This window comes from Paenimyroides baculatum, assembly GCF_008629655.1.
Lineage (GTDB): Bacteria > Bacteroidota > Bacteroidia > Flavobacteriales > Flavobacteriaceae > Flavobacterium > Flavobacterium baculatum.
The window spans coordinates 1-43509 of sequence record NZ_VWSG01000017.1; the positions used below are offsets into that span (position 1 = coordinate 1).

43 protein-coding genes and 2 pseudogenes are annotated in these 43509 nt (G+C 32.9%); 12 read left to right on the plus strand and 33 right to left on the minus strand.

Going from position 1 to position 43509, the window contains the following annotated elements; all coding sequences use genetic code 11:
• Positions 1 to 100: 100 nt before the first annotated feature.
• Complete coding sequence (locus F0460_RS15140) at positions 101 to 1909, minus strand: hypothetical protein (protein ID WP_150014743.1); 1809 nt, start codon at positions 1907 to 1909, stop codon at positions 101 to 103.
• A gap of 52 nt (positions 1910 to 1961) precedes the next feature.
• Entirely contained in the window at positions 1962 to 2159 is a 198-nt protein-coding gene (locus tag F0460_RS15145; RefSeq protein WP_150014745.1) for a DEAD/DEAH box helicase family protein, read from the minus strand.
• A 181-nt stretch (positions 2160 to 2340) separates the two neighbouring features.
• Between F0460_RS15145 and F0460_RS15150 the strand changes: the two genes are divergently transcribed.
• The gene (locus F0460_RS15150) at positions 2341 to 3306 is read left to right on the plus strand and encodes a thioredoxin domain-containing protein (protein WP_150014747.1); all 966 of its coding nucleotides are present in this window, start codon (positions 2341 to 2343) and stop codon (positions 3304 to 3306) included.
• A 77-nt stretch (positions 3307 to 3383) separates the two neighbouring features.
• On the opposite strand, the gene F0460_RS16245 is transcribed toward F0460_RS15150, so the two are convergent.
• Positions 3384 to 3866, minus strand: coding sequence for a hypothetical protein (locus tag F0460_RS16245; protein WP_190304171.1), 483 nt, complete (start codon positions 3864 to 3866; stop codon positions 3384 to 3386).
• A 604-nt stretch (positions 3867 to 4470) separates the two neighbouring features.
• Positions 4471 to 5940, minus strand: coding sequence for an MATE family efflux transporter (locus tag F0460_RS15160; RefSeq protein ID WP_150014749.1), 1470 nt, complete (start codon positions 5938 to 5940; stop codon positions 4471 to 4473).
• A 75-nt stretch (positions 5941 to 6015) separates the two neighbouring features.
• On the opposite strand from F0460_RS15160, the gene F0460_RS15165 reads away from it, so the two are divergent.
• Both F0460_RS15165 and F0460_RS15170 read left to right on the plus strand, forming a co-directional pair.
• Positions 6016 to 6537, plus strand: a complete 522-nt coding sequence (locus F0460_RS15165) for a class I SAM-dependent methyltransferase (protein WP_223810833.1) — start codon at positions 6016 to 6018, stop codon at positions 6535 to 6537.
• Between the two features lies 1 nt (position 6538).
• Positions 6539 to 7387 (plus strand): glycosyltransferase family 2 protein, encoded by an 849-nt coding sequence (locus F0460_RS15170; protein ID WP_150014751.1) that lies wholly within the window; start codon positions 6539 to 6541, stop codon positions 7385 to 7387.
• Between the two features lie 5 nt (positions 7388 to 7392).
• Here the strand turns inward: F0460_RS15170 and F0460_RS15175 are convergent, their stop codons facing one another.
• From F0460_RS15175 to F0460_RS15185, 3 genes are read right to left on the minus strand one after another with little or no spacing between them, the layout of a single operon-like run.
• Complete coding sequence (locus F0460_RS15175) at positions 7393 to 8841, minus strand: glucosyltransferase domain-containing protein (RefSeq protein WP_150014753.1); 1449 nt, start codon at positions 8839 to 8841, stop codon at positions 7393 to 7395.
• A gap of 37 nt (positions 8842 to 8878) precedes the next feature.
• The gene (locus F0460_RS15180) at positions 8879 to 10375 is read right to left on the minus strand and encodes a glucosyltransferase domain-containing protein (protein WP_150014755.1); all 1497 of its coding nucleotides are present in this window, start codon (positions 10373 to 10375) and stop codon (positions 8879 to 8881) included.
• Positions 10365 to 11309: a glycosyltransferase family 2 protein gene (locus F0460_RS15185; RefSeq protein ID WP_150014757.1), complete on the minus strand. Its 945-nt coding sequence runs from the start codon at positions 11307 to 11309 to the stop codon at positions 10365 to 10367. Before F0460_RS15185 ends, F0460_RS15180 begins: the two co-directional genes overlap by 11 nt.
• Before the next feature lie 112 nt (positions 11310 to 11421).
• Between F0460_RS15185 and F0460_RS15190 the strand changes: the two genes are divergently transcribed.
• From F0460_RS15190 to F0460_RS15200, 3 genes are read left to right on the plus strand one after another with little or no spacing between them, the layout of a single operon-like run.
• On the plus strand, positions 11422 to 12162 hold the full coding sequence (locus tag F0460_RS15190; protein ID WP_150014759.1) for an MlaE family ABC transporter permease: 741 nt from the start codon (positions 11422 to 11424) through the stop codon (positions 12160 to 12162).
• On the plus strand, positions 12162 to 12926 hold the full coding sequence (locus F0460_RS15195; RefSeq protein WP_150014761.1) for an ABC transporter ATP-binding protein: 765 nt from the start codon (positions 12162 to 12164) through the stop codon (positions 12924 to 12926). Before F0460_RS15190 ends, F0460_RS15195 begins: the two co-directional genes overlap by 1 nt.
• A gap of 44 nt (positions 12927 to 12970) precedes the next feature.
• A complete protein-coding gene (locus F0460_RS15200; protein WP_150014763.1) occupies positions 12971 to 13501 on the plus strand; it encodes a hypothetical protein in 531 nt (176 codons plus the stop codon).
• Between the two features lie 52 nt (positions 13502 to 13553).
• Here the strand turns inward: F0460_RS15200 and F0460_RS15205 are convergent, their stop codons facing one another.
• The 10 genes from F0460_RS15205 to F0460_RS15250 form a co-directional block, all read right to left on the minus strand.
• The gene (locus tag F0460_RS15205) at positions 13554 to 13892 is read right to left on the minus strand and encodes a hypothetical protein (RefSeq protein ID WP_150014765.1); all 339 of its coding nucleotides are present in this window, start codon (positions 13890 to 13892) and stop codon (positions 13554 to 13556) included.
• Positions 13893 to 13898: 6 nt separating this feature from the next.
• Positions 13899 to 14465 (minus strand): hypothetical protein, encoded by a 567-nt coding sequence (locus F0460_RS15210; protein WP_150014767.1) that lies wholly within the window; start codon positions 14463 to 14465, stop codon positions 13899 to 13901.
• A 12-nt stretch (positions 14466 to 14477) separates the two neighbouring features.
• Positions 14478 to 14975 (minus strand): YfbM family protein, encoded by a 498-nt coding sequence (locus tag F0460_RS15215; RefSeq protein ID WP_223810834.1) that lies wholly within the window; start codon positions 14973 to 14975, stop codon positions 14478 to 14480.
• 8 nt (positions 14976 to 14983) lie between these two features.
• The gene (locus tag F0460_RS15220; RefSeq protein ID WP_150014771.1) at positions 14984 to 15553 is read right to left on the minus strand and encodes a DUF6630 family protein; all 570 of its coding nucleotides are present in this window, start codon (positions 15551 to 15553) and stop codon (positions 14984 to 14986) included.
• 55 nt (positions 15554 to 15608) lie between these two features.
• A complete protein-coding gene (locus tag F0460_RS15225; protein WP_150014773.1) occupies positions 15609 to 16538 on the minus strand; it encodes a leucine-rich repeat domain-containing protein in 930 nt (309 codons plus the stop codon).
• A 55-nt stretch (positions 16539 to 16593) separates the two neighbouring features.
• Complete coding sequence (locus F0460_RS15230) at positions 16594 to 16854, minus strand: hypothetical protein (RefSeq protein WP_150014775.1); 261 nt, start codon at positions 16852 to 16854, stop codon at positions 16594 to 16596.
• Positions 16835 to 17350 carry a hypothetical protein gene (locus F0460_RS15235; protein WP_150014777.1) on the minus strand — a complete coding sequence of 172 codons (516 nt, stop codon included), beginning with the start codon at positions 17348 to 17350 and terminating at the stop codon, positions 16835 to 16837. Before F0460_RS15235 ends, F0460_RS15230 begins: the two co-directional genes overlap by 20 nt.
• 74 nt (positions 17351 to 17424) lie before the next feature.
• Positions 17425 to 18099 carry a hypothetical protein gene (locus tag F0460_RS15240; protein ID WP_150014779.1) on the minus strand — a complete coding sequence of 225 codons (675 nt, stop codon included), beginning with the start codon at positions 18097 to 18099 and terminating at the stop codon, positions 17425 to 17427.
• Positions 18096 to 18881 (minus strand): DUF1266 domain-containing protein, encoded by a 786-nt coding sequence (locus tag F0460_RS15245; protein WP_150014781.1) that lies wholly within the window; start codon positions 18879 to 18881, stop codon positions 18096 to 18098. Before F0460_RS15245 ends, F0460_RS15240 begins: the two co-directional genes overlap by 4 nt.
• Positions 18882 to 18899: 18 nt before the next feature.
• A complete protein-coding gene (locus tag F0460_RS15250) occupies positions 18900 to 19367 on the minus strand; it encodes a hypothetical protein (RefSeq protein ID WP_150014783.1) in 468 nt (155 codons plus the stop codon).
• Positions 19368 to 19850: 483 nt separating this feature from the next.
• Here F0460_RS15250 and F0460_RS15255 point away from each other — a divergent pair, with 483 nt between their 5' ends.
• The 6 genes from F0460_RS15255 (at position 19851) to F0460_RS15280 (ending at position 25940) form a co-directional block, all read left to right on the plus strand.
• Positions 19851 to 21383, plus strand: a complete 1533-nt coding sequence (locus F0460_RS15255) for a hypothetical protein (protein ID WP_150014785.1) — start codon at positions 19851 to 19853, stop codon at positions 21381 to 21383.
• 132 nt (positions 21384 to 21515) lie between these two features.
• Positions 21516 to 21914, plus strand: coding sequence for a hypothetical protein (locus tag F0460_RS15260; protein ID WP_150014787.1), 399 nt, complete (start codon positions 21516 to 21518; stop codon positions 21912 to 21914).
• A complete protein-coding gene (locus tag F0460_RS15265) occupies positions 21914 to 22633 on the plus strand; it encodes a CsgE family curli-type amyloid fiber assembly protein (RefSeq protein ID WP_150014789.1) in 720 nt (239 codons plus the stop codon). The genes F0460_RS15260 and F0460_RS15265 overlap by 1 nt, the downstream gene beginning before the upstream one ends.
• A 12-nt stretch (positions 22634 to 22645) precedes the next feature.
• Positions 22646 to 23041 carry a curli assembly protein CsgF gene (locus F0460_RS15270; RefSeq protein ID WP_150014791.1) on the plus strand — a complete coding sequence of 132 codons (396 nt, stop codon included), beginning with the start codon at positions 22646 to 22648 and terminating at the stop codon, positions 23039 to 23041.
• An 18-nt stretch (positions 23042 to 23059) separates the two neighbouring features.
• Positions 23060 to 24430, plus strand: a complete 1371-nt coding sequence (locus tag F0460_RS15275) for a CsgG/HfaB family protein (protein ID WP_150014793.1) — start codon at positions 23060 to 23062, stop codon at positions 24428 to 24430.
• Positions 24431 to 24449: 19 nt separating this feature from the next.
• A complete protein-coding gene (locus F0460_RS15280; protein WP_150014795.1) occupies positions 24450 to 25940 on the plus strand; it encodes a carboxypeptidase regulatory-like domain-containing protein in 1491 nt (496 codons plus the stop codon).
• A gap of 172 nt (positions 25941 to 26112) precedes the next feature.
• Here the strand turns inward: F0460_RS15280 and F0460_RS15285 are convergent, their stop codons facing one another.
• From F0460_RS15285 to F0460_RS16470, 16 genes and pseudogenes are all read right to left on the minus strand, one after another.
• Positions 26113 to 26811 carry a helix-turn-helix transcriptional regulator gene (locus F0460_RS15285; protein ID WP_150014797.1) on the minus strand — a complete coding sequence of 233 codons (699 nt, stop codon included), beginning with the start codon at positions 26809 to 26811 and terminating at the stop codon, positions 26113 to 26115.
• A 285-nt stretch (positions 26812 to 27096) separates the two neighbouring features.
• Complete coding sequence (locus F0460_RS15290; RefSeq protein WP_150014799.1) at positions 27097 to 27774, minus strand: response regulator; 678 nt, start codon at positions 27772 to 27774, stop codon at positions 27097 to 27099.
• On the minus strand, positions 27740 to 28522 hold the full coding sequence (locus F0460_RS15295) for a sensor histidine kinase (protein ID WP_150014801.1): 783 nt from the start codon (positions 28520 to 28522) through the stop codon (positions 27740 to 27742). Before F0460_RS15295 ends, F0460_RS15290 begins: the two co-directional genes overlap by 35 nt.
• A gap of 11 nt (positions 28523 to 28533) precedes the next feature.
• Entirely contained in the window at positions 28534 to 29220 is a 687-nt protein-coding gene (locus F0460_RS15300) for a hypothetical protein (RefSeq protein ID WP_150014803.1), read from the minus strand.
• 3 nt (positions 29221 to 29223) lie between these two features.
• Complete coding sequence (locus F0460_RS15305) at positions 29224 to 29964, minus strand: hypothetical protein (RefSeq protein WP_150014805.1); 741 nt, start codon at positions 29962 to 29964, stop codon at positions 29224 to 29226.
• A gap of 26 nt (positions 29965 to 29990) precedes the next feature.
• On the minus strand, positions 29991 to 30566 hold the full coding sequence (locus F0460_RS15310) for a hypothetical protein (protein WP_150014807.1): 576 nt from the start codon (positions 30564 to 30566) through the stop codon (positions 29991 to 29993).
• Positions 30567 to 30646: 80 nt separating this feature from the next.
• Complete coding sequence (locus tag F0460_RS15315; RefSeq protein ID WP_150014808.1) at positions 30647 to 32155, minus strand: tetratricopeptide repeat protein; 1509 nt, start codon at positions 32153 to 32155, stop codon at positions 30647 to 30649.
• 351 nt (positions 32156 to 32506) lie between these two features.
• A complete protein-coding gene (locus F0460_RS15320; RefSeq protein WP_150014809.1) occupies positions 32507 to 33577 on the minus strand; it encodes a mannose-1-phosphate guanylyltransferase in 1071 nt (356 codons plus the stop codon).
• Positions 33578 to 33580: 3 nt separating this feature from the next.
• Positions 33581 to 34180 (minus strand): SprT-like domain-containing protein, encoded by a 600-nt coding sequence (locus F0460_RS15325; protein WP_150014811.1) that lies wholly within the window; start codon positions 34178 to 34180, stop codon positions 33581 to 33583.
• Entirely contained in the window at positions 34181 to 34858 is a 678-nt protein-coding gene (locus tag F0460_RS15330) for an SDR family NAD(P)-dependent oxidoreductase (protein ID WP_150014813.1), read from the minus strand.
• Positions 34858 to 35832, minus strand: a complete 975-nt coding sequence (locus F0460_RS15335) for a M28 family peptidase (protein WP_150014815.1) — start codon at positions 35830 to 35832, stop codon at positions 34858 to 34860. The genes F0460_RS15330 and F0460_RS15335 overlap by 1 nt, the downstream gene beginning before the upstream one ends.
• Before the next feature lie 81 nt (positions 35833 to 35913).
• Positions 35914 to 37227 (minus strand): annotated as a pseudogene (locus tag F0460_RS15340) (pyruvate dehydrogenase complex dihydrolipoamide acetyltransferase); the annotation flags it as partial.
• Between the two features lie 149 nt (positions 37228 to 37376).
• Positions 37377 to 37629, minus strand: a pseudogene (locus F0460_RS16465) (biotin/lipoyl-containing protein); the annotation flags it as partial.
• A gap of 3 nt (positions 37630 to 37632) precedes the next feature.
• Positions 37633 to 38631, minus strand: coding sequence for a pyruvate dehydrogenase (acetyl-transferring) E1 component subunit alpha (pdhA, locus tag F0460_RS15345; protein WP_150014819.1), 999 nt, complete (start codon positions 38629 to 38631; stop codon positions 37633 to 37635).
• A gap of 214 nt (positions 38632 to 38845) precedes the next feature.
• Entirely contained in the window at positions 38846 to 43327 is a 4482-nt protein-coding gene (locus tag F0460_RS15350; RefSeq protein WP_150014821.1) for an Ig-like domain-containing protein, read from the minus strand.
• A gap of 58 nt (positions 43328 to 43385) precedes the next feature.
• Positions 43386 to 43508 (minus strand): T9SS type A sorting domain-containing protein, encoded by a 123-nt coding sequence (locus F0460_RS16470; RefSeq protein WP_150014111.1) that lies wholly within the window; start codon positions 43506 to 43508, stop codon positions 43386 to 43388.
• Position 43509: the final 1 nt, after the last annotated feature.

Below are 43509 nucleotides of genomic sequence, written 5' to 3' on the forward strand. Positions count from 1 at the left end.
ATAAAAAACAGTACAATTCAGAAAAGAAGACAATTCTACAACCAACAAAAATTAATAAATTTATAAACTAAACACTAAATTAGTTTTTATATTTAACTGTCTAATTTACTTTGAAGACGTACAATTTATAACGTATCTTATTTATAAAAAGACCTTTGTCAACAATAAGTTTATCAATTGAACTTAGTTTTTTTAAAAATATTTTTTTTGCCTCTATATTTTCAACAAGTGTTATTTTCGAGGATAAAAGTATTAGTATCTCTAAATTTATTAAATTGTTGACATTTGAAGAAAGTAAAATATCAAATGTTTTATCAATTAGTTGCTCTAGACCTTGAGTATTCTTTTTAATATTTTCTAGATATAATCTTATCAGCTTGATCTTTTCTATAGAATCATCAATTTTATCAATTTCTGATAATATTTTATCTGAAGAAAGATCTCCTAAAATTATTGATAAAGCTCTTACAACCTTTCTTGATTTCGAATTTTTAAATTTTTCTAATTTTTCATTAGTTGTATCTTTTTTATCATTATCAACCTCATTATTTAAAGACATTATCGATAGTTTAGCAACTATCATATCGTTAATATTTGAATCATTTAACTCATTGTTATCGACTATCTTCAACGCCATAGCAGGATCAATATATAACATATCAGATATAATATCATATATAACTTCACCTGTGTTTGAAAAATCACTTTTTTTAAATAAAGCCTCAATGTCAGACAACAAGTTTTCTTCTATAACATTATTGTCTTTTTTCTGTTTTTTAGCAATCAAACAATATAATCTTAGTCTTTCAATATTAATAATTGATTTGTTAGCTATAGAAAGAGCTCCAGTGTAATCTTTAAAAGCTAATTTTGTAGTGACATCAGATATTAATTCTAAGTTATTTTGAAGATAATTAAAATAACTTCCCTTTAAAGATAAATGCACTAAGTTGTTTTGTTGTTTCAACTGGTTTGATGCATTATTTCCAATGTTTATTATAGAATTGATTTTATTTAGACTGCCTGTATGCTTAAATGAATTGATAAGAAGTTCTTCATTTACTTCTGAATTAATATCAGTCCATCTCTTTTTATCAAATAGTAATTTTAATAATTCAATTTTTTTATCTAAATCTTTAGTTTTATTTAATAGTTTAATTAAAGATTCTTCTACAGAGTCTAGATTTTTTTTGAATTTTTCTGCAACGAAAGCTTTATAAGAACTAGATATAAATTCTACATCGTTGTCACTCATATGTATAAAATCAATACTACTAATCAACTTTTCAATTTCGTGTCTCTTAACATCCGTAATAAATGAGAGATCATCTAAAGATAGTTTATCTGGACTTAAAGATAATAGCGATAATAATGTTACTATTGTTTCATTTTTTAAATCAATTTTGTTTAATTCAACTTTAATCCATTCTGAATAATCTTCAGATTCCATGATTTTAGACAAGGGAATATCCTTATCTAATTGACGTTTTATAATAAATAATCTTGAAAATAATCCTTTTGTAATCTTAAAAATATCTTCTTCCTCATTTTTAGTGATCTCAGAAATATTTAAATAATGTTTTATTTCGTAAATCGATATTCCAACTATATTTATACTTGTTGTCGTTATTCTATTTAAATCTTTAACTTCTTTTTTAAAATCTTTTTCATAACCTGTAATTATGTATTTGAACTCCGATTGACCTAAAAACAAATACTCTTCTAGTTCTTTCATCAAACCAATACTTTTGGACAATCCATCAATTACAAAATAGATCCTTTTGTTTTTATATTTCTGTCTTAATTTATACAAAAGAGATCTATATCTATCAATATTTGAGTCATCATTTTCGTCTTCTCCAAGTCTAAAAGCGACTTGACTTATAATATTATCTAAAAAATAACTCAAAGAGTAATCAATTTTATTATTAGGATTAAAAAAAACTGAAAATGTTATATTGTCATTTTTTTTTTACAAACTCTTGACAAATTACTGTTTTTCCACATCCTTCTTCACCTGCCAAAAAAATTATTTGATTATTATCTAAACACTCTTCAATCTGCGTGATATATTGTTTTCTATCTACAGTTACTTCAAGCGTATTATTAAAACCTAAAGAAAAATCATAAGTTTTAAGAACTTCAGCATTAATTACCATGTTTTTATTGATTAATTTTGTTTAATTATATATTTCGCCAATATACTAATAATCTTTTGTCTCGCATATTAACTTAAGAAGATATTTTTACAAATATGAAATTTTTTATTTTAATACCAGTAAATCATTATTTTAGTAGTTTACTGGTCAATAATTAAAAAATAACAACGCAAAAACACCTATGAAACTATTATTCAGTGTACTATTTCTACTTTTATCAATAATTTCTTTAAAAGCTCAAACAGACTGTAAACAATTATTAGCGCAGAAAATCAATTTATATGATGATCTAGAAAAAACACAGTTGGAACTAACAACAAACTTTTCCAAGCTTACTGATTGCGGATTAGATGAAACAGATATTGTTTTTTTTGGACAGCCACCTGTTTTAGCAACATTGGTTATTGGTTGGTTAAACGAAGATCCTGAAACTGTAACCTATCAAAAGCTATTAGATGAAATATTAAAAATGAAAGCAACGCCTGAATATAAAGAGTCCGTTACCTTTTATAATGATTTTGTATCCCTACGCAGTAAAAGAATTGATCTTGCAAATTGGGAAACAGACAGTCAAATTCTACTGGCATTGGTAAAGGACGAGCGTGCCGTTAATGCCATTTATCAGGTTATTAAAGAAAAACCAGATGAATTTGAAACTTATGGCGACATGATGGATGAATTTAATAAACTTGCTGATTCTATGATAAGTAACAAAGAACCCTTGGCAGAAGAAACTCCTTTTTTAACTGATGCCGAAATAATTGATTACGATGAGTTGCTTTTAACTGCACAGATCTGGGGTAAACCTTTACTGATTTATTTTACCGCTTATGTGGATGTTAATTCACGAAAAATGGAAGAGGCTTTTTTAAATGACAGTGATATACAGGAGTACTTAGAAGCAAATTATTATACCGTAACATTATTTGTGGATGAGAAGAAAGTAGTTCCTAAAAAATACATTACAAAAAATGCAAAAACAGGAAAATTAATGAAAACGTATGGAGCTTTTTATAACAAGATACAGGAAGAGCGTTTTAAAAATCAAAGTCAGCCTTACTTTGCGATTGTATCTCCTGACGGAAAAATTTTAAAAACACAAGGTTTCACCCTAAAGAAGAAAGAGTTTAAAAAGTTTTTAAAATAGATTTTTCTACTACATAGGTGCATAGAACAAATTGAATTTTAATGAACCTAAATAAAAAATAAGTTCTTAACGGACTTTTAAAAATCTGTATCTGTACCCTCATCATCTTCATCCAGAAAATCAAGCTCCTCATCTTGCTGCTTGTAATCATGTGCAATGCCCGGTGGGTTAAACAAACCCCAAGTATCGGTAATAAAGTTTTTGTTGTTAAACGCAGCTACCCACTCTACAAACAATAATCGGAATTCTTCGATCTGCGTACGGATGATCTGGTAATACTCTACGTCTTCAAAACCTAACATTTTCAGGGTGTGATATGAAACCATTAAATCACGTGCTGCCTTACGGATTAATGTCGCATTTTCCATTTTTATATCGTAGAGTTTTACCGCAAGTGCTCCGGCTAATTTCGCCTGAATAAGCATGGCATCGCCCAGCAACTGACCTTTTAAGTCTATCAAAATAGAATCATCTGCAGGAAATAAACCGGTAATTGCTTTTAGGGTTTCAAAAATTTCTTCGGACTTTTTGTAAATGGGTGTTTGCAAGTAATTTTTCATCTGTAACCGTTTTTATAAACATACAAAATTTTCTTGAATTGTAATGTATGCGGATGATTTGCTGAGGTTGATGCATCAAGAGAATCTCCGAAAAGAAAAGAAAAGAAAAGAAAATGAATTTATCTGTCATTCCGACCAAGGAGGACCCGAGCGATAGCGAACTGGCGAAGCAATCTCTAATAATCAAAACTTCAGTTTCTTCTACTACACTCCGTTTCGCTCAGAATGATACTTTTTGGACACCCTCTTTTATTTAAGCTCCATTGTCCCTTATTGATCTTCCCATTATTCTGATTCAGTTAAATTAATCTTCCAACGGTTTTTGTGGTAAAATACACCTGCTATCAGGTTTTTTTTCAAGGATCTCTTTAAACTCGTCTTGCAACAATAGGCTGTTAATTCTATAAAATAAACAGGAACAGGTTATCTAAAACAAAAAAAATTATTATCTTACAGCTTATAATGATTCCCTATTCTTTATTTTCAAAGTTCAATGTCGCATCAACTCCGCGGTTAAAGCATAGTAAAGTGCTGTTAAGCAAATAGTGTAGCCCAAACAAAGCGTTTAATAGAGGGAAATAAATTTAAAACCAATAAAAGCTTCTTACTTTCGTACAACCAATTTCAGTGCTTTTTGCACATTATTATTAAATTCGTGAACCCAGCCCGTTTTATAAATCAACAGCATAAAGATACCTGCGAAGAAACTGCAACGGACGATAAAATCGAACATTCCAAAAATATTTAATGGCAAAACAAAAGCAATTGTCAACAGAACCAGACTGCTTGCAATGGTTTTTATGTAATTGGCATTTATTGGAAGGATATTAAACTTACGGTAAATGAACCACAACTTGGTAAGGTTAAAAACCAGCATGGCAAAAAACGATGCCCATGCAACGCCAATTATTCCAAAATTAGTCTGTGTTAAAACGTAATAATTTAACGCAACGTTTAAAACAGCCAATACTACTATCGCTATTAAATTAAAGCGGTAAAATTTTGAGTAGGCAATAATTTCTGTATTAAAACCGGTTGCCATATTTAACACCACATTTCCGCCTAAAATATACAGTACGGGTAAAATAGGCAGTAATTTATCAGCAGTTGGCAGTATCTCAAAAAAGTCTTTCATTCCCAGAATTACGCAGCCGTATAGCAGAATTCCAATAAAAAACAGGTTTTTGGCGACATCGGCATACTTTATCTTTAAAACGGATAAGTCGTTTTTCTTTAAAGATTCGGATATTAACGGACTGTACAATGCAAATACTCCGGCTGCTGGAATCATTAAAGCATTTGCCAGATTCACACCGATATTAAAATCTCCGTTGGCTGCATTCGATATAAATTCCGGTATCATTATAGAATCAATTCTGAAGGCAAAAAAAGATCCTAAACTTGCCGAAAACGCATACAGACTGTATTGATAATATTGTTTTTTGGGGATCTCTTGGAAAAGGTCTTTGTAGTTTAAAGTATATACCGGTTTAAAATATCTGAACAAATACAATCCGATAGCTAACAGCATAACTGCAAAAGAAACTGCATAAAAAATCAATCCTTGTACTTCTGTAAAACCGTAATATAAGATCAATACAAAAGCTAAGGGTAGTGTTATTTTAGGAATGATTTTTTCGTAAAAAGTAGGAATTGAAAGTTTTTGAAGGTTGGTTGCCTGTCGTTTAAACAAATCGACATACGCCAAACAGATTGCTATAAAAAAACCATAAATAAAATACTGTTTGTTTTCCAGCCAATCAAACCAGTAAACAACAGTTACACCAATGGCGCAGAAAAAAATCATCCAAACAATAGAAATCATGCTGTACGAAAATAATTTCCGCTGCAATAAATCGTTTAGTTTCGGTTGAAAATTCAATAACGCAGTTGATGCTCCTAAAACCATAATGGGGTACAATATTTGTGCAAAACCATCGATAAAACGAATAATTCCCAGCAAATCTTTATCGTACGGATAAATAAAAAGTGTGGACACCGTGCCAATTAGCACACCGAAATAATTTATCAGCGTAAACCACAAAGCCTGTTTGCTAGAAAACTTGGTATCCATTTTACATTTTTTACAAATATAATCGTTAATCTTTAAATTGATTTTAATTACTTTTACCAATCACAATTTTCTATTATGTACGAAAAAACCTATCCGAAACAACGCTTTAAAATTACCATGGATTTTTTGCTGGAACACATTTCTAAAGATGCAAAAATTTTAGATTTGGGTGTAGAAAATCCGTTGTCTGCATTGATGAAAGAGGAAGGATTTAACGTACAAAATACCACCGGAGAAGATTTAGACGAAAATCAGGAAGCGTTGCAGCAAACCGATTATGATGTATTGACCGCTTTTGAAATTTTTGAACATTTGCTGAATCCGTACACCGTTTTAAAAAACTGTAAGGCACATAAAATTGTGATTTCGGTTCCGTTGCGTTTGTGGTTTTCCCCGGCTTATCGTAGTAAAACAGATTTTTGGGACAGACATTATCACGAGTTTGAAGATTGGCAGTTGGATTGGTTGCTTGAAAAATGTGGCTATAAAATTACGGCTCGAAAAAAATGGGCGCATGCGGTGAATAAAATCGGGATTCGACCATTGTTGCGAAAGTTCACTCCGCGTTATTACATGATTTTGGCAGAAAAAATTTAGCATGAAGGTTTATTGCGTAATCCCCACTTATAACGAAGAAACTTTTATTGCCCTAACATTAAATTCGCTGGTGCAGCAAACCGTTGTGCCCGATAAAATTGTAGTAGTAAACGATAATTCTACCGATAGAACTGCTGATATTATTGCTGATTTCGAAAGAAAGCACGAGAATATTTCTCAGGTTTTTAATGAGTCTGAAAACAAGCATTTACCGGGGAGCAAGGTAATTAGAGCGTTCAACAAAGGTTTTAAAACATTAGACGATTCGTTTGATATTATTGTGAAATTAGATGGTGATTTGATTCTTCCTACAAATTATTTTGAACGAATTATTGAAACTTTCAACAAAAACAGCCGAATTGGAATGGTTGGCGGTTTTGCATATATCGAAAAAAACAACGAATGGATTTTAGAAAGTTTAACCGACAAAGACCATATTCGTGGGGCGTTTAAAGCCTACCGAAAAGAATGTTTTTTAGAAATTGGTGGCTTGAAACCTGCGATGGGTTGGGATACGGTTGACGAATTGTTGTGCCGTTTTTACAATTGGCAAATTATTACTTTAGAAGATTTAAAGGTTAAGCATTTGAAACCAACCGGTGCTACCTACGATCAATCGGCACGATACAAACAAGGCGAAGCTTTTTACACTTTAGGCTACGGTTTTTGGATTACTGCCATTGCCAGTTTAAAATTAGCCTTACGCAAACAAAAACCTTTACTTTTTATTGACTATTTAAAAGGATTTTTTAAAGCCAAAAACAACAAAACTCCGTTATTGGTAACTACAGAACAAGCTAAATTTATAAGAGCATATCGCTGGAAGAAAATGAAAGAGAAATTGTTTTAAACTTTTTAGTTAAATTCAACCATAAAAAATCCATCCTCAATTTTGTATAAATTATAAACGTACGATTTAAATACTAATTCAGGATTTTTTATCTGTTCATTAAAAGCTACAAATTCTATGTTTTCTTGTAAACCGCTAAAAGAAATTACATCTTTTGAAAACCATGCATTTTGACCAATTTCTTTTAGAACAATCGTTTTTACAAAAGGAAACTGTTCTAAAATTCTATATGATTTGCGTGCATAATTTATATCTCCTTTATACATAATTTTTTTAATATCGTACGTTCTTACAACTGCGTTTAAATCATAAACGAACATTTCCTGATACTCTTTTTGGAACTGTAAAGCATTAGATGTTTGAGCCATTAAATTGAAACAAAATATCGTATTCAATATAATTAAAACTCTAAATACTTTAAAATAAATACCCTTAAAATTCTTTGAAAAATAAACCATTGTAAACATAAAAACACCGAATCCGGGTAAAGCTCTTAGTGGAAGATATTCTGCTTTGATAAATAAATTTGGACCTAATATAAGCAGTATTGAAGTTAAAACCAGTACTATTCTTCCTATAAGGATCTTTACTGTGTAAAAGAATGACTTTTTTTTGAGAAACAAATCAATCGCAGATACAATTGGCAGTGATATTAGCGCAATCAGTATTACATAGTAATAACCTGTATCATAAAGCAATAGGCAGATATCGTAAAATGTAAGTAGCTTTTCAATTAGTAAGTCTTTAACGTTGGGTTCAGAGAAAACAAGCTGCATTCTACTGTCATTGACACCAAGGTTTAATAGCGTTTTCGTTAAATGGTAAAAAGTGAAACCGATTATAAACGACAAGATCATGAAAAACGCATTCAAAAATAAATTCTTTAATTCGTTCTTTTCAAAACAATTATACAAATAAATTATTCCTACAGAGAAAAATATTGAAATAGACGGTTGAAACAACCCTAACGTTAAGAAAAAACACACACTGGAAATAGCAATAAAACATTTCTTATTGTTAAAAAAAATAAAAGGAATAATCATTAAAAAAATAGACAGTGACATAAATAATATATCATATCTATAAGGGAGATTACTTAAATAAAAGGGCGAGATTAATATTAGTAAAGAAGTCCATTTAATCTTTTTTCCTTTCTCAATGCCCCACATTTCACATAATAAATATCCCGCAAAACCTAATATTAATACCGACATAGTAAGACTGTAAGGATACAAACTGAATGCGTAATTGGAGAACGATGTTATTTTTGTGATCCAATTATTAACAAATCGGGCATCGTGATTCCAACCATGTCCATAAAGAATTCTTGAATGATCATCGCTATAATAAACATTTGCGATTAGCAATGGTAAAACATATACAACACTTAAAATTAATGTTAGCGTCAATGCTTTTTTATCTTGCAAAAGTTTATTTAATTCTTCTATCTTCATTGCACTTTTTTAAATAGATTTCACAATAAATTTCAAACTAATGAAACGTTATTACTGCATACGGTGGCTGTATGCGTAAAGTATAATATTTATTTTCCTGAATTGTAGGAAAAGTTTCTTTATTAGATAAAACTTTTGTTCGTTCTTCACCAAAAACATATGTATTAGACATTATTCCGTATTTATTCATACGGATTATACCCCAATAAAATTCATAGTGTTCGTATAAAGGAGCTAGTTTAAAAATAAGCGGCATTGTTTCATTTTTTACTGTTGCGTTTCTAGGAGCATATTGAATACTGCCATCAATTATTAATTTTAAATCTTTGTGTTTTAAAACTTCCGGAGCAATCATCGAGCTAATAAAATCTGAATATTCATCTTGGTTTTTAAGAAATATTCCTAATTGTGATGATATTAAAAATGAGTAATAGATTATAGGAATAAAAACGATATTTGAAAGAATTTCTACTTTTCTAGGAATTTGAATAACCGCGTAAAAGCACATTAAAAGCACAAAAGCATAACCAATTAAACTTCTGGGACTCCAACGTGGTTCCATTACAACCAAATTAATACTCACCGATAATAATAAGACAAAGGCAATCAATAGAACCGATCCTAAAATCTGTAAGATAATTTTTTTTGTAAATTTTTGCTTTATCAAAAAAGCAGTAATTCCAACAATTGATGAGATACAAACTATATAGAAAGCGTATCTAAAAGATGATTTTATTAAACTAAATAGTAACATTTTGTATCCTTCCCAACGTTCATTAAGTAATTCTTTAAAATTAGGAGTACTAAAAATAAATTCGCTTCGCTGTGTATCAACCATCTCTATTCCCAATTGACCTAATCTATATTGATAATAAAAGAATGCTAGTACAAAAGCAATAAGTGCCAATGAGCCATTTATTAAAATATGCTTATAACGCAATGACCAAATATCCTTAATTAAAAAAAAACATAAAACCATGGCGTAAGACAGCGCAGTGGTTTGATATAAACCGAATATTAAATACAAAAACAAAAAACTTGCAATGAAGAAACGTACTTTGTATTGATATAATAAAAATGGTAGTACGGCAAATAGTATTGATAACGAAATAGGTAAGCAATCAAACTTATAAGTAAGAATCTCTAATAAAAAAGGACAAGTAGCTACAATTAAACTTGCCGTTATTAAATGAAATTTATTTTTAATGCCTAAACTGTAAGTTAAAACAAAACCTGTTAAGGCAAGAAAAAAGGTGCTTAAAATTGTTGAATATGGAAAAAGGCTGTAAACAACTTCTAACTGACTTGAAAGCAAATGCATAATATTCGATGACATAAATCTTCCATCTCTATTCCAATTATAACCTTCTACCGTGCGATTCATATCATCTATATAAAAGGTATTAGCTAAAATAATAGGTAATATATACAGAAAGCAAATTGCAAAAAGTAAAAGAAGTACTTTTTTATAAGATAATTTCTCTAAAAAGAATTGATTGCTTGTAAAACAATTTCTTATATAATTACTTGTCATTACCTTTAAATTTATGTTTTAAAATATAACGTGGTCTGCGTTTGGTTTCTAAATACGTTCTTCCTAAATATTCTCCTAAAACTCCGATTCCAATGAGCTGCACACCGCCAAAAAAGAGGATGGCAACCATTAACGATGCGTAACCCGATGCATTGATTCCGAAGAACAGTTTTTCAATAATGATTTTTAATCCGTATAAAAAAGAGATGAAAGCGATAATGCTTCCAAAGTACGTCCATACTTTTAAAGGCAAGGTAGAAAAAGAAGTGATTCCCTGTACTGCCAAATTCCATAATTTAATGTAGTTGAACTTTGTTTTACCTTCTGTACGACTTGGTCTGCTGTAATTAACAACAACGGTTTCAAAACCAACCCAACTCATTAACCCTTTCATAAAAAGCTGGTTTTCTTGCAAACTCACAATTTCATTTACAACTTGGCGGGTCATTAATCTGAAATCGCCTACATTTTCTTCTAGTTTCAAAGTCGACATTTTATTGTTCAACCTATAAAACCATTGTGCCGAAAATCTTTTTAGAGCGGTATCGGTTCCTCTGTTGGATCTACGCGCCAAAACAACATCTGCACCTTTTTCATAAGCGGTAATCATTTCAAAAATCAATTCGAAAGGATCCTGCAAATCAACATCCATAGGAATCATCAAATCTCCTTCGGCATGTTCCAAACCTGCAAACAAAGCGGCTTCTTTACCAAAATTCCTAGAAAAAATCAAAGCTTTGCAGTCGACATTTTCTTTAATCAATCTGTTTAAAATAGTTGGTGTTTTATCTTTACTTCCGTCATCAACAAACAAAACGCTTGCAGCATATCCTTTTTCAAACAAAGTTTCTTTGAATTTCAGAAACTCGCTAAAAAAGGTATCAATACTTAATTCTTCGTTGTAAACCGGGACAATTATACAGATTTGCTTCATAAATCGCTGTAATTAGAGGCAAGCCAAAAATACATTTTTAAAATTATATCTTTTGCTTTTACAGGATCAAATTATAATTTTATTTGGTAAATTAGCAGATTAAAATAGTGTTATGATTAAAATGTTAGCTAACATTGGGAAGTACTTCATTATGCTGGGCGAAATTTTCCGTCGTCCTACAAAATGGCGTCTTATGAGAAATCTTATTTTTAAGGAAATCGACGAATTAATCATCGGTTCCTTGGGAATTGTAGCATTTTTATCGTTTTTCATTGGTGCGGTTGTAACCATACAAACCGCCTTAAACTTAAACAATCCCATCATCCCTAAATATTTAATTGGTTTTACGGCAAGACAGTCTATAATTTTAGAATTCTCGCCAACGTTTGTATCAATTATTATGGCAGGTAGAATGGGTTCTTATATTACATCGAGTATAGGTACCATGCGGGTTACCGAACAAATCGACGCCTTGGAAGTTATGGGTATCAACCCGTTAAACTATCTGGTTTTTCCTAAACTAATCGCCTCTATCACCTACCCTTTTGTTATTGCCTTAAGTATGTTTATTGGTATTTTTGGTGGATATATTGCAGGATCTTTAGGCGGATATTTGGCTCCCGAAGAATTTGTAAAAGGTCTGCAAGACGATTTTCAGCCGTTCCATGTTATTTATGCCTTTATAAAAACAGCCGTTTTTGGCTTTATTTTAGCTACCGTGCCATCGTTTTACGGTTATTATATGGAAGGTGGAGCACTGGAAGTTGGTAAAGCATCAACAAAAGCATTCGTTTGGACATCAATTTCCATTATTATCTGTAACTATATCCTAACCCAAATGTTGTTAACCTAATGATAGAAGTAAAAGACTTAAAGAAATCTTTTGATGATAAAGAGGTTTTAAAAGGTATTACCACCACGTACGAAGCTGGTAAAACCAATTTGATTATTGGTCAGTCGGGCTCGGGAAAAACCGTAATGCTAAAAACATTGTTGGGCGTGCATTTGCCAGACAGCGGACAAATCTTGTTCGACGGAAGGGATTTTGCAACATTGGATCCGAACGAAAAACGTACATTGAGAACCGAAATGGGGATGGTTTTTCAGGGAAGTGCCTTATTTGATTCTATGACCGTAGAAGAAAATATCGGCTTTCCGCTAAAAATGTTTACCAATAAAACCAATGCCGAAATACGCGACCGTGTTCAGGAAGTAATTGACCGTGTGGAACTGATTGATGCCAACAAAAAAATGCCTTCGGAAATTTCGGGTGGTATGCAGAAACGTGTTGCCATTGCACGCGCCATTGTTAACAATCCAAAATACTTGTTTTGCGATGAGCCCAATTCGGGTCTGGATCCTAAAACTGCTATCGTAATTGATGAACTTATTCAGGAAATTACCCACGAATACAATATTACAACGGTAATTAACACCCACGATATGAACTCGGTTTTACAAATTGGCGAACATATTTGTTTTTTGAAAGACGGAAAGCTGGTTTGGGAAGGCACAAGTAAGGAAATCATGGTAACCGATAACGAGGATATTGTAGATTTTGTTTACTCGTCTGAATTGTTAAGAGAAATACGCCGTTTTCATAGCGGAAAGAAATAATCGGGATTTTTTCTCGATTTTTTGTTCGATTTAAATTGATAAATATGTTTTCGTTTTTTAAAAGCAGTATCGAAAAAGATTTGATAAAACTGGGGTTTGAAGAGTTGGTTAAAGGCTATCGCCAAAAAGTAAAAAGCAACGAATGGACAAAGCAACAGTTCAACGATGCTTTAAAAAACTTACACGCCAAAAACAAGAGCCAGATCAACAACATTGGCAATGTAAATGTGGCAACCCGACAGTCTTTTGATGTGGATGATTCAATTGTTCCTCTTAATCTGCAAAACATTCAACAGGAATTTATAGATTACGATTATATTTACAGCACCTTGCTTTTTGAATACAACAGCAACAACCGTATTCACACCAAAGCACTATATCAGCTTGATAAATTGTTACACGAAAATTATCCCAATGCTGTTATTTTAGAAGAAGATCAACAGAAAATAAAACAGCTTCATTTACGCGATTTAATTAACGAAGCTACCTTACCATTTACACTTGAAAACAAGAATTATTTAAAAACGGTTTTTAACGAATTATTAAACAGATATAAAAACAAAATCGGAGAATAGTGAGTCTATTTTCCGATTTTTCATTATAAGTTTTTTCTTATTCTTTAGAGAATTATTTAACCGCTTCTGGTGAAACTTTTGTTTTTAGAAATTCAAAAACATCATTTGTTTGTCTGGTAAATAAACCTATCTGCTCTTCGGTTCCGTCTGGTAATAAAATCTTCATAGAAATAACTTTAAAAAAGAGAAAACCTCCTTTTTTAATAAAACTTACCTCATCATATCTGAAAGAACAATTTTGTCTTTGGCTTTTTGCAGCCAAACCTTTGGTTAAATTATCCATTTGATTTGGTACAAAGGCAAACTCCTCATCAAAGTAAGTAATTTTTCCGGTACTTTGTCCGCCAGCATAGTTTAATGTGCTGTAAACAGTATCTCCAACTTTTATCATATCTTTTTATTTTTTATCTAAATTATTCCAATAACCTTCAAATTGATCTAAAACCGCTTTTGGCAGATCATCCGGATTAAAATCGTACGTATCAAACATGGGATCGTAATTGGTTTCAGCCGAACTTTCCATTCTGTAAAATTTATTTTTATAGATTAAAAGCAGTACCACACTAAATTGCTCGTCCATGTTGTCTTTGGGATGTTTAGAATACACAAACAAATCAGCCTGTCCGTCTTTATCGGCATCGAAAAAAGCTTTACGTGCATCCCAAACCGATGTGATAATTCCCGGCTCGGCAACCTTGTCTTCTGCAACAACTTTCCATTCGTTATTCACTTTTTTAAACTGCTGAATGTACAACTCGTCTTGCGAACTGCCATGTTCGTTTTTAGAAAACACATAATAGTTTTGTTCTTTTGGAGTAGAAATATCTTCGACCTGCAAAACGCGTTTGCCTTTAAATGGAAAGCCCGATTGTTGAAACTTTTCTTTGTTTACAGTGGTATCGGTAATTTGCGAAAATCCGAAATTAACAAACAGCAGACTTATAATTAAAACGATCCTTTTCATTTTTTAGATTAATTAGTTAATAAACGTAATCATTGCTTCTTTGTTTTTAGCAGCTTCAGCAAAAATATGCTGTACAGATAAAAAACCTTCAACCAGATATTCAAACACATCGTCGCCTTCGTTCCAAATAGATGGATAAATTTCTAATTCGTTCATTTTTTCAGGATTGAAATTCTGCTTTAAACCTTCTACGGTAATTTTCGATATTTCATTATTCAGTTCAACAACTTCTTCCGGAGTAAGATAATGCGCCGGACCCAAACCTAAATCCTGATCCTCGTCTATAATTTGTCCGCTGAATAAAATTCTTGTTAGATGATGCTCTGCAGTATCTAAACTTTGCCCTGTGAGCAGAAAAATAATTCCATCCCAAGTTTTGTCGATATCTGCAAACTTTTCGTCTTCATTAATTTCGTCGGCGTAAAGTTTGTCTTCTAATAACGAACTATCTTCTAAATATGCTTCAAGCTCTGCATTTGTTACTCGCAGCAAATTTCCAATCATTCCCATAGTGTGGCTTATTTTATGTGGTTAAACATTTTTGATACTTCTTCGTGGCTTTCAAGCGTAACAATCGTAAAAACATAACTATCTGAATCTATATCCAATATTTCCAGTGAAAATCCTTTGGGTTTCAGTTCTTGGGTATCGATTAGTTCCAAAATTTCAAATGTTTCGTTATCGTCATACTTACACTCATCTGTCAAAACAAAACCATAATCTTTTGCATTTAAAATGCGGTTTATAGCAAAACGAATTTCTTCTTCGTCTTCTTTCCAATCAACTTCTGCCATTTGGTCGTTATCTATAAGTGTATCAACCAAAACAAATTTGGCAGTAAGGTTTGCATTAGCCGGAAAAGTTAATCCGCGTTCAGACAAGATAAATTCGTTATCGCTGTCATAAAACGATTTCGGATTTTCGAATGCTTGTTTAAGTTTCTGTTTTAATTCATTTTTTAGAGCATCAGAAACCACAACGACTTCTGTTATTTCTTGATAGCGTTGTAAATCAGTCGGAGTATTTAACGGAACTGGTTCGTTTTTGTCGATGGCTTTTTGTCCGAAAAATTTTGAAAAGAATCCCATATATGTTTTGTTTGATTTTTTAAAATACTATTGTTTTTTGATCTGTAATTTACAATTATTTTATAGCAGGAGAAACCAATTCGGGTATAAAATTAATTTCTTGGTATGTGTTTTTTATTTCGGAATATTCTTCTTCTGTTATAGGGATATAGATAACGGCGTTGTTATATTTTATTCCTTTTAAAGATTTTTCCAAAGCTGTTTGGGTGATCGGGTTTTCGTTTAAAGAAAGTATCTTTACTTGTTTAAGTTTTAACAGCGGCGATGGGAAAACAGTAAATTGATTGTTTGACAAATCGATGTGTTTTAGATTTTTTAACCTTGAAAAAGATTTTGGCAGCGTAGAAACAGCTGTATTTGTAAATACTACTTTTTCTAATTGCGAAAGTGCATCAATTTTTTCCGGAATTGTGTTTATTGCGCCACTAACCCACAATACATTAAGATTTTGGAGTGAAAGAATTTCTTCAGGAAAAATATTGATATTGTTTGCTTTTAAAATCAAAGTCTTTAAATTATTTAGGTTTGAAAAACTATTGGGTAAACCTTTTATTTTGTTTCCTGAACATTCAAATAATTCCAACGCGGTTAAATTGTCTATATCAAGAGGAATTTGCGACAGGTTGTTTCCTGTTAAGTATAATTCTTTAAGATGATTGTTTTTTTCTATTTTAGGAAAATTATCCAGATAAATATTACGACCTATTGTAATACTTGTAAGATTTGGTGCATTGTTTAAAATATTTTTAAGCAACAATGTGTCCATGCTTGTTTTGTTACCTCGGTTTTCAATTGATACGGTATTTATCTTATTGAAATCTAACTTTTGCATTTCTTCAAACGACCCGTAGTGAACAGGCTTCTTTTCGTTTATTTTTGTTACAAGCGCATAAATTTTCACGCCACGAGACGGATCTGTTGGTGGTTGTGCTTTACAAATAATTGCAGTAAAAAACAATAATATAAGTATTCTGATTTCTTTCATTATTTTGCTTTCCTTTTATATTCTTTTAAATCAGAAATAATTCTCGCAGCAATATTTATTCACCACTACTTTTATAATCAGCCGAATGTGTTTTAATCAGCTTTCCGTTTTTTGAATACTCTTTTCGTGAGCGCCCCTTTTCTGATAACGTTTCTATTTCATAAGTACCATTAGGATTAGTGGTCTTTTTTGTAACATCACCATTTAAATAGGTTGTTTCTTTAATCAAAATCCCCTCTTCGCGGTATACTTCTACTATTTCAGAGATACCTTTTGGTAAATTCTTCCATGTCTTCTTATATGTGATTCTCGGCATCGTACCCAATTTTTTCGCCTTTGGTTTCGTCTGTAATACTGCAGATATATAATTTTAAGCCACTGTTGTCGTATCTGCAATTATTTTCATAAATTGTTTTTCCTTTGTATTTAATTTTCTCTGTAATTTTTTGATTGTTTTGTAGATAATAATTAGATACAATAGAGTCGTTTTTTGCAAATTCTTCTACAACTAACTGATTCAAATTCATATTGTATAAATCGAATTTTTCAACAATATTTCCTTTAAGAGTGTATTTATACTTATACTTGTGATATTTACCTTCGATAATGCCAGAAGGCGAACCTTCTTCATTGATTTCAAAAAGCATGGTCATTTCGGTATTGTCTTGCTTAACCTCAACTATATATTTACCTGGGTTGAATTTTGAACTGTCTTTTTTTATAAAGTATATTTCTTTACCTACTTTATCATGATCGTCAATTCCTACATTACTGGAAAAATCGGCATAGTCAATTTTTGTCTGCGAAAACACACTTTGTTATATTAAGAATAATAGAATTAGTTGGTTTTTTATATATTTCATATTGTATGTAGCTTTTGTACAGGTTAAAACTCTGTTCCTTTTTTCCACTCGTAATGTTCTATTGGTTGCCATTGTTTTTGCTTTTCTATAAACCAAGTTGTTATTAATGTACTATCACTTGTTTCCCAAGTTGCCTCTTTTATAGAAATTGGTTGCTTAAGTTGTATTTCGGTAAAATAATGTGGAAGAAACCCTCGTAATCCCGCATAATGACTTTCGTTAAGTAGAAAGGTTTCTTCTTCTAAAGCAGTATGTTTTTCTTGGATTTTATTGAATGTTAAATGTTTAATTTCTTTTGCATTTATAAAATTTCGTTCGTTTAAAACAATGATAGAATTGTATACAAATTCATCTTTTTCTGGAATGTATTTTCCACGAATGTCAAAATATATTTGTTTTTGGGTGGCATAATCTTTTACACCAATTTTGCTGAATGGCAACAATTCTTTTGTTTCACAATTGGCATCGCAAGCAATTAGTTTATAGGTTGACCCTAACATTTGGTCTGTAAAAACAGTTTTCCCGTTTGGCAAAATCTCAACAGTTCCTATGTGTTTTTCTTGTTCTTGGTTTTCGAAAACTTCGCAACCGGTACATCGTTCGCGTGTTTCCCACTGTTCACGAGTTAACCAGAAATAAACCAATAAACATCCAACAGTGATAGTTGTTATTATAAATATTGTTTTTAGATGTTTCAACTTCCGCAATATATATAAAAAGTTGGTATTTCGCTTTCGTGGTCTGCATTGCTGTTTAAAGTCAATCCTTCAAAAAAGATATGATCGCCTAGTTCTTTGTTGCTTACTTGTTGTTCTAATTGATACATTAAATCTAGATTGGTAAAATATTTTCCGTTTTGGGCTTTTAGGGTTGCGCAAAGTTCTACCTGAAACATTCCTTCGTCACTGTTGTCTTCATCAAAAGCATCTTCTTCATCATCAAGCAAAGTTTCGTTGGTAGCAATTTCTTCTTTTCCTTTAATCCATGCTTCGTAGCAAATTTCAATCTCGGGTTTATTAATGGCAATTTCTTCTAGTTGCCAAATAGCTTTTTCCTTTAAAATTAGGTGTTGATATTCTTCAATTTCATTATTAAAATCAGTGGTATCGTTGTACTTCTTTCTTTGAAATGCCCATACAATATCACCTAAAACTTCGGTTGAAACTTCATTTTCTGTAGTTTCATTTGTTCTATTACTTCCCGAAGATTCCCAAGAAATAGTATTCCACGGACTGCCGATTTTGGTTTCCAGATAGCCGATATATTTTTTAAGAACACCTCGCCCTGCACTATTATTAAGCCCAACATTTACCTCTCCTATAATGAAATCTTTGCTGTAATTTTCCCAGTTAGTGTAATGTTTTTGAGCATACTGATTTACTTTTTTAAGAATTTTCATTGCTTCGGTTTTTTCCAGATAACTAACATCTGTAGAAGCCGAAATAATGTGAGAAAGCACCGCGGAAATAGTTGCTTTCACGCCATCTTTGTTAGGATTTCACATATTTACGTCTACTTTTTCGGACGTAATTCTTTCCAAAATTGTTCCGTTTTTATCGATACCTGCAACATCGAAATACGAAGCGAGGATTTCTAGGCTGGTTTGTTTATCAACAATACTAAAATCCCGCTTGATAAACTTCGCCAATTCGGCTTTATGTTTTTCTAATTTCGGGTAATTTTCGAATTTGTACAAATAAATCGGCTGCGTTCCATCATCGTCATTTGAGCTAAAAACTGTAAACCAATCTCCGAAAATAGCCGCTCTAAAAGGTGCTCCTAACGCAGTTCCGAAACGTTCATCGAAAGATAGTTCGTTAATTGCTTTTTTATTTTCGCTGTTTTCGGTTTCTTTTAGCTTATTTTCTTGTTCTTTTTCCTGTACCATCTCTTGGTTAGCTTCAGCAACGCCTTCTGCGATTCCTTCTTTAATCGAACCAAAAAGTTCTTTAAAAAATTTAATCATACTGCTTTATTTTTAATTGTGATTTCTTCTTATTATACTCTTTTTACCAACCAGTTACATTAAATAACTAAATCTTTTGATAAGTAAATGTAAATTAATGCCAATGTTTTTAAACGTAAAACGAGGAATTTTTTAATTCCTCGTTTATACTAACAACAATAATCATTCTTTTTTTCAATTCCCTAACATTTTTAAAATACTACGTTTTTAAGATTCGATTTTTGCCCAATACTAATCTTAACTGTTTGTGTTTATAAGTCAAAATTAATACAGATTCACCTATCTGTTTGTAGTACTTTTTCTGTAGAATTTGTAGAATTTGTTCTATACAATATTCTAAAAAAACGCCTTCAGTTGATTTTATTAGACTTTACCCCCCCTTATCACGGTTTATGAGTATTTTACTAAAATGGATATAATCAGCGATTGATTGCCCTTGTTAAACACTCTAAATTTGGATAACAACATTTAATTATTTACATCATGAAAAAATTAGTACTAAGTGCAGCAGTAGCATTCTTTGCAACAGCTTCGGCAATGGCACAAACAAACGTTGATAGTTCTACTCAGAGTGGAACAGGTCATGAAGCAACTACTAACCAAGATGGTAGTGCAAACAACAATCTTTTAAATCAGTCAGGTAGTGATCATACTTCTACGGTTGATCAAGTAGGAGCAGATAATGATGCTATTACTTCGCAAACAAACTCAGGAAGTGAAAGCACAATTAATCAAGATGGTGACGAAAACTGGGCATCTGTTTCTCAATCTGGTATAAACCAAAAAAGCACTCTTACGCAAGAGGGTGACAATAACATTGCATTAACATCACAAAGCGGAAATGGAAACATGAGCAGTGTAATGCAAGATGGAAATGGGAATAATGCTACAACTACTCAGTCTGGAAATAACGATTCTACATTAACTCAACAAGGTAACACAAACGTGGCTACAATCTCTCAAACTGGTGAAAACTGGTCTGAAGTTATGCAAGACGGATCTGGAAATGATGCTATAGTAACGCAAGGTGGAGTAGGAAATAGTTCTGACTTATTGCAAGACGGTAACGGAAATAACGCTACAATTACTCAATCTGATGGTTATAGACCTTTAGACAACAACATCTCTGTTGCAGAGCAAGATGGTAACGACAACACATTATCTGTACTTCAAGTTGGTACTGGCGGAAACAGTTCTGATGTATTACAAAGAGGTAATGAGAACGAAACAAAAATTGTTCAAAACTCTACAAACACTGCAGACGTAATACAAAGAGGTAACGGAAACGAAGTTGATTCTTACCAATTTGGTACAAATACTGTTGAAATTAACCAAAGAGGTAATGACAACTACGCTAAAGAATATGCAAGAGGTACTAACAACAGCACTACAATTAACCAGTTATTTGGTAACAACAATAGTGCAAATGTACGTCACACTGGACCAGGTGGTGCAACAACAGGAAGCAACAATGATGTAACTGTATTACAATCTTTAGGTAACAACAACGAGGCAGGTATTGTTCAATTTGGAAGTGATAATACTGTAGCAATTACACAATCTTTAGGTAACAGAAACTTTGCAGATGTAGATCAAATTGGTAATGGTAATACTGCTACTATTAGCACTACTGCAGGATCTGACAATGATGCTATTGCTTTACAAGAAGGTAATTTAAACACAGCTACTATTACGCAAACTGTGGGCAACTTTAATATGTCTAACATCTCTCAAATAGGTGATTCTAATACAGCAACTGCTTCGCAAACTTTATTTGCAAGTTCAAATGATATCTTTATCTCTCAAACTGGTAACAGCAATACTGGTACTGCATCACAATCTTGGGGTTCAAACAATATGATCGATTTAATGCAAAGTGGTGACATGAACATGGCTACAAGCACACAAATGGGATCAGACCACATGGCAACAATTTCGCAAACTGGTGGTAACCACATGCACACAGGTATGCAAACTGGTTCTGGAAATGTTATGACTATTACACAATCTAACTAATATCATTTTAAAAGATATTAGTTAGATTGTTAAAAAAGCTGTTCTTAATAAATTTCTAAAATATTATGATTTTTATTAAGACAGTTTTTTTTAATTCAAAGTAGTATATAAAATCTATCTAATTAATATATCATGAAAAATATACTATCAACCATTTTAGCACTTTTAGGAACACTGACTGTAAGTGCACAACAAGCAAATAATTCTTTAACTAATAACAAAGAATTGCAAAAAGTACACCCTGAAACTTTAATGCTTAACGCATTAAACAATACACAAGGTACATACATAGTACAAACCGGAAATTACAACGAGGTTACTATTGAAGCACAGCAAATGCAGGTAAATCAAACTGGCGATCATCAGCTTTTGTATTATACCGAAACATCGAAATTAGAACCTTCTAACATGAACATAAATATGGAAGGCGCTAACAATTACATTGAAATTTACGGCAATAACAGCATTATGGAAAACATGTCTATTAATGTGCAGGGAAATGACCGTAGCGTAATTATAAGAAATTACTAATGAACAAGTTTACTGCCCTTTTATTGTTTTTCAGCTTTTTATCTATTGTTTCTGTGGCTCAGGAAAACAGAGATAGCTTAATTGTGGCAAAAATTGAGGTGGTTCAATCAGAAAATACCTTAACCTTTCATCCAACCGTTCAAAACAATGGAGTTTATCATTATGAACTGGATTATTTGCTGCTTGTTAAAAAAACCGATGCCAACAAAAACTTATCGGTAAGTCAGCAAAAAGGGAAATTTACGTTAGAGCCAAACCAAATTGAAAGTTTATCAACCACAACCATTAACCAAACATCAAAACAAAAAGTAACAGCAATTTTATTTATTCGCGATGAAGTTGAAAACCGATTAATCACAAAAGATTCCATTCAAATTACAACTAAAGAATTAAGACCAATTAAAGAATCTTCTTTAAGCATTATGAAAGGAATTGTTGTAGATGATTCTAAAACCAAAATGGGCAGAGATTATTACGATCTTTTTTACTCAACCTACAACCAATATCCAACAAAATTCGATTTTATAATAAACATTACCGAATTACCCCACAGAGGCTTATCAAGCATTATGCAGGTTAAGGTAGATCAAGACCTCATCCTTGAATTTTTTACAAATCCCGACGAAGAGTTTATCAAAGAGCAGGTTGCTACTACCTTTCAAAGATTAATTAGTTACGCAAATCACAGGGGAAAATTGAAAAATGAGTTCACTTACTAAACAGCTACAAAAATGAAAACTATTATACCAACCATACTTATACTACTTTTTGCCGGCACAACTGGTATTGCACAGCAATTGGTATATACACCTGTAAACCCAAACTTTGGCGGAAACCCGCTTAACTACAGTGGTTTATTAGCATCGGCAAATGCGCAGAATAAATTCGATGACAATAAAAACTCGTCAAACAGCAGTTTGTTAGACAATTTTTCTGAAACCGTAAAAAGACAGATTTTATCGCAACTTTCACGAGGTTTGTTCGAAGACAGCGATAAACTGGAAAATCTAGAAGAAGGTACTTTTGAAATTGGAGATTTAATAATTTCTATAGACGAAACTAGAACAGGAACCGTAATTAGAATTATTGATAACAAAACAGGCGAAACAACCGAAATTATCTTATAAACAAGCACACAACAAAACATGAAACTATCTAAAATAAACAGTCTGCTTGTTTTAATTTCTTTGGTATCGCTTCAAAGTTGCGGCGTGTTTTTTAATCCACCTACCGGAATAGAAGAACATTCTGTGATTGGAGAAATAACAGCGTCTGAAAAAGATTTTAAAAAACTACCCGCTCCGCAAGATCCTATTGTGGTGGGGGTTTACAAGTTCAGAGATCAAACCGGACAGTACAAAGCATCAAACATGGGTGCCAACTGGAGTACCGCAGTACCACAGGGTTTAACCACTATTTTGATAAAATCGTTAGAAGACAGTAAATGGTTCTCTCCTATCGAACGTGAAAATATTGGAAATTTATTGAACGAACGACAAATTATCAGAACCACTCGTCAGGAATATTCCAACGGTCAGGGCGCAGACAATCTTCCACCGTTGCTTTTTGCAGGTATTTTGTTAGAAGGTGGTGTAATTTCGTACGATACAAACATACTTACAGGCGGTGCCGGTGCTCGATATTTTGGTATTGGTGGATCTAGTGAGTACAGACAAGATCGTATTACGGTCTATTTACGCGCGGTTTCTACCAATTCGGGCAAGATCTTAAAAACGGTTTACACATCTAAAACCATACTTTCGCAATCTATAAACGCCAGCATGTTCAGATATGTTGATGTTGAACGATTAATGGAAGTCGAAGTTGGTATTACCAACAACGAACCGGTGCAAATGGCAGTTACCGAAGCTATTAACAAAGCCGTATATTTATTGGTTTTAGAAGGAATTAAAGACAATGTTTGGAACACCAAAAACGAAGATAAATCTAAAGCCGATTTGTTGATTAACGAATACAATCAGGAAATTGTTGAAAGCAATAAACGTGTTGCCGGAAAAGGTGTTTGGGATAAAGATCGTAGATCTACTTTCTCATTAGGTGGTTCTGTAACATTGAATTCTTTAAGAGGCGATTATCCGGATATCACAAAAGAATTAGGTGCAACCGGTAACTTTAAATATTTGTTTTCTGATTATTTTAATTTGAGTTTATCTTACGGATATCAAAATCTGGGATCTCCAAAATACTTTAAATCGCAATTTACTTCAGCAGAAGTTGATATGGAATATCTAATGCTACCGTTTAATAACTTCACTCCTTATTTTTCTGCAGGTATCGGTTCAATAAAAGATATTAAAACACCCGATAAAAAACTTCAGTTTAAAACTCAAGTTGGTGCAGGATTAGAACTTTTAGTTGCCAAAAATGTAGGTATCAGAGGTTTTGCAAAATACCACATGGGCTTTAACGATGATTGGGACAATATGGTATCGGGCAAGAGAGACGATCATTTTTTACAATACGGCATTGGCTTACAGGTTTATCTGGGAAAATAACAACAATATATCTTAACACATGAAATCAATATACTTTTTTATACTAACCTTGCTTTCACTTGCTTTTGTAAGCTGTAGCGAAGATACTGTAGACGGAAACGCAAAAGGAACACTAACCGGAAGCGTGCGTTTAGAAGCTTCGAACGAACCACTGGCAAACGTTAAAATCACAACTACACCTGCAACTACAACGGTTTTTACTGACGAGAAAGGTAATTTTGAAATTTTAGGAAGCATGCCAATGGGCGATTTTTCTGTTCGTGCAGAATTGAAAGGATACGTTACCGAATATCAGGCAGTAAGCATTATTGAATACGAGCAAAAAGTGCAGATTGTTTTTGAAATGGTTACCGATGAATCGTTGAATTCACCACCAACCGTTCCTACCCTTATTGCACCTAACAATTTGTCAACCAATTTAACCAACAATGTAGAATTGGAATGGGATTGTACCGATCCTGATAAAGATACGCTTATGTACAAGTTGATTTTTACAAACAACCGTACCAATAACCGTGTGGAAATTCCGAACCTGAAAACCAAAAAAATTACCATGACAGATTTGGATTTCGGAACAACCTACACCTGGCAAATTGTAGCATCAGACAGTATTAACGACGATGTTTACAGTGAAGCTTTTCAGTTTACTGTTCGTCAGAATCCGGAATACCGTTATCATTTTGTTCGAAAAGGTTTGGGCAGCTACAACATTATGGCTACCAATTTAACCGAATTTATAACTATAACGTCGTTAAGCAGTTCTACCTGGCGACCGCGCAAAAACAATACGGCGAACAAACTGGCTTATTTGCAAACGTACAGCGGACAAACGCATCTTTTTACATCAGATTTAGATGGTCAGAACGAAGTAAAAATCAGTCAGACACCTGTGAACGGATTCCGTAGCGACCAATTATCATACGCATGGAAACTTGATGGTAGCGAGTTTATTTTCCCGAGTTTTGATAAGTTGTATAAAATTAACAGCAACGGAACGGGACAAACACAGATATATCAAACCGCAGATGGTCATTTTATATCGAAATGTGCATGGAGTAACGATGGATCTAAAATTGCCATTACCACAAATAACATCAATGGTTATCAGGCAAAAATAATTATTTTAGATACTAACGGGAATGTGCTGCAAACCATTTTGCAAAATGTTACGGGTGCTGTTGGCGGATTAGATTTTGATGCTACCGGAACAAAACTGCTTTACACACACGATATTTCTGGCAACGAAGACTGGCAATACCGCCAATTAGACACGCGCATTTTTGTGTACGATTTTAACAGCAACACGCACAAAGACATTTCGTTTGTAAGTTTAAAACCTATGGGTACGATTGATATCGATCCGATGTTTTCCCCTAACAGTTCAGAGATTATTTTCACAAGCACATCTAACGATATGATTTCGCAAAAGAATATCTATAAAATTAATTTGAATGATGATGATGTTCGTGATTTGATTATATCAAACGCAGAAATGGTCGATTTTAAATAACAAGCTCTTATAATTTTTAACCACATAGAAACATAGTTTAATATGCTTGTTTTATCGAAGATTAATATATGTCTATGAATCTATTTGGTAAAATTAAACTTTACAAATAAGCACAAAATAAACCGCTATTTTCATAGCGGTTTATTAATTTAGTTAAGTGTTGTGTGTATGTTTACAATGCGTATAAATTACTTTTAATTGCAACCTTTACCATAGATGCCGTATTTTTAACGCCCAGTTTATTTAAAATTTTGCGGCGATGTGTTTCAACCGTATGCAGACTTAAAAAAAGATCTTCAGAAATTTCACGGGTACTTTTACCATCGCAAATATATCCCAGTATTTCTTTTTCGCGGTTCGTTAAATCAGAATACAAAAGAACATCATGCTCCAAATCAGTTGTTTTTTCTTTAACTAAATCGTTATTTTCTACCGAATGAAAAAAGTATTCCACTATTAAGTTCCAATATTCGCGCGATAAAACTTTGTTTCCTTTTAAAATCTTTTCAACAAAATCTATAAACTGATCCGATAAAATATTGTTGTTAATCACGCCCATAACGCCAATTTCAAACAGCAGCTTTACATCGCTTATATTAATGTTTGATGTTATTATCAGAATTTTAAAATCGGCATTCAGCGTCATTAAATGTAAAAGATGGTTAAAATCTTTATTTGTGAATTTAACCACATCGTATATTAACAGTTCCGACTGATTTTTAACTTCTGTTTTTATTTTAATCAGGTCCTGTAAATTTTCCTTTCGAACAATCTTTGCATCTGAAGAAATCTTTGTAAGCATTAAATTCTCAATTCCCTCTGAAAAAATCGGATTGTTGATTATTGTATACACTTGTAATTTTTCGTTCATATTATTATGTTTTTAGGTAAGCGTTAAAAGCGTTTTTAACTTAAAAACCTTACAACAACCATTTTTTCTAACCAAATAAAGTGCGCTATGCTGTTTATCAGGTATTCTTTAGATCAATTGTTCTAAACCCAACTTTGTGCAATGCGCGAAAGATATATTCTGTGATAGTTCTGTTATAAGCCCCCTTAAGTATAGTACCAAAATTGTTAAAAAAAAGCCAACACGTTAAGGTAGAAATTACCTGAAATAAAAAAACAGGTAAAAATACCTGCTTTGATTATTTTGTTAGTTTAACGAGAGTTCTTCAAGCGTTACAATATGTTTTTGAAGTGCATAAACAATGAGCCCGGCAACGTTGCGAACGCCTATTTTTGTAAACAAATTGTTCTTGTGCCCTTCTACAGTACGCTGGGTTATAAACAAATGTTCGCCAATTTCTTTCGCTGTTTTTTGCTGGCACAGTAGTTTTATAATTTCCTTTTCGCGTTCGGTTAGCAATTCGTCTTCATCGATCATTGGTTTTGATACTTTAGACGAAATTTGTTCGCGCAGAATTTCCATTTGATCTTTATTTAAATAAAAACCATTTTTATGAACCTGCTTAACGATATCTAGCAGTTCAAAAGGAGACATCCCTTTGGGTAAAAAGCCGGCAACACCTTCTTTAGTCATAAATCCTATGGAATTATCCTGGTAGTGCGATGATACAACGACAACCTTTAATTCGGGATGATTTGTTTTAACGTGTTTAAGTACTTCTAGCCCATCTATTGTTTTCATTTTTAAATCGAGCAGCAGAATGTCTATCGGCTCGGTATTTTTTTCTTCTAAATAATTGAATAACTGGTAACCGTCTGTAGTATCATATACCACCTGTGTTGACTGATCCTGGTTAAAAAAACTCTTCAACAATGTTACAATAAGGTAATCATCGTCTACTAGTGCTAATTTTATTTTTTCCATTCTTTACAAAAAAAATAAAACGGGTTCCTTTTTCTTTTGAACTTTTGTATTTGTATTTAGCATTTAAATTATCTGCCCGCAGGGCGATATTTTGTAAACCAATGCCACTTTTTATTGTTGAACTGTTAAAGCCAATTCCGTTATCTATGACTAATAACACTATAAATTTATCTGTTATACGTAATTTTAAATTAACTTGAGATGCTTGGGCATGTTTGTGTATGTTGTTAAGCAATTCCTGTAAAATACGTACCAATTGCAATTTTATGGTTTTATTTATAGGTCGATCTGTTCGAACATCAACATCTGGATCAATATGATAGAAGCTTTTCCAGCTTTTTAAAATGGTTAACAATATGTTTTCTAACGGTTTTTCTTCGTATAAAGGCGGTGATAATTCATGCGAAATTCTTCGTGATTCATCAATCGCTGTTCCTAATAAATGATCTAACTCTTGCTGGTTGGATCCTATCGCGGTTTTTAACCGTATAACGGTTAGCGTACTGATGATGTTATCGTGTAAATCTGCAGCTATGCGAATACGCTCGTTTTCTTGTGCTTCTAAACTTACTTGCAGTAAAGAGCGCTGATAATCCATTTTTATTCTTATCTCTTCATCTTTAGACCGTAAAACTTTTCTGTACGATATATAAAAAACGCTTATCAAAGTACCTACAAGCAGTATCATTACCCCAATAATGATAACAACAGAAACAAGTAGCGTTTCAGAATCCTGCCATTTTTCCATAAAAACGAAAATTAAACTTTATAAAATTTAAATAAATTTTTACTGTTTTTAAAAACTATAAAAGCTAAAGAAAAATAATATAAAATATGGAGTATAGCATAACTGGAATAAAATACAACAAAGCTTTTATTAGTAAAAGATTGATTAATTATAAAATTTTGAACAACTGTATACACTAAATGTATAGAAAAATAAGCTAAAAATACCATACAAACCATTTGATTAGTTACACTAAATGGCTTTGTATCTTTAAGCTGTTTTAAAAGGTTTGTAACTATTAATACTATTAATAATAAATTTGCTGTAATTTGTGCATAAGCCACATAGTTTAACAGTCCTCTTTCTCTGTAAGTAAATAGGTCATAAATTAAAAATAAACCAGCTACACATATTAATAGCCAAAACATTTTGCTTTTTAACCAATAATTATTTATTAAATAACCCACAATTAGTAACTCACCCAGGCGATACAAAATATCAAGAAAAAGCGTATCACTAATAATTTCAATCTTCGGTGTAAAAAATAAGATATTTATCAAAAAATCGAACAAAAAGCTGAACATTAAATATAAAGCTATTATTTTAAATATCTTCTTCTTGCTTTTTTTAAACACAACTATACTTATTATACTATAAATAATAAGAAAGAATGAATTTACATACGCAAGTATATCATACAAAAAATAATAGTCTCCCATAAATTAAATTAAATCTAAAATATAATATTTTTCATCACTTGGGTACGGCGGTCTCCTCCGTACATTATCATAAAACAAGTCAACATTATCATAAAAAACTAAATCCGCCAATTTTACACTTGCATTTCCGGTATTATCCTTTAATCCAAAATAAACAGTATAATTTTGTGCTTGCAGACTGTATGTGGGTATTCTAAATGACTGATAAACCGGCAAACCACTATTTAACCACGTATTATAATTGGCATTCCAATCTTGAATACGGTTTATAGCATCGGCAGCTTGAATGTATTGTGTGGGTAATGGGAATGTATAACTTTCATACGTTTGATTTGTTACATTAGCAATATCTACATTATGCAAATCAACCACTTTAATATAGTTACCTATATTAGCCTGATAACTTTCATGATCATAAACTTCTGATATAATCGCAAATTTTAGTTTTCCATTTAAAACACAAGCATAAGCATGCAGTGCGTTACCTTGCGGAAACTGTGTCATATCTATATTTAAAGCATTATAATTTTCAAAAAACGGTACTAATACATCTGGACTGTTGCGCAAGCTGTCCCATTTGCGAATACCGTTTAAAATTTCTTCTAGGTTATAAACCGAAACACTATTTGTTTGATAAGTGGTAACATGTTCTTCCTCTGTAACAACATCTAGATTGCTTTGGTCACTGTTGCAACCAAAAATTGTAAACAATAGCATTATTAAAGAATATTTTAAAATTTTCATATCAAAATTTTTAGGTAATATTTAATTTAGATTAAGTTTAATAAATAATAGTTATTACCCGATGCTGGAGGGTATGGGGGTTGTCTTCGAATAGTATCATAAAACACCCCAACATTATTTGTTAAAACTAAATCCGCAGCTTTAACATCAGGTGTTATGATATCATCTTTTAAGGCAAATAAAGCAGCATAATTTTGTGGTTGTAAATCTGTGGTGGGTATGTGAAAGGTTTTGTACATACCAAAAGGTGTGTTAACAACTTCGTGAATCCAATCTTGATAGGTTTCTTTCCAATAATTCACACGCGTTTCTGCCTCTTCTTCAGGGATTTCCTGCCCACCGCCTAACATATGTACGCAAGGACACCAATAGCAGTTAGCACTTAAAACCTCTGGTGCAGAATTTACATCGTTAGCTTCTGATATTACATAAAATCCTAACTCGCCATTTTTTATACCAGCATAAGCATGCAAAGGTACTGTTTGAGGAAAAAGATTCATGTCAAGTTCGAATCCCAACTTGTTCATAAACAATTGCGTTAATATATCAGGATTGGTGCGAACAGCTTCCCAATTTTGCAGAGAAGTAATTATCTCTTCCATTTTTAGTAGTTTTTTAGGTTTTTATTAACAAAACTAATATAAAATCATATTAATCAATACAATTTAAACAATAATATTTTCTAATTTATTGAATGTTTATCAAACATGCCTTTGAATTTTTTACGTAAGCGCTGCAAGGCATCATCCACTACGTCGATTTTTATGTTTAAAACCAATGCTATTTCCGCAGGTTTTAAATCCATTTTATTTAAAATTACAATTCGAAAGTTCATTTCGCTTAAATCAGGAAAGTTTTCAAGCAAAGCATTATAGTAGTCATTTTCTTCTTTTACAAATATATTTTTTAATGCCAGCCAGTTGGTTCCCGACATTTTTTGCTGATCTAATATTTCCTGTAAAAATACTTTTGCCTGATCTTTACTAACGGTATTGGTATTTAGTTTATCAAGTTCTTTTTCTATAAGATCCATTTGTTTGTTTTGATCTGACAAATAGCTTTGATACGATTTCAAGGTAAGATCGTATTCGTTCAATTTACTTTCAGATTGTAATTGATTGATCTTATACTGCAGGATATTTTTCTGATATAACGACTCTTTATTTTTAAAACGCAACTGAATAGATCGAACCATAAAAAACACAAAAACAATAAAAAACAGTGCACTTCCAAAAACGATCCAAAGTTTTAAATTCACTTTTTCTACTTTATCTTTTTCTGCTTCTAACTTGCTGTAAAACTGTTCTTTTTGAGTTTCCCAACCAACCAATTTTATAGCTTCCTGACCATCTTTTGTAACAATATCGGCTCCTAACACATCTAATGCTCGACGCGCTTGAAGTTCTAAAGCAGTATCATTTGTTTTTAAAGCAATTGAAAGATTAATTTGTGCAATTTCATAAGCGTGACTTTTTAAGTAATCCTTACTTAAAACATACTCGTTTGCTAATGCAAGCGTTTGTTTCGCTTTATCAAATTCGTTTGTTTCAACATATACCTTGCTCAATAAAATCTGTGCGTACATGGTATTTCGGTCCGCATTGTTTTGTATCGATATTTCTATGTCTTGCTGTAAAAGCAAAATGGCTTTCTGATATTCTTTTTGATCGAAATGAATCAATGCCAAATCGCCCAACGTTTTTGCATAACGTACTTTATCGTTATTTTCTAACGATACTTCTCTTGACTTTATAAAATAATTACGGGCATTTTCAACAGCTCCCAATTTATAGTAGCTTGACCCGATATTGTTTAAAAAAGTAGCGTAAAGTTTAGAGTTTGATGGTGTAAAAGCTAAGGCTTTTAAAAGATAGTCGATGCTTTTTTGATGCTCGTTTACACTGCCAAAAAAATAAGCATTCTTTTTATAAACATCTGCCGGTTGAATAATATTGTCAATTGTATTTTTATCCAACAAATTAGATGATTTTATAAAAAACGGCATCGCTTTTATGTATTCGTTATACGAATAGTAAAAAAAACCGACCTGCGTATTTACATAAACCAGTAAATTTTCATCATTAATTTTTTCGGCTTCGCTTAATGCTTCCAGGTAAAGCGAAATACTTTCGCTATTTATGTTATCAAAATTCTTGGAATAAGCTTCGGCTTGTAAAACCTTATTAACCACTTGTAAAACCTGACTATCGTGTGTTTTAACCGTTTTGCCTTACGTAGATAATTTTTATTAATGGTAGCAGGTTCTAAAATCTCCTTATTTTCATTAATAAAATTATTAATCAATTTAGTATTGGTATTAGCAGAAACACTGGTGTTGCAGAAAAGCAAAAAAAAAATTATTAAAAAACTACAGCTGTAATTATTTAATAAATAAGGTTTTAGAAAATTATTTTTTAAAAGCATTTCCGTGATACACTAATATTGTATTTTAAATAAATTTACTACAATTATTTTTACTATTTACACGTAATTTTACTCAAAACTAACATTCAGGTAATATTACGCAAAAAAAAGCCGGAATTTATTCCGACTTTTTAGCATTCATTTTTGCAACGATTTGTTTAATTTCCTGCTCTCTCTTTTTAGGATAAATCAATAAAACGTCGTCTTTATCTACAATAATAAAATCGTCTAAACCGCCAATAACCACCAATTTATTAGGATTTGTACGAATGATGTTATTCGTGGCGTTTTCTACAAACAAATTTCCGTTTACCATGGCATTGTCACATTCATCCTTAGGCAGTTTATCATACAAAGATCCCCAAGTTCCCAAATCGTTCCAATCAAAAGTAGCAGGTAAAATAAACACATTATCTGCTTTTTCCATCACGGCATAATCAATAGAAATATTTTCGGCTTTGCTGTAATTTTCTGTAATAAACTGTTTTTCTTCAGAAGTATTGAAAGTTGAATATCCTGCTTGAAACAACTGATACATTTCGGGCTGAAATTTCTCAAAAGCTTCTAAAATAGATCGAACATTCCAAACGAAAATCCCGGAGTTCCAAAGGAAATTTCTTCGCTGAATAAATGTTTTTGCGGTTTGATAATCTGGTTTTTCTCGAAACTGAACTACTTTTTTAATCTGGCGCGAATCTAATTTATTGTATTCGATATATCCGTAACCAGTATTTGGAAATGTCGGGATAATCCCCAAAGTCATTAATACGTTATCGGATTCACAACTGTCAAACGCACGCTGTAAATTCGATACAAACTGTACTTCGTCTTCGATCCAATGATCAGACGGAGCCACAATCATTACCGCATCCGGATTTTGCTTTTTAATTTTCATCGACGCATACAAAATACACGGAGCCGTGTTGCGCATATCGGGTTCTAAAACAATTTGCTCGTTGGTAATCATCGGCAATTGTTCTTTTAGAATATCGCTGTATTTATCGTTCGTTAAAATTAAAATATTTTCTTTAGGAATAAGCTGGCTTAATCGCGTAAAGGTTTTCTGAACCAAGGTTTCGCCCGTTCCCAACATATCGTGAAACTGTTTAGGAAATTCGGGTGTGCTAACAGGCCAAAAACGCGATCCCACGCCGCCTGCCATTATTACTGCATAATAGTTTTTATTCATCTGTTAGGCATTCAAAAGTTCTACCTGCATATTAGGTTTAAACAAATATACTTGGTTATTTTTTATATCGGTGCATTCAAAAAGTTTAACACGAAGTTTTCCTTTCTTAAACACACGTCCGTTTTCAATTCTAAAAATGGTTCCCAATGGTAGTTCATCAACAAAAACCTTGTTTGTAGGGGCATCGAATTTTTTAAGTTGCATTGATAAAATAGCATCGGTATCGCTGCTTGCCGACGGATTTTTAAAATGATTTTCCACAAAAGGAACAACTTCTGCCGGAAAAACCTGCGGATTTATAAAAGGAAGCATCAATAATCGGAAGGTTTGCTTCCATTCCAAACCGTGTGGTTTTATAAAACGACCGTATTTTTGAAAAGCCACCAAATGTGCAATTTCGTGTATGGTTGTGATTAAAAATCGATATTTGTTCAGCGTGGCATTTACCGTAATTTGGTGCGATCCGTCGGGATTTTTTCGATAATCACCATGACGAGTTAAGCGTCCATTTACAATTTTAAAATGAATGTGGTATGCTTTGATCAGTTCAAAAACTGCATCGACCGAATTTTCGGGTAAATATGTAGCTAAAACGTTTTTCAATTAAGGTGTGCTTGATGAAACTTCTAGAACTTTTCCGTTAAAGAAACGATTCCCGTTTAGGGCAAAATCTTTAATGTAAACCGCCATTTCGTTTGGATAAATCGGAGCCTGATAACCCGGAAATGCCTCTTGAAGCATCTCGGTTTGTACCGCTCCCAATGCTAAAACATTAAATGCAACGCCTTGTTCTTTGTATTCTTCTGCCAATAATTCGCTCAAAGTAATCACAGCTCCTTTACTTGAACTATACGCCGCTAAACCAGGGAATTTAGAACTGCCCTGAATACCGCCCATACTGCTGATAGTAACTACATGGCTGCCGTTACCCATTAAAGGTAAAACCGCTTTTGATAAAGCTGCTACACCAAAAACGTTTACTTTGTAAACATATTCAAAATCGGCAGATGAAATTTCGGCGAATGGTTTGTTAATGATTGTACCTGCATTGTGAATTAAAATATCGATGTTTTTAAACTGATCTTTCAATGCAAATGCAAATTCAGTTACCGAAGCATCGTTGCTTAAATCTACCGATTTATAATAAACATTTGGCAGATTTTCTAATTCAGGATTACTGTTTCGTGAAAGCGAAATAACCGTATGACCTTCGGCAGCGAATTGTTTAACTAACTCTGCACCTATTCCACGGCTTGTTCCAGTGATTATTATGGTTTTCATTATTTTTTTGTAAGTTGAATTTCTTGTGTTTCGGCATTGATCATTTTAGTTACAACTGGTAACATTTTTTGAGTAATGCTTGTCATAAACTTGGTATCCATTAACTGAAATTCATCTTGCGGTTGGTGATAATACGCATAGTTTTTAAAATCGAACGAACAAACAGTTTGCGATGGTACATTGAACGCTACATAAAACGGAAAGTTATCAGACGCACGGAACAATTGGTACTGACGCTCTTCTGGAATTACACCCACCAACTTTTCACCAGCATATTCATTTAATTTATCCCACATGTTTGAAGTTTGCGGACCCGTAATATATAATTCAAAATCTTTATCTGTCATTGGCACGCCCATCATTTCAAAATTCAACATAGCATACAAATTAAATCCTTTTGCTTTTAGCTTATCTGCCAAATGTTGTGACCCTAATAATCCTCTTTCTTCTGCCGAAAAATAAACCACTAAAACCGATCTCTTATTATTTTTGAAAGTAGCAATATATTTAGCAATTTCAGACAAAATGGTTGTTCCCGAAGCATTATCATTAGCTCCATTATTAATTTTATCATCACCTTTTACTTCTGGTGTAATACCAATATGATCGTAATGTGCACCTAGAATAATGTACTCATTTTTTAATTTTGGATCTGTACCTTCAATTAAACCAACAATGTTGTACGACGTTTCTTTGTAGTTAGAAAGTGTATCGCGATACGAATCGAAATAAGGCTTTATGTTATGTTGCTTAAACTGATTTTCTAAGTATATCGCAGCTTTTTCAATGCCTTTACTTCCGCTATCACGCCCTTCTAATTCATCTAAAGTTAAATATTTCAACGTTTCAATAACATTGGTTTCTTTAACCTCGTAAACAGTTTCCTGTTGTTTTACCGAAGTATCTTTTGTAGAAGTAGATTTACAAGCAACTAACGACAACGATAAAGCTGCAAACAGAAGAATTTTTTTCATTTTTTTACGTTTTAAACAAAAATACAAAAAAACCCGTTCTGACAAATCAAAACGGGTTTTATATAAATAATATTCTATGGATTAAGCCAGCATGGTAACCGGATTTTCTATAAAATGTTTCAACGTTTGTAAGAATTCTGCTCCTGTAGCACCATCAACCGTTCTGTGGTCGCATGCCAAGGTAACTTTCATGGTATTTCCAACCACAATTTGTCCGTTTTTAACAACAGGTTTTTCAATAATTGCACCTACCGATAAAATCGCAGAATTTGGCTGGTTGATGATTGATGTAAATTCTTCGATACCAAACATTCCTAAATTAGAAACTGTAAAGGTTGAACCTTCCATTTCTTTAGGTTGTAGTTTTTTGCTACGTGCTTTGCCTGCCAAATCTTTAATTGAACTTCCGATTTGGGTTAAACTCAATAAATCAGTATGATTTACAACCGGTACAACCAATCCGTCTTCAACAGCCACAGCTACACCAACATTTACATGGTGATTAATAATTGTAGCAGCTTCTGTCCATTGTGAATTTACCTGCGGATGTTTTTTCAACGCCATTGCACACGCTTTCACAACCATATCGTTAAACGAAACTTTGGTATCTGGCAATGAATTGATCAATTTACGAGATTCCATTGCATTATCCATATTAACTTCGATAGTTAAATAGTAATGCGGAGCCGTAAATTTAGATTCAGCCAAACGACGTGCAATGGTTTTACGCATTTGCGAGTTTTTAACTTCTTCTGCAAAAACTTCTCCCGTAGGAACTGCTTTTGAAGCTGAAGTTGACACCGTAGCTTTCTCTTCTGATTTTGTTTCTGCTGATGCAGTTTTAGCAGATGGCGTAAAGTTCTCTACATCGTTTTTCACGATGCGTCCGTTTTCACCCGATCCCTTTACATCTGAAAGATTGATGCCTTTATCTTGAGCAATTTTTTTAGCCAAAGGTGAAGCAAAAACTCTGTTAGAATCATTTGTAGATGAAGAACTTTCTGTTTTAGCAGAAGTTTCTTTCTCTGTGTTTGATTCTTTTTTACTATCTGATTTATCTTCTGATACTTCTTCTACTTCTTCTTTTTTAGCTTCGGTTTTTGCTTTTGGTTTAGATCCGCCAGACAAAATACTAGAAACATCGGTTCCAGCAGGACCAACAATAGCTAAAACACTATCAACTGGTGCCGATTCGCCTTCTTGAATACCAATGTGCAACAAGGTTCCCGCGTAAAAAGATTCGAATTCCATTGTAGCTTTATCTGTTTCGATTTCAGCTAAAATATCGCCTTCTTTTACTTCATCACCAACTTTTTTCAACCATGTAGCAACTGTTCCTTCTGTCATCGTATCACTCAAACGAGGCATGGTTACAACACTAACATTATCAGGAATTTCTGAAGCAGTTTCCTCTGATCGCTCTTCTTCTTTTACTTCCTCTTTATCTGATGTATCAGCTTTTGAATCAGATTCTGTATGTTTTTCTTCTTTAGTATCGACCGGTTCATTTTTTTTTCCTTCAGAAGAAGATCCTTCTAATAAAGACTTATAATCTTCACCTTCTTTCCCGATAATTGCCAAAACACTGTCAACATTTGCTGTTTCTCCTTCCTTAACACCAATATATAAAAGGGTTCCAGAATGAAACGATTCAAATTCCATTGTAGCTTTATCAGTTTCGATCTCTGCTAAAATATCACCTTCAGAAATTTTATCTCCAACTTTTTTTAACCAAGATGCCACGGTACCTTCTGTCATGGTATCGCTTAAACGAGGCATTGTAATAATTTCAGCCATTTTTTATAATTTATGAGGGATAAACGGATAATTCTCTTGATCGTAAACTACATCGTACATTACGTTTGTTTCAGGATATGGAGATTCTTCTGCGAATTTCTCACATTCTGAAACCAAATCGCGAACGCGTTGATCTATTGTTTCGATCTCTTCATCAGTTGCCCAATTATTTTCTTTAATAACATCTAAAACCTGGGTAATCGGATCTATCCTTCTGTATTCTTCAACTTCGTCTTTTGTACGGTAATGTTGCGCATCAGACATTGAGTGACCTCTGTAACGATACGTTTTCATTTCCAAGAATGTTGGACCTTCGCCTCTACGAGCTCTTTCCATAGCATCGAACATTGCTTCTGCAACTTTCACAGGATTCATAGCATCTACTGCGTAAGAAGGCATTTCGTAACCTAGACCTAATTTCCAGATATCGGTATGGTTTGCCGTACGTTCTACCGAAGTTCCCATTGCATAACCGTTGTTTTCACAAATGAATACCACTGGAAGTTTCCACAACATTGCCATGTTAAAGGCTTCGTGTAAAGATCCCTGACGTGCAGCACCATCACCAAAATAAGTTAACGATACCCCACCGGTTTCCAAATATTTATCGGCAAAAGCCATACCCGCACCTACAGGAATTTGTGCACCTACAATTCCGTGACCACCATAAAAACCGTGCTCTTTAGAAAAAATATGCATAGATCCACCTAAACCTTGAGAAGTACCTGTTGCTTTTCCTAGTAGTTCAGCCATAACCCGGCGAGGATCAACCCCCATACCAATTGGCTGCACGTGGTTACGGTAAGCGGTAATCATTTTATCTTTTGACAGATCCATTGCGTGCAAGGCACCTGCTAAAACTGCTTCCTGTCCGTTATATAAGTGTAGGAAACCACGCACTTTCTGCTGAATGTATAAAGCTGCTAGTTTATCTTCGAACTTGCGCCAGAACTGCATGTCTTCATACCATTTTAAATATACTTCTTTAGTAATTTCTTTCATAATGTGGATACTATTAATTACCAATTGATGATTAGTTAATTTGGCAATAAGCAAAAATAAGACTTCAAACGTATATCTGAAAATAAAATAAGTTATTTTTAGTTAAAGCTTGTTATTTATATAAAAAAACTAAAATCCTACCAAGTAGGATTTTAGTTTAACTTCTTCATAAAAACAAAACGAGAGGCTTAAAGCCTCTCGTTTTATTTAAAAATTATTTCTTGATAATCTTTATGAATTGTGAACCTGCATTGGTATGAACTTTTACCATGTAAGTTCCTGCTGATAATGTAGAAACATCAAGTCTTACATCGTTTGCATCAAATTTTTGAGTTTTGATTTGTTTTCCTAAAATATCATAAACTTCAATCAATTTAATTGCTTCTTTGTAAGAAACTGTTAATTCAGAATCAACCGGGTTAGGATAATACTTTAATGAAGCTAAATCTAAATCATTCAATCCTAAAGCAATCTTAACTGTTACTGCCATTGGTAAACTAGCACAATTTCCAGTTCCAATAAGTACACCATAATATGTTTTACCATCTTGTAATGGAGTATAAATAGGTAATGGATTAACATTATTTACTGCATCGTTGTAAGAAGCAAACCAAATTACATTTGTTTCATTTGCTTTCAAGTTTTTAACTTCACCATAGTCAACAATTGTTTGGTTGCTGTTTCCTGTTGGGGAGTTTGGTCTTGCATTAACTGTTATATACACAGCAGCTCTTGCAGTTTCACAACCATTTTCAACTACAGAAATATAATAAGTACCAGTGTTTACAACATCGTTCTGTCCCATATCTGTTGTAGCAAAAGCCGAATTATAAACCTTATAACTTGTTCCTGCTACAGGGTTTAAAGGTAATGACGATACTGTTGCATCTCCACAAACATTTAATGGATTAATAACAGGAGCATTTACACTTAAAATTTTCACACTAACTGTTTTTCTTGGAGAATCACAATCCCCTATTGACTGACCAACATAATACGTACCCGTTGTTAAAGGAGTGGTATTTGCTAAAGGAGTATCAGAAGTACTAAAATTATACCAGTAAACATTTGCTCCAGTAGTGGTAGCAGATGCCATTAAACTACCAACAGTTGCTGAACCACAAAAAGTTTGAACTGTAGCCGCTGTAGGCATTGTTAAATTTTGCACTGTTGAAACAGTAACTGCTGTTCTTGAAGACTCACAGTTATTCATTTTTTGTGCTATGTAGTACGTACCAGTTGTCAAAACAGTTGTACTTGATAAAGGTGTCACATCATTTATATTTTGATACCAATTTACAATAGCCCCAGGTGTAGAAGACACACTAATATCTGATATTGTTGATGTTCCACATATATAAACATTTGCTAACGAAATTGCTGCTGGTGTTACTCCGACACTTACATTTACAACAACTCTACTCGCAGATGTACATACACCATTTGTAAATTCACCATAATAAGTTCCATTATTTATAGGGGCATTACTTGCCAAAGGAGTTCCAGTTGTAGCTGTTAAATACCATTGGATTTGGAACCCAGCAACCACATTATATGATAAATTATTAACTGTTGCTGAACCACAAAAAGTTTGAGATGGAGATGCAACAGGAACCGGCGCGATAGGATTTATAATTACCGTGAACGGAATTCTTGCTGATTTACATCCAGAAATTTCTTGTTCAACATAATATACTCCAGATGTAGTAATTTGTGTAATAGGGGTACTAGAAGTCTGGCTAGCATAATAAATTAAAGTCCCGTTTGGATTCTTACCAAAGTTTGTTGTTGAAACATCAATTGAACCACACTTATCAAGATTAGTAACGGTTGGTGCTTCTTTTAAACCAACACTAACAGTAAAATTCTTTTCTGCCTTACAACCATATTGATTAGTAACCTCTATTTTGTAAGGAACATTTAGACTGTTTGTTGTCCCTTTTAGATACAATGTACCTGAATTAATTGTAGCATCATATGGAACAGTAGCAGCTTGATCATAATATAAATTTGCAATTGGTGTCCAAGAAATCTGATAATTACTTATAGGGGTAATTTTCACGTTATCAATATACCATCCAGGAAACTGAGTGTTTCCATCGGCGCCAATTCTAAAACGAACCTTAAATGTACCTGATCCTGTAAAATCTGCTGCTGGAACAATAAATTTTTCAGATTTCCAAGCACTATTATTTGCTGGTGGTGTAGTTTGTTGTATACCACTCCAGTCAGCATAAGAAGTTTTAGAAAAGAACATTGCCTGTATACTTGGATTTCCAGTTGGTTTAGGCAAATTAGAATTTGCTAAACCTGTATAATCTGCAACTAAAAATGGTTTCCATGTTGTCCCATTATCAGTTGTGTATTCTAAGTAACCATAATCCATAACAGCAGGTGTTGTAGCTTGTAACGCTGCTATATGATCAAATTCTACAACAATTGACTTTAGATTAAACATATTAATAGATGCAGCATAGTTTAATGTAGCATTAGTTTGTGCTGCATAAGTCATTTTTAAACTTCCTGTTCCTTCGGAAAACAAAGTTGTTTCATTTGCAATAGCATCTCCTGCAACTCCACCACTTAATGTTACTCCTGTAGTATTTCCATTAAATAAATATCTATAAGGAGTTTCATTAACAAAATTATCAACTTTTAATTCTTGAATATCATTAGTACATAACTTATAATCGTTTAGTAGCTGTAACATTTGTGGAGAAGGATTATTTTCTACAGTAATAGTTTTTTTAATTACACACATCTCTCCAGTAGTGTTAGAAGCATTTAAAACATAAGTCATATTAGTTGTTGTGTTAAATGTCCAACCAACATACTGATCTCCTACAATTGCATTTGCGGGATTATTTGGATGCAATGGATCATTTACAGGATCATTTGTATCATTTGGATCAATTGTTGTCCAAGTGTAAGTATTATAATCACTTACTCCTGTTAATACATAAAGTTTGGTTAGAGGATTACCAGCACAGTTATTAACAATATCACTTGACAAGTTTAATAGAGGAGCGTCTTTAAACGTTAAATTAATAGTGCGCATTTCTCCAAAACATCCATCAATTATCTTAAAATAACCGTTCATACGAATAGCATTCGTTGTTCCTGTACCTATATTATACATCTGAAGAATATTATTAGAAGCACTACTTGTATATAGAGTTCTGTTTGAATTTACTGAAGCAAAGGTTGTACTAACCGCATTAGTAGTAGAAAAACCAGAACCAGCTACATCACTATAAGTAAACTGAACTACAATATTTGAATACCCATCCCATATAAAAGGAGTATCTAATTTAAACCAGTTTTCAGCATCACTAACTAAAAGTTGATTCCCGGCATTTTTTACCATTTGTAATTGAGCTGTAGGTATAAAGTTTGTGTCTCCAAACTCTTCTAAAGGGGTTAATCCCATATGAATTGCAAAATTATTTCTTTGCAATGTTCCTGCTGAAGCTCCTGCTCTAAAACCAAAACTTCTAATTACACCTTTATTAAAGCCCGCTGCCTTTAGTTCACTTGCTTGATAAATATATTGTATTTTATTAGCTTTATTGGCCGTAAATGGAACCGCCACGCCATTTGTTGCAACACCTGTTCCAATAACAAGTTCAGCATCTGTTGTACTAGTTGTATTAGTCCCAGAGAATACTGTATACTTTGTAGATTCTGTAATTTCAGGTGTAGTAAATGTATTAACACCTTGTGCTACTAATATATCATCTTCATCAAACCAAAATTTAGTTCCTGCGCCAGTAACGTTTAATTCAACTTCTTGAATACCACAAACATTTCTGTCATTAGTTACCATTGTAAATGCATTACACATTGTAATATCTTCGATACCTATCCAAGGACTTGCCTCTGTAGGACTACATATTGCACGTACATAAATTTTGTAAATAGTTTCTGGTGTTAAAGTATTTGCTGTACCAAAATTTGCTGTACCTAACGCTATATCACCATCTGCAAGTCCTGTCGTACCAGAACCTGGTGCACCTGAAGATCTTACTTCCCATTCATATCCCGTAGCTGTTTGTCCTGCAGGAGCAAGCCAGTTAACATCGAGTGTAGTTGCTGTTTTATTACTTATTCTAATATCTGTAGGCATTTTACAACTTGGCGCAGCACCTTCTGATACATTTACATTATCTAAATAAAGATAATTATCACCTGTAGCTGTTTTATTTGTTGTTACAATTCTTACAAACAAAGGTTTGTTTGCGTAAGCAGTAAAAGTTACAGATCTAGTAGTACAAGATGTAGAAACTGTATGATTAGTTACATCTACAGTATCAAATGTATACCAAGGTCCGCTTTGAGTACTACTCCACTGCCATCTTAAGTCCAAACTGTTTGCTTGTGCTCCTTGCGGGTTCCCAGCTATATTTCCATTGTTACGCAACCATTTATAGTCATATGTAAATGTTATAAGACCGCCATTTGTGGTACCTAAACTTGGTCCGCGTAGTGTAGATGTGCCTAATGCACCGTTACCCTGTAACCTTGTTCTGATAGAATTTGTTCCACCACAAGGGGAAACCGTTGTAACATTATAAGTTCCTACAATTTGTGTCCAACCTACAGTTGTTACACCCTCCCAATCATTTGTATAGGTTGTTATTTGCCCCCAATTTATTAGAGGTAGAAACAAAATAAAAATTATTAAATACTTCTTCATAAAATATATATTAATAATAAAATTACCAAGGGCTATAATGCCCCTGGCTAAATTATAACTATTTTTTCACAATTTTCACAAATTGGCTGTTTTCTTTAGTTTTAATATTCAGCATATAAGTTCCTGCACTTAAGTTGCTAAAATCTAACTGAACAGTTTGATTGTCAAAATCGCGTTTGATA

Excerpts from the sequence above, each read along its gene's own strand:
- F0460_RS15210 (WP_150014767.1), bottom strand. The coding sequence starts at position 14,465 with ATGAAAAGGATCGTTTTAATTATAAGTCTGCTGTTTGTTAATTTCGGA.
- F0460_RS15310 (WP_150014807.1), bottom strand. The coding sequence starts at position 30,566 with ATGGAAGAGATAATTACTTCTCTGCAAAATTGGGAAGCTGTTCGCACC.
- F0460_RS15145 (WP_150014745.1), bottom strand. The coding sequence starts at position 2,159 with ATGGTAATTAATGCTGAAGTTCTTAAAACTTATGATTTTTCTTTAGGT.
- F0460_RS15280 (WP_150014795.1), top strand. The coding sequence starts at position 24,450 with ATGAAATCAATATACTTTTTTATACTAACCTTGCTTTCACTTGCTTTT.
- F0460_RS15200 (WP_150014763.1), top strand. The coding sequence starts at position 12,971 with ATGTTTTCGTTTTTTAAAAGCAGTATCGAAAAAGATTTGATAAAACTG.
- F0460_RS15150 (WP_150014747.1), top strand. The coding sequence starts at position 2,341 with ATGAAACTATTATTCAGTGTACTATTTCTACTTTTATCAATAATTTCT.
- F0460_RS15335 (WP_150014815.1), bottom strand. The coding sequence starts at position 35,832 with ATGAAAAAAATTCTTCTGTTTGCAGCTTTATCGTTGTCGTTAGTTGCT.
- F0460_RS15295 (WP_150014801.1), bottom strand. The coding sequence starts at position 28,522 with ATGGAAAAATGGCAGGATTCTGAAACGCTACTTGTTTCTGTTGTTATC.
- F0460_RS15180 (WP_150014755.1), bottom strand. The coding sequence starts at position 10,375 with ATGACAAGTAATTATATAAGAAATTGTTTTACAAGCAATCAATTCTTT.
- F0460_RS15225 (WP_150014773.1), bottom strand. The coding sequence starts at position 16,538 with ATGAAAGAAATCAGAATACTTATATTATTGTTTTTTACTGCAATTATT.
- F0460_RS15170 (WP_150014751.1), top strand. The coding sequence starts at position 6,539 with ATGAAGGTTTATTGCGTAATCCCCACTTATAACGAAGAAACTTTTATT.
- F0460_RS15205 (WP_150014765.1), bottom strand. The coding sequence starts at position 13,892 with ATGATAAAAGTTGGAGATACTGTTTACAGCACATTAAACTATGCTGGC.
- F0460_RS16245 (WP_190304171.1), bottom strand. The coding sequence starts at position 3,866 with ATGAAAAATTACTTGCAAACACCCATTTACAAAAAGTCCGAAGAAATT.
- F0460_RS15290 (WP_150014799.1), bottom strand. The coding sequence starts at position 27,774 with ATGGAAAAAATAAAATTAGCACTAGTAGACGATGATTACCTTATTGTA.
- F0460_RS15185 (WP_150014757.1), bottom strand. The coding sequence starts at position 11,309 with ATGAAGCAAATCTGTATAATTGTCCCGGTTTACAACGAAGAATTAAGT.
- F0460_RS15285 (WP_150014797.1), bottom strand. The coding sequence starts at position 26,811 with ATGAACGAAAAATTACAAGTGTATACAATAATCAACAATCCGATTTTT.
- F0460_RS15305 (WP_150014805.1), bottom strand. The coding sequence starts at position 29,964 with ATGAAAATTTTAAAATATTCTTTAATAATGCTATTGTTTACAATTTTT.
- F0460_RS15260 (WP_150014787.1), top strand. The coding sequence starts at position 21,516 with ATGAAAAATATACTATCAACCATTTTAGCACTTTTAGGAACACTGACT.
- F0460_RS15320 (WP_150014809.1), bottom strand. The coding sequence starts at position 33,577 with ATGAATAAAAACTATTATGCAGTAATAATGGCAGGCGGCGTGGGATCG.
- F0460_RS15330 (WP_150014813.1), bottom strand. The coding sequence starts at position 34,858 with ATGAAAACCATAATAATCACTGGAACAAGCCGTGGAATAGGTGCAGAG.
- F0460_RS15275 (WP_150014793.1), top strand. The coding sequence starts at position 23,060 with ATGAAACTATCTAAAATAAACAGTCTGCTTGTTTTAATTTCTTTGGTA.
- F0460_RS15215 (WP_223810834.1), bottom strand. The coding sequence starts at position 14,975 with ATGGGAATGATTGGAAATTTGCTGCGAGTAACAAATGCAGAGCTTGAA.
- F0460_RS15265 (WP_150014789.1), top strand. The coding sequence starts at position 21,914 with ATGAACAAGTTTACTGCCCTTTTATTGTTTTTCAGCTTTTTATCTATT.
- F0460_RS15175 (WP_150014753.1), bottom strand. The coding sequence starts at position 8,841 with ATGAAGATAGAAGAATTAAATAAACTTTTGCAAGATAAAAAAGCATTG.
- F0460_RS15250 (WP_150014783.1), bottom strand. The coding sequence starts at position 19,367 with ATGATTAAATTTTTTAAAGAACTTTTTGGTTCGATTAAAGAAGGAATC.
- F0460_RS15270 (WP_150014791.1), top strand. The coding sequence starts at position 22,646 with ATGAAAACTATTATACCAACCATACTTATACTACTTTTTGCCGGCACA.
- pdhA (WP_150014819.1), bottom strand. The coding sequence starts at position 38,631 with ATGAAAGAAATTACTAAAGAAGTATATTTAAAATGGTATGAAGACATG.
- F0460_RS15300 (WP_150014803.1), bottom strand. The coding sequence starts at position 29,220 with ATGGGAGACTATTATTTTTTGTATGATATACTTGCGTATGTAAATTCA.
- F0460_RS15160 (WP_150014749.1), bottom strand. The coding sequence starts at position 5,940 with ATGGATACCAAGTTTTCTAGCAAACAGGCTTTGTGGTTTACGCTGATA.
- F0460_RS15195 (WP_150014761.1), top strand. The coding sequence starts at position 12,162 with ATGATAGAAGTAAAAGACTTAAAGAAATCTTTTGATGATAAAGAGGTT.
- F0460_RS15230 (WP_150014775.1), bottom strand. The coding sequence starts at position 16,854 with ATGCCGAGAATCACATATAAGAAGACATGGAAGAATTTACCAAAAGGT.
- F0460_RS15190 (WP_150014759.1), top strand. The coding sequence starts at position 11,422 with ATGATTAAAATGTTAGCTAACATTGGGAAGTACTTCATTATGCTGGGC.
- F0460_RS15165 (WP_223810833.1), top strand. The coding sequence starts at position 6,016 with ATGTACGAAAAAACCTATCCGAAACAACGCTTTAAAATTACCATGGAT.
- F0460_RS15220 (WP_150014771.1), bottom strand. The coding sequence starts at position 15,553 with ATGGGATTCTTTTCAAAATTTTTCGGACAAAAAGCCATCGACAAAAAC.
- F0460_RS15255 (WP_150014785.1), top strand. The coding sequence starts at position 19,851 with ATGAAAAAATTAGTACTAAGTGCAGCAGTAGCATTCTTTGCAACAGCT.
- F0460_RS15350 (WP_150014821.1), bottom strand. The coding sequence starts at position 43,327 with ATGAAGAAGTATTTAATAATTTTTATTTTGTTTCTACCTCTAATAAAT.